This window comes from Dickeya sp. NCPPB 3274, assembly GCF_000406205.1.
Taxonomy (GTDB): domain Bacteria; phylum Pseudomonadota; class Gammaproteobacteria; order Enterobacterales; family Enterobacteriaceae; genus Dickeya; species Dickeya fangzhongdai.
On sequence record NZ_CM001979.1, the window covers coordinates 1959258 to 2016928 of the forward strand.

At 59.4% G+C, this 57671-nt stretch carries 45 protein-coding genes (1 of these 45 only partly in view); 25 read left to right on the forward strand and 20 right to left on the reverse strand.

The window, feature by feature from the left end; genetic code table 11:
• Positions 1 to 202: 202 nt before the first annotated feature.
• From clsB to hlyD, 6 genes are all read right to left on the reverse strand, one after another.
• Complete coding sequence (gene clsB, locus DXX3274_RS09010; protein ID WP_042859503.1) at positions 203 to 1414, reverse strand: cardiolipin synthase ClsB; 1212 nt, start codon at positions 1412 to 1414, stop codon at positions 203 to 205.
• Positions 1411 to 2181 (reverse strand): endonuclease/exonuclease/phosphatase family protein, encoded by a 771-nt coding sequence (locus tag DXX3274_RS09015; RefSeq protein ID WP_042859504.1) that lies wholly within the window; start codon positions 2179 to 2181, stop codon positions 1411 to 1413. The genes clsB and DXX3274_RS09015 overlap by 4 nt, the downstream gene beginning before the upstream one ends.
• Positions 2182 to 2273: 92 nt before the next feature.
• The gene (locus tag DXX3274_RS09020; RefSeq protein ID WP_042859505.1) at positions 2274 to 3380 is read right to left on the reverse strand and encodes an ABC transporter permease; all 1107 of its coding nucleotides are present in this window, start codon (positions 3378 to 3380) and stop codon (positions 2274 to 2276) included.
• 64 nt (positions 3381 to 3444) lie between these two features.
• Entirely contained in the window at positions 3445 to 4590 is a 1146-nt protein-coding gene (locus DXX3274_RS09025) for an ABC transporter permease (protein ID WP_042859507.1), read from the reverse strand.
• Positions 4574 to 6325, reverse strand: coding sequence for an ATP-binding cassette domain-containing protein (locus tag DXX3274_RS09030; protein WP_042859508.1), 1752 nt, complete (start codon positions 6323 to 6325; stop codon positions 4574 to 4576). The genes DXX3274_RS09025 and DXX3274_RS09030 overlap by 17 nt, the downstream gene beginning before the upstream one ends.
• On the reverse strand, positions 6315 to 7319 hold the full coding sequence (hlyD, locus tag DXX3274_RS09035) for a secretion protein HlyD (RefSeq protein ID WP_038918711.1): 1005 nt from the start codon (positions 7317 to 7319) through the stop codon (positions 6315 to 6317). The genes DXX3274_RS09030 and hlyD overlap by 11 nt, the downstream gene beginning before the upstream one ends.
• A gap of 421 nt (positions 7320 to 7740) precedes the next feature.
• On the opposite strand from hlyD, the gene rhlE reads away from it, so the two are divergent.
• Complete coding sequence (gene rhlE, locus DXX3274_RS09040; protein ID WP_038918712.1) at positions 7741 to 9111, forward strand: ATP-dependent RNA helicase RhlE; 1371 nt, start codon at positions 7741 to 7743, stop codon at positions 9109 to 9111.
• Between the two features lie 138 nt (positions 9112 to 9249).
• Here rhlE and DXX3274_RS09045 read toward each other — a convergent pair whose 3' ends face one another.
• Entirely contained in the window at positions 9250 to 10146 is an 897-nt protein-coding gene (locus DXX3274_RS09045; protein ID WP_042859510.1) for a DMT family transporter, read from the reverse strand.
• A gap of 530 nt (positions 10147 to 10676) precedes the next feature.
• Between DXX3274_RS09045 and DXX3274_RS09050 the strand changes: the two genes are divergently transcribed.
• From DXX3274_RS09050 to DXX3274_RS09095, 10 genes are all read left to right on the forward strand, one after another.
• A complete protein-coding gene (locus DXX3274_RS09050; protein ID WP_038918714.1) occupies positions 10677 to 11450 on the forward strand; it encodes a DeoR/GlpR family DNA-binding transcription regulator in 774 nt (257 codons plus the stop codon).
• Between the two features lie 199 nt (positions 11451 to 11649).
• Positions 11650 to 13209, forward strand: a complete 1560-nt coding sequence (locus DXX3274_RS09055; RefSeq protein WP_042859511.1) for an ABC transporter substrate-binding protein — start codon at positions 11650 to 11652, stop codon at positions 13207 to 13209.
• Positions 13210 to 13219: 10 nt separating this feature from the next.
• Entirely contained in the window at positions 13220 to 14092 is an 873-nt protein-coding gene (locus DXX3274_RS09060; protein WP_042859512.1) for an ABC transporter ATP-binding protein, read from the forward strand.
• Entirely contained in the window at positions 14089 to 14961 is an 873-nt protein-coding gene (locus DXX3274_RS09065) for an ABC transporter ATP-binding protein (protein WP_042859513.1), read from the forward strand. Before DXX3274_RS09060 ends, DXX3274_RS09065 begins: the two co-directional genes overlap by 4 nt.
• Positions 14955 to 15881, forward strand: coding sequence for an ABC transporter permease (locus tag DXX3274_RS09070; protein WP_042859514.1), 927 nt, complete (start codon positions 14955 to 14957; stop codon positions 15879 to 15881). The genes DXX3274_RS09065 and DXX3274_RS09070 overlap by 7 nt, the downstream gene beginning before the upstream one ends.
• 11 nt (positions 15882 to 15892) lie before the next feature.
• The gene (locus DXX3274_RS09075) at positions 15893 to 16771 is read left to right on the forward strand and encodes an ABC transporter permease (RefSeq protein ID WP_042859515.1); all 879 of its coding nucleotides are present in this window, start codon (positions 15893 to 15895) and stop codon (positions 16769 to 16771) included.
• A 77-nt stretch (positions 16772 to 16848) separates the two neighbouring features.
• Positions 16849 to 17649 (forward strand): glycerophosphodiester phosphodiesterase family protein, encoded by an 801-nt coding sequence (locus DXX3274_RS09080; RefSeq protein ID WP_042859517.1) that lies wholly within the window; start codon positions 16849 to 16851, stop codon positions 17647 to 17649.
• A 194-nt stretch (positions 17650 to 17843) separates the two neighbouring features.
• Positions 17844 to 18608 carry an AraC family transcriptional regulator gene (locus DXX3274_RS09085; protein WP_042859518.1) on the forward strand — a complete coding sequence of 255 codons (765 nt, stop codon included), beginning with the start codon at positions 17844 to 17846 and terminating at the stop codon, positions 18606 to 18608.
• Positions 18609 to 18671: 63 nt separating this feature from the next.
• Positions 18672 to 19637, forward strand: coding sequence for a DMT family transporter (locus DXX3274_RS09090; RefSeq protein ID WP_042859519.1), 966 nt, complete (start codon positions 18672 to 18674; stop codon positions 19635 to 19637).
• 490 nt (positions 19638 to 20127) lie between these two features.
• Positions 20128 to 21003, forward strand: coding sequence for a helix-turn-helix domain-containing protein (locus DXX3274_RS09095; RefSeq protein WP_042859520.1), 876 nt, complete (start codon positions 20128 to 20130; stop codon positions 21001 to 21003).
• On the opposite strand, the gene pepT is transcribed toward DXX3274_RS09095, so the two are convergent.
• Positions 20995 to 22236 carry a peptidase T gene (gene pepT / locus DXX3274_RS09100; protein WP_042859521.1) on the reverse strand — a complete coding sequence of 414 codons (1242 nt, stop codon included), beginning with the start codon at positions 22234 to 22236 and terminating at the stop codon, positions 20995 to 20997. The genes DXX3274_RS09095 and pepT overlap by 9 nt on opposite strands.
• Positions 22237 to 22351: 115 nt before the next feature.
• On the opposite strand from pepT, the gene DXX3274_RS09105 reads away from it, so the two are divergent.
• The 3 genes from DXX3274_RS09105 (at position 22352) to cyaB (ending at position 26321) form a co-directional block, all read left to right on the forward strand.
• Positions 22352 to 23947, forward strand: a complete 1596-nt coding sequence (locus tag DXX3274_RS09105) for an ABC transporter substrate-binding protein (protein ID WP_042859522.1) — start codon at positions 22352 to 22354, stop codon at positions 23945 to 23947.
• A 147-nt stretch (positions 23948 to 24094) separates the two neighbouring features.
• Complete coding sequence (gene dusC / locus DXX3274_RS09110; protein WP_042859523.1) at positions 24095 to 25030, forward strand: tRNA dihydrouridine(16) synthase DusC; 936 nt, start codon at positions 24095 to 24097, stop codon at positions 25028 to 25030.
• 751 nt (positions 25031 to 25781) lie between these two features.
• Positions 25782 to 26321, forward strand: coding sequence for a class IV adenylate cyclase (gene cyaB, locus DXX3274_RS09115; protein WP_042859524.1), 540 nt, complete (start codon positions 25782 to 25784; stop codon positions 26319 to 26321).
• 95 nt (positions 26322 to 26416) lie between these two features.
• On the opposite strand, the gene DXX3274_RS09120 is transcribed toward cyaB, so the two are convergent.
• Positions 26417 to 27100, reverse strand: a complete 684-nt coding sequence (locus DXX3274_RS09120) for an epoxyqueuosine reductase QueH (RefSeq protein ID WP_042859525.1) — start codon at positions 27098 to 27100, stop codon at positions 26417 to 26419.
• Positions 27101 to 27353: 253 nt separating this feature from the next.
• On the opposite strand from DXX3274_RS09120, the gene pbpG reads away from it, so the two are divergent.
• Positions 27354 to 28307: a D-alanyl-D-alanine endopeptidase gene (gene pbpG, locus DXX3274_RS09125; RefSeq protein WP_038918729.1), complete on the forward strand. Its 954-nt coding sequence runs from the start codon at positions 27354 to 27356 to the stop codon at positions 28305 to 28307.
• 19 nt (positions 28308 to 28326) lie between these two features.
• On the opposite strand, the gene DXX3274_RS09130 is transcribed toward pbpG, so the two are convergent.
• From DXX3274_RS09130 to DXX3274_RS23690, 3 genes are all read right to left on the reverse strand, one after another.
• Positions 28327 to 29013, reverse strand: a complete 687-nt coding sequence (locus tag DXX3274_RS09130; RefSeq protein WP_042859526.1) for a glutathione S-transferase family protein — start codon at positions 29011 to 29013, stop codon at positions 28327 to 28329.
• Positions 29014 to 29109: 96 nt separating this feature from the next.
• Positions 29110 to 29886: a DeoR/GlpR family DNA-binding transcription regulator gene (locus DXX3274_RS09135; protein ID WP_071603934.1), complete on the reverse strand. Its 777-nt coding sequence runs from the start codon at positions 29884 to 29886 to the stop codon at positions 29110 to 29112.
• A gap of 18 nt (positions 29887 to 29904) precedes the next feature.
• Entirely contained in the window at positions 29905 to 30252 is a 348-nt protein-coding gene (locus tag DXX3274_RS23690; protein ID WP_152495242.1) for a hypothetical protein, read from the reverse strand.
• Positions 30253 to 30288: 36 nt separating this feature from the next.
• On the opposite strand from DXX3274_RS23690, the gene DXX3274_RS09140 reads away from it, so the two are divergent.
• Positions 30289 to 31629: an aspartate aminotransferase family protein gene (locus DXX3274_RS09140; RefSeq protein ID WP_042859527.1), complete on the forward strand. Its 1341-nt coding sequence runs from the start codon at positions 30289 to 30291 to the stop codon at positions 31627 to 31629.
• A gap of 436 nt (positions 31630 to 32065) precedes the next feature.
• On the opposite strand, the gene nifJ is transcribed toward DXX3274_RS09140, so the two are convergent.
• Positions 32066 to 35641 (reverse strand): pyruvate:ferredoxin (flavodoxin) oxidoreductase, encoded by a 3576-nt coding sequence (gene nifJ, locus DXX3274_RS09145; RefSeq protein ID WP_042859528.1) that lies wholly within the window; start codon positions 35639 to 35641, stop codon positions 32066 to 32068.
• Positions 35638 to 37272, reverse strand: coding sequence for an NAD(P)-binding protein (locus DXX3274_RS09150; RefSeq protein ID WP_042859529.1), 1635 nt, complete (start codon positions 37270 to 37272; stop codon positions 35638 to 35640). Before DXX3274_RS09150 ends, nifJ begins: the two co-directional genes overlap by 4 nt.
• 1109 nt (positions 37273 to 38381) lie before the next feature.
• Between DXX3274_RS09150 and bglX the strand changes: the two genes are divergently transcribed.
• Positions 38382 to 40700, forward strand: a complete 2319-nt coding sequence (bglX, locus tag DXX3274_RS09155) for a beta-glucosidase BglX (protein ID WP_042859530.1) — start codon at positions 38382 to 38384, stop codon at positions 40698 to 40700.
• A 116-nt stretch (positions 40701 to 40816) separates the two neighbouring features.
• Here the strand turns inward: bglX and DXX3274_RS24220 are convergent, their stop codons facing one another.
• Positions 40817 to 40924, reverse strand: a complete 108-nt coding sequence (locus tag DXX3274_RS24220; protein ID WP_012770198.1) for a membrane protein — start codon at positions 40922 to 40924, stop codon at positions 40817 to 40819.
• A 234-nt stretch (positions 40925 to 41158) separates the two neighbouring features.
• Here DXX3274_RS24220 and dinG point away from each other — a divergent pair, with 234 nt between their 5' ends.
• The 4 genes from dinG to DXX3274_RS09180 all read left to right on the forward strand — a co-directional run bounded on the left by dinG (position 41159) and on the right by DXX3274_RS09180 (position 47709).
• Positions 41159 to 43264, forward strand: coding sequence for an ATP-dependent DNA helicase DinG (dinG, locus tag DXX3274_RS09165; RefSeq protein ID WP_042859531.1), 2106 nt, complete (start codon positions 41159 to 41161; stop codon positions 43262 to 43264).
• A 169-nt stretch (positions 43265 to 43433) separates the two neighbouring features.
• Positions 43434 to 44600, forward strand: a complete 1167-nt coding sequence (locus tag DXX3274_RS09170; protein ID WP_042859532.1) for a YfaP family protein — start codon at positions 43434 to 43436, stop codon at positions 44598 to 44600.
• A gap of 176 nt (positions 44601 to 44776) precedes the next feature.
• Complete coding sequence (gene ybiB, locus DXX3274_RS09175; RefSeq protein WP_042859533.1) at positions 44777 to 45745, forward strand: DNA-binding protein YbiB; 969 nt, start codon at positions 44777 to 44779, stop codon at positions 45743 to 45745.
• Positions 45746 to 45843: 98 nt separating this feature from the next.
• Positions 45844 to 47709: a M3 family metallopeptidase gene (locus tag DXX3274_RS09180; protein WP_042859534.1), complete on the forward strand. Its 1866-nt coding sequence runs from the start codon at positions 45844 to 45846 to the stop codon at positions 47707 to 47709.
• A 90-nt stretch (positions 47710 to 47799) separates the two neighbouring features.
• Here DXX3274_RS09180 and DXX3274_RS09185 read toward each other — a convergent pair whose 3' ends face one another.
• Positions 47800 to 48981: a hypothetical protein gene (locus DXX3274_RS09185; RefSeq protein WP_152495243.1), complete on the reverse strand. Its 1182-nt coding sequence runs from the start codon at positions 48979 to 48981 to the stop codon at positions 47800 to 47802.
• Between the two features lie 237 nt (positions 48982 to 49218).
• On the opposite strand from DXX3274_RS09185, the gene DXX3274_RS09190 reads away from it, so the two are divergent.
• Entirely contained in the window at positions 49219 to 50505 is a 1287-nt protein-coding gene (locus tag DXX3274_RS09190) for a phosphatase PAP2 family protein (RefSeq protein WP_042859536.1), read from the forward strand.
• Positions 50506 to 50818: 313 nt separating this feature from the next.
• A complete protein-coding gene (locus DXX3274_RS09195; protein ID WP_042859538.1) occupies positions 50819 to 52120 on the forward strand; it encodes a phosphatase PAP2 family protein in 1302 nt (433 codons plus the stop codon).
• Positions 52121 to 52272: 152 nt separating this feature from the next.
• Here DXX3274_RS09195 and DXX3274_RS09200 read toward each other — a convergent pair whose 3' ends face one another.
• Together DXX3274_RS09200 and DXX3274_RS09205 are read right to left on the reverse strand one after the other, a co-directional pair.
• Entirely contained in the window at positions 52273 to 53970 is a 1698-nt protein-coding gene (locus DXX3274_RS09200) for a DUF1349 domain-containing protein (protein WP_042859539.1), read from the reverse strand.
• Positions 53971 to 54128: 158 nt separating this feature from the next.
• Positions 54129 to 55100: a LysR family transcriptional regulator gene (locus tag DXX3274_RS09205; RefSeq protein ID WP_042859540.1), complete on the reverse strand. Its 972-nt coding sequence runs from the start codon at positions 55098 to 55100 to the stop codon at positions 54129 to 54131.
• Between the two features lie 84 nt (positions 55101 to 55184).
• Here DXX3274_RS09205 and DXX3274_RS09210 point away from each other — a divergent pair, with 84 nt between their 5' ends.
• Positions 55185 to 55823 (forward strand): DsbA family protein, encoded by a 639-nt coding sequence (locus DXX3274_RS09210; protein WP_042859541.1) that lies wholly within the window; start codon positions 55185 to 55187, stop codon positions 55821 to 55823.
• Between the two features lie 69 nt (positions 55824 to 55892).
• The gene (locus tag DXX3274_RS09215) at positions 55893 to 56288 is read left to right on the forward strand and encodes a nuclear transport factor 2 family protein (RefSeq protein ID WP_042859542.1); all 396 of its coding nucleotides are present in this window, start codon (positions 55893 to 55895) and stop codon (positions 56286 to 56288) included.
• Positions 56289 to 56420: 132 nt separating this feature from the next.
• On the opposite strand, the gene glnQ is transcribed toward DXX3274_RS09215, so the two are convergent.
• Entirely contained in the window at positions 56421 to 57143 is a 723-nt protein-coding gene (gene glnQ, locus DXX3274_RS09220) for a glutamine ABC transporter ATP-binding protein GlnQ (protein WP_033568280.1), read from the reverse strand.
• Positions 57140 to 57671, reverse strand: the 3' portion of a protein-coding gene (glnP, locus tag DXX3274_RS09225; protein ID WP_038918746.1) for a glutamine ABC transporter permease GlnP. Its footprint extends 128 nt past the window's final position; 532 of the gene's 660 nt are visible here — the last part of the coding sequence; the start codon falls outside the window, past its right edge; its stop codon occupies positions 57140 to 57142. The genes glnQ and glnP overlap by 4 nt, the downstream gene beginning before the upstream one ends.

Sequence of the window (57671 nt, forward strand, 5' to 3'; positions counted from 1 at the left end):
TGCCGAAGGTAGCGCGTAGCGCCACAGTTTAGCTACTAGCCAGTGGTCAAGGAGAGGTGGCGTTTGAACCTCTCCTTGTCGTGCGTGCTATGAAGTGGCAAAGAAACCACACCGTTTATCCCGCACGAAACCATTCACTGACCAGACATACATCTCCGTTTACAAAACAACACGGCTGTTTGTCGACAGCCTTAGAGTTTTGTTATTTCTTTTCGCTGTCATCCGCCGGCGGGTGTCCCACCCGGGTCAACTGTGGGCGGTGCGCTGGCAGCCAGCCGACCAGCGATGGGAAGCGTTTCAGGAAGTGGAACACCACTACGTTTTTGAAAATCTGCCAGTACGAGCGTTTGGGTAGTTGCGAAGGGTCAACCCGTACGCAGTCTTCACGAATAAGCTGGTGCAGGTTGTCCCGCAGTTGCTGGTTGAAGTTGCGGTCATTGATGATCAGATTGGCTTCGAGGTTGAGCGCCAGACTGAGCGGATCCAGGTTGCTGGAACCGATGGTGGTCCAGTATTCATCCTGCAACGCGACCTTGCCGTGCAGCGGCTGACGGCGGTATTCATAAATGTCCACCCCGGCTTTCACCAGCCAGGGATAGAGCAGGCGGGCTCCGACCAGAACGATCGGCATATCCGGCTGTCCCTGAATGATCAACCGCACCCGCACATCCCGTCGCGCGGCCTTGCGCATCGCCCGCAGCAGTCGATAGCCGGGGAAAAAATAGGCATTGGCGATCACCACCTCGCGTTTAGCCCGTCGCAGCATCAGCAGGTATTGACGCTCGATGTCGCGGCGGTGCAGACCGTTGTCGCGCCAGGCAAACAGCGCCTGCGCGTTACCGGGGTGGGTGTTACGCACCGCGCGGCGAAAGCGTCGCCGCCACCAGATGCGCGGCTCCTCATCGTGGGCCAGCGCCGCCAGCACAAACCGGTAGATATCGTCCACCACCGGGCCGCGCACTTTAACGGCGTAATCCTGCTTGGCTTCCGGGCCGTAGTCGCTCAGGTGGTCGGCCGAATAGTTGATGCCGCCTATCCAGGCGGTGTGGCTGTCCACTACCACAATCTTGCGGTGTAGCCGCCGGAACAGGTTGGTACGCATCAGGCCGAACAGGCGCGGGCGCGGATCGTAAAAATGGAAGCGTACGCCGGCTTCCACCATCGGCGCCAGAAAGGCGGGCGACAGGTCGTGCGAACCGTAGCCGTCGGCGGTGGCATCCACGCTGACGCCGCGCCGCGCCGCCGCGATCAGCGCCTCCCGCAACGCGTAGCCGACCTTGTCTTCAAACCAGATGAAGGTTTCCAGCACCACCCGGTTGCGGGCCTGGCGGATCGCGTCAAACACGCTGGGATAGAATTCGTCGCCATTCACCAGTAGTTCAATCTGGTTGCCGTCGCGCCATTCGGTTTTCACAAGTGAATCTCCACCGCCAGCGGCGCATGATCGGACAGGTGCGACCAGGGTTTGGACGGCAGCAACTTCGGTACGCTGGTCCGGGCGTTGCGCACATAGATGCGGTCGAGACGCAGCAACGGAAAGCGAGCCGGAAAGGTCCGTGCCGGTTTGCCGAAATGCTGGCTGAATACCTCTTCCAGACCGGCGCTGCGTTTCAGCAGGGCGCTGGCTTTCATCTGCCAGTCATTGAAATCCCCGGCGACGATCAGAGGCGCCTCGGCGGGTAGCGTCGTCAGCAGGTCGCACAGTAATGCCATTTGCTGTCGCCGGTGCGAGGCGGTGAGCCCCATGTGTACGCACACGATGTGGATATGTAAATCCCGGTTGGGGACTTTCAGTACGCAATGCAGGATGCCGCGTTTGGCTTTTTCGGATACCGATACGTCCAGATTGCGATAGCTGAAAATGGGAAAGCGCGACAGCACCGCGTTGCCGTGCTCGCCTTCCGGGTAGACCGCATTGCGCCCGTAGGCGTAATCGTTCCACATGGTTTCCGCCAGAAACTCGTAGTGCGAGGTGTCCGGCCAGTGTTCTACCTGCAGCGGATGGGTGGAATGGCGGCCCAGCACTTCCTGCAGACAGACGATATCGGCGGAAACCGAGCGTACGGCATCGCGCAGTTCCGGCAGGATGAAGCGGCGGTTCAGTGCGCTGAACCCTTTATGGGTATTGATGGTCAGCACGGTGAAAGAAAACCCCAATGACGGTTGCGAGACGGTATCCATTGTTTTCCCTCGTTCCCAAGTAGCTGAATAATCAGTGTAGTCAGTGTTTGGCAAAGCGTCGCTGACGGCGGGCGCCGGCGGTTTGCGCCAGCCTAGCCAATCTTGCGCCGAAACAGGGCGTAGGCGGCGCTGCCGGTGGTGGCGGTGATTGCCAGCAGCGGCCACACCCCGCGCCAGACCACGGCCAGGCTGGCGTTTTTCAGATATATCTGTTTAGTAATATCGGTGAAATGGCGCACCGGGTTGACCCAGGTAAGCTGTTGCAGCCACAACGGCATATTCTCGACGGGCGACACATAGCCGGACAGCAGAATGGCGGGCATCACGAAGACAAATACGCCGATGAACGCCTGTTGCTGGGTGGAACAGAGCGAGGAAATCAGCAGCCCGAACCCCACCAGCGACAACCCGTACACCAGTATGCAGAGGTAGAACAGCAGCAGCGAGCCGGAAAACGGGATGCGGTAGGCGAGGATGCCGGCCGCCAGCACGATGCTGGCCTGAACGGTGGCGACAATCAACGCCGGCACCGCCTTACCGACAAAGATCTGCCCGGTGGATAACGGCGAAACCAGCAACTGTTCCAGCGTGCCTTGTTCCCGTTCGCGCGCCACCGACAGCGCGGTGACGATCAACACGCCAATGGTGGTGATCAGCGCCACCAGCGACGGCACCACAAACCATTTGTAGTCCAGATTCGGGTTGTACCAGTGACGAATCACCAGCTCGCTCTGGTGCGTCAGCGCCGGATCGTTCAACTGCTCTAACTGATAATCCTGCACGATCTGTTGCACATAGCGGGCGGCGATCTGGGCGCTGTTGGAGTGGCGCCCGTCGAGTAGAAGCTGGATGCTGGTCGGCGTGCCGCTGACCAACTGGCGTGAGAAATCGGGCGGGAAGCGCACCAGCAGCAGCGCCCGCTGGTTATCGATCGTGGGCGCGATGTCCTGCGGGCTGTGCAGGGTGATGACCCGCGAAAAGGCGCTGGCGCTGGCGAAACGCTGCGTCAGCTCCACCGAAGCCGGGCCGTTGTCTTCGCTGTAAATGGCGAGCGTGGCGTCGGTGACGTCCAGCGTGGCGGCGAACGGGAACAGTAACACTTGCAGCAGCACCGGCAACACCAGAATGGCGCGGGTTTGCGGCTCGCGCAGCAATGACTGAAGCTCTTTGCGGATCAGCGTCCACAGACGATGCAACATACTCTTTTCCCTCATCAGCGTGCCGGCATACATCCGGCACGGCCCGGTGGATGAATTACCGCACCTAATCCAGTCGGCGGCGGGTTTTCCAGGCGGTCAGGCCGATGAAAAACACCGCGGACGTCATTAAAAACAGCAGGTTCATCAGCAGCACGCTACCGATATTCCCGGCCAGAAACAGGGTTTGCAGCGTGCTGACGAAATAGCGGGCGGGGATCAGGTACGACACCGCCTGTACCGGCACCGGCATGCTGTGGATTTCGAAAATAAACCCGGACAGCATTACCGCCGGCAGAAAGGCGGCGTTGAGCGCCACCATCGCCGCGTTGAACTGATTGCGGGTCAGGGTGGAAATCAGTAATCCCATCCCCAGCGTACTGGCGAGAAACAGACTGCTCAGGCCGAACAGCAGCCACAGCGAGCCGCGATAAGGCACCCCCAGCACAAACACCGCCACCACCACGCACAGAGCCATAGCGATCATCCCCAGCACATAATAGGGGAGCAATTTGGTGAGCAGCAGTTCAGCGCGGGTGACCTGTGTTGAAAGCAGCGCCTCCATCGTGCCGCGCTCCCACTCGCGGGCGATCACCAGCGAAGTCAGGATTGCGCCGATCACCGTCATGATGATGGTAATGGCGCCGGGAATAATGAAGTTCCGGCTGATGGCGGCGGCGTTGAACCAGTAGCGGGTCTGCACCTCAATCAGCGGTTGATAACGGTCGCCGTGGTCCTGCGCGTATTGCTGCTGCCAGAGTTGCCACACCCCCTGAGCGTAGCCCTGCACGAATTGCGCGGTATTCGGTTCGCTGCCGTCGGTGATGACCTGAATCGGCGCGCGGTCCTGCGGGTGCGCCAGCCGTTTGGCGAAATCGGCTGGAATGACCACCAGACCGCGAATCTGCCCGGCCTGCATCCGTGCTATCAGCGCCGGGCGGTTATCGCTGAGGGTGACCGACAGAAAGGGCGAGCCGGTAAAGGCGCGCGCCAGGCTGTCGGCCTCGGCGCTGTGCTGCTCCATCAGGACGCCGACGTTCAGACGGCTGGAGTCGAGGTTGATGCCGTAGCCGAAGATGAACAGCAGCAACAGCGGGATGACGAAAGCGATCAGCGCGCTGCTGGGGTCGCGCAGGATCTGGCGGGTTTCCTTCAGGCACAGCGCGCGTAAGCGTCGCCAGGAAAAACGTTTATCGTCAATTGGTGGTGACATGGCCGGCCTCCTGATCATAGGCCTGCACCAGCGTGATGAACGCCTGCTCCATGGTCGGCTCCGGCGTGTCGTCGCTGGCGGCCTGACGTTTCAGGTCATCCGGCGTGCCGCTGGCGATGAGCCGGCCGCGGTACACCAGCCCGATGCGGTCGCAGTATTCGGCTTCGTCCATAAAATGGGTGGTGACCATCACCGTCACGCCTTTGTCCACCATGCCGTTGATGTGTTGCCAGAACTCCCGGCGGGTAAACGGGTCGACGCCGGAGGTGGGCTCGTCAAGAAACAGGATATCCGGTTCGTGCATCAGCGCGCAGGCCAGCGCCAGCCGCTGGCGGAAACCGAGCGGCAGCGCGTCGGGCGTTTGCTGGAAGATCGGATGAAAGTTGAACGCCTGCGCCATACTGTCCACCTTATCCTGCTGATGCTGGCCGCGCAGGCCGTAAACGCCGGAGAAAAAGCGTAGGTTTTGTTCCACTGTCAGGTTGCCGTACAGCGAAAATTTTTGCGCCATGTAGCCGAGATGCTGCCGCGCCCGGCCGGAACGGGTCTTGAGGTCCATATCCAGCACCAGCGCCTGACCTTCGGTCGGCGTCAGCAGGCCGCACATCATGCGAAAGGTGGTGGATTTCCCAGCGCCGTTCGGCCCCAGCAGACCGAAGATTTCACCGCGGCGCACCTGAAAATTCACCCGGTCGGTGGCGGCGAAATCGCCGAATTTTTTGGTCAGATTCCGCGCTTCGATCACCGTTTCCCCAAGATGGGTGTCCAACTGCGGCAGGGTTGCCGCCAGCGATGAGGTGGCGCTCGGCCCGCCGCCCAGCAGGTCGATGAACGCATCTTCAAAACGCGGCGCGGTGTCCTGCACGCTGTCCGGCGGCAATTTAAGGGTATGCAGCAGCGTGGCGCGGTCCGCCTGCGGTTTCAGAATCAGCCGCACGTAGCGCCCCTGAATCACGCCGTCGCTCACCTGCGGCTGACGCAGCGCCTGTTGCAGCAGACGGCGGTGGTTGCTGCCCGGCTGGTCGAGCAGCAGGCAGCGGCCCGCCATCCGTTGCGTCAGGTCGGCGGGCGCGCCCCGGTAGAGCAATTCGCCTTCGTTGAGCAGCAGCACGTCGCGGCACTGTTCGGCCTCGTCCAGATAGGAGGTGCTCCACAGAATCAGCATGCCGTCGTCCGCCAGTTCGTGCACCATCCGCCACAGTTCGCGGCGGGAGATCGGGTCGACGCCGACCCCCGGTTCATCCAACAGCAATACGCCGGGCTGCCCCAGCAGGGTGCAGGCCAGCCCCAGTTTCTGCTTCATGCCGCCGGAGAGTTTGCCCGCCAGCCGGGTGGTGAAGCGGGTGAGGTCGGTAAACTGCAACAGTCGATCAAAGGTGGCGCGCCGGATGTCGCCGGTGATGCCGCGCAGGTCGGCGTACAGCGTCAGGTTTTCCATCACGGTGAGGTCTTCGTACAGGCCGAATTTCTGCGGCATGTAACCGAGCCGGGCATGCAACTGGCGGTCATCGGCGATCGGGTCCAGCCCCAGCACCCGAATCGTGCCCGCGCTGGGCGTCAGCAATCCGGCCAGCATGCGCATCAGCGTAGTCTTGCCGGCGCCGTCCGGCCCCACCAGCCCGGTGACCGCGCCGGCGCGAATCTCGGCGCTCAACTGCGCCAGCGCCGGTTTCGTCATGCCGTCGAAGCGTTTTTCCAGCGCGTCGAGGCGGATCAGCGGCGGGTCACTGGTCATGGCGCGACCGATCCTGCATCAGCGTGAGGGTTACCGGCATCCCCTGACGCAGACCGTCGTCCGCGTCGCTGACGATGATGCGCAGCCGGTACACCAGGTCGGTGCGCAACTCCGTGGTTTCGACATTTTTCGGCGTAAATTCGGCGCTGGGCGACACAAAGCCGATTCTGCCGTGATAGGGGCGGTTCGGGCGGCCGTCGGTGTAGATCAGCACCTCGCGCCCGGGCGCGGCGCGGCCTAACTGGGTTTCATTGACGTAGGCGCGAATCCATACCGGCTGGGTCAACGACAGGGTAAAGACGGTGCTGCCGGCGCTCAGCATGCTGCCGGCTTCGGCGGCCCGGGTCAGAATCACGCCGGGAGAGGGCGCGTACAGGCGCGTATCCTGCAGACTGAGTTGCGCCTGCGCTTCAGCGGCCTGCGCCTGCGCCAGCGATGCTTCGGCGGCGGCTATTTCCTGCGGCCGGTTGCCGCGCTCATATTGGCTCAGTTTTTCCCGCGCCGCCTGCAACGTCGCCTGCGTTTGATTGCGGGTGGAACGGGCGTCTTCCAGCGCGTTGGCGGCTAGGGTGTGTTGCTTCCACAGGCCAAGCTGGCGCTGGTAGAAGCTGTTGGCGTAGTCGTAGGCGGCCTGCGCCTGCTCCAGTTGCGAACGCACCTGGGCGATTTCCTCGCTGCGGTAGCCTTCCCGCAGCAGCGCCAGTTGCGCCTGCGCGCTGGCTACGCTGGCTTTTTCCTGCCGTAGCGCGTTCTGCTGCGGCGCGTTATCCAGTCGGGCCAGCAACTGCCCCGGCTGGACAACCTCCCCTTCATCCACATTTAGAGCGGTCAGGCGTCCGCTGACCCGGAACCCCAAATTGACGCTGCGGATATCCACATTACCGTACAGCGTCAGCGGCGCATCCTGCTGGCTACGGTAGTGCATCAAGCCGTAGCCGGCGGTGGTGACGGCGAACAACGCCAGCACCAACCATACCCCTGTTTTTTTATTCATAGCGCTCCCGATATGACTTCGTGTGATTGCCGATCCCGCTATTACGACGACATCACTTAAGAATAATCCGATATTCAACAGATTGCCGTGTTCTGACTGACGGCGTGCTGATTCAGCGCGGATATGCGCTGCCGTGGCAGGAGAGAACCGGCTTTTTAATCAGTAAACGATTGATATCCATGAAGAGCACGGCCATTTTGCGCAGAATGCGGAGGATAAAATGTGATCGACAGATAAAAATTCCTCAAACAAGCGATTTTCTGTTACAATCGCGCGCAGTCACGCACCGTAGTTTGTGCCCATTCATCTGGAGTCAGCGTTGTAAGGCGTGTACGCCGACGCGGCGCTGAACCCATCTGTTGTCACCCTGAAAACTGCACCGGCGGATGCCGGGTAGGGTGAATCTGGAGTTGTTCTCGTTATGTCTTTTGAATCTCTCGGCCTGAGTGCCGATATTTTGCGCGCTGTGGAAGAACAGGGCTACCGTGAGCCGACGCCGGTTCAGCGTCAGGCGATTCCGGTGGTGCTGGAAGGGCGCGACCTGATGGCCAGCGCCCAGACGGGTACCGGCAAAACCGCCGGCTTCACTCTGCCGCTGCTGCAATTGCTGAGCCACCGTCCGTCGCAGGCGAAAGGCCGCCGTCCGGTGCGGGCGTTGATCCTGACGCCGACCCGCGAACTGGCGGCGCAGATCGGCGAGAACGTGCTGGCGTACAGCAAATACCTGCGTCTGCGTTCGCTGGTGGTGTTCGGCGGCGTCAGCATTAACCCGCAGATGATGAAGCTGCGCGGCGGCGTCGATATTCTGATTGCCACGCCGGGCCGTCTGTTGGATCTGGAGCACCAGAACGCGGTCGACCTGTCGCAGGTGGAAATTCTGGTGCTGGATGAAGCCGACCGTATGCTGGATATGGGCTTTATCCACGACATCCGCCGGGTGCTGGCGAAGCTGCCGCCCAAACGTCAGAACCTGCTGTTTTCCGCCACCTTCTCCGACGAGATCAAGGAACTGGCCGGGAAGCTGCTCACCAATCCGGCATCGGTGGAAGTGGTGCGCCGCAATACGCCGTCCGAACTGGTGACCCAGCACGTGCATTTCGTGGACAAGAAACGCAAGCGCGAACTGCTGTCGCTGCTGATCGGCAAACACAACTGGCAGCAGGTGCTGGTGTTTACCCGCACCAAGCACGGCGCCAACCATCTGGCGGAACAACTGAATAAAGACGGCATCACCGCCGCCGCTATCCACGGTAACAAGAGCCAGGGAGCGCGTACCCGTGCGCTGGCTAATTTCAAAGACGGCGACATTCGCGTGCTGGTGGCGACCGACATCGCCGCCCGTGGGCTGGATATCGACCAGTTGCCGCATGTGGTGAACTACGAGCTGCCGAATGTGCCGGAAGATTACGTGCACCGTATCGGCCGTACCGGTCGGGCGGCGTCGACTGGCGAGGCGTTGTCGCTGGTGTGCGTCGATGAACACAAACTGCTGCGCGACATTGAACGTCTGCTGAAGCGGGAAATCCCGCGGATGGAGATTCCGGGTTATGAGCCGGACCCAACGATCAAGGCCGAACCGATCCAGAACGGCCGGCAGGGCGGGCGCGGTGGTCGCGGCGGCGGTGCGCCGCGTCAGGGCGATCGTCCGCAAGGCGAACGCGCATCCGGACGCCCGCAGGGCGACCGTCCTCATCAGCCGCGTCGTGATGGCGCAGCGCGCCCGGCCGGACAGCGCCCGGAAGGGCAATCCGCCCGTCGTCGCCCGCCGCGCAAGCCTGCCGGCGGCCAGTAAGCGGGTTACCCGGCAAGGTCGCTATCCGGTCACGCAGCAAACAAAATAGCTACCCGGTCGGGTAGCTATTCGTCGGCAAACCTTGTTATCCAGTCAGTTATCGCCCAGGTCGTCTTCCCATGATGAGAAGACGACCGTTTACGCGGCGGTTTTCGCCACCGGTTGCGGCCGGGGGCGATAAAACATCACCGCATTGCCCGCCAGAATCAGCAGTAAACCCAGCACGGCGTTGCTTCGCCATACGTACCCTTCGTACAGGGTAGAGGCGGAGAGCGCGACCAACGGAAACAGCAAGGTGGCATAAGCCGCCTGGCTGGCGCCGATACGCCCAACCAGCGCGAAGTAGGCGCCAAAACCAATCACCGAGCCGAACAGCGCCAGGTAAGACAGCGAACCGAGATAGCGCAGCGAGAATTCCGGCGTAAAGCGGTAACCCAGCAGCAGTGCGATGAAACCCATCGCCAGCGCGCCGTACAGCATGCCCCAGCCGTTGGTGGTCATGATGTCCCGGCCCATGCGTTGGTGCTGGGCGCTGATGATGTTGCCGAGCGAAAAGCAGTAGGTGGCGATCAGGCTCATGCCGACCCCCCACAGCAATTGTGGGCTGCTGCCAAGTTGTAGCAGATCGTGCCAGAACAGCAGGATGATGCCGGCCAGCCCCAACGGCGCAGCCAGCTTCACGTTGCGGCTGAGACGGGTGCCGAAAAACAGCCGGCTGTTGAAGGCATTGAACAGCACCGCCATCGAAAAGATCACCGATTCCAGCCCGCTGGGGATCCAGGCGACGGCATGATAAAAGCAAAAGAAATTCATGCCGAAAACCGTCACCCCCTGAGCCATACACAGCAAATGCGCGCGGCCGCTCAGCGGGCGCAGGCGACGAGTCAGGATCAAAAACGCCATTAACAACGCCGAAGCGATGGCGAAACGCCAGAAAATCGACACTTCTGGCGGCACGCTACCTTGCTGTAGACTGATGGCGATCCAGGTGGTGCCCCAAATCAGCACCACGGCGCAATAAAGCAGGCTATTCATCGTCAGACTCCGCTAATAATCAATTTCACGAACAATCAATTTCACAAACAGTCAATTTCACAAACAGTCAATTTCACAAACAGTTTCACCGGTAATTCCGCAAACAATCCGCAAGCAACCGTAAACATTGAGTATCTGGGATTGGCAGGGCGGCGGCTGTCAGCAGCTTGCGGCGAGTAGCAGAATCCTGCGGTTTTTTTATTTCAAACGGCTTCCAGCACCGACAGGGGGCGACCTGCGCCGCACCCCGCCGCAGCACGTTTTCCTTCAGATTACGCAGAATAACGCCAGGGCTATCGATCGGCGGTTGGCGGGGCGCCAGAGTCCGGCACGAGCCGTCGCCGCCGTTGGTAAGTGAGCGATTTCGTTCATTAAGATGGGTTCAGGGTTTATTGCGCAGTCTTCTTGTCCGGCAACGCTTCGATGGTGGTAATCGACGCATTTTCTTCATACGAGTGTCATCTGGAAAGGATAGGGTTCGCTCAGATTGTTGATCGATAACGGTCATGATGATGACAAGGAACCACCCTATGCTGACTCAGGCGGAAGAGCGTCAGGCGAAAATCGTTGAATTTTTGCGCGAAGAGAATTTTGCTGATTTGCGCACGTTAACGGATCGATTCGAGGTTTCGGTCGCCACCGTTCGTCGGGACCTGTGCGACCTTGAGGAAGCCGGATTGCTGCGCAGAACGCATGGCGGCGCGGTCAATATCAATCAGGTCGCGCTGGATGCGACAAATGAGGCCCGCGCCGTCTGGAATCAGGCGGAGAAGGCGGCCATCGCCGCCGCCGTCGCCGGCATGATTGCCGATGGCGACACCGTGCTTCTGGATGCCGGTACGACCGCGCTGGAAGTGGCTAAAAAGCTCGTTGGTCGTCGAAGTCTGACGCTGATCTCGAATGGCCTTGACATCGTTGCTGAATTTTCGCGCAGCGAGGGGCAGAGCATTTACTCGGTCGGGGGAGAATTTACCGCCACGAACCGCTCATTCAGAGGGCCGCTGGCCGAGTATTTCATACGGCAGTTCAATGTCGACAAACTCATCCTGAATGCCGCATCGATCGACGTCGACCGTGGTTTGATCTGCACCTCATCGCCAGTGAATGCGAGCGTCGCGCGAGCCATGATCGACGTGTCGAACCGCGTCATTGTTGTGGCTGACCACTCGAAATTCACGAAATCAAGCCTCTCGGTCATCACCCGGATAGAAGACGTGGGCGTCATTGTTACCGATGCCGGCGCCCGCAGCATCATCGACACCGTACCTGAGAAATTGCGCAAGAAGTTTGTCATCGCGCACTGAAATCCGGCCCTCTGGTCGGCGGAGATGGGGATCCGGCTGAACCGCCCGGACTAATCCGGGCACGACGGCTCGCTTAAGTATCTTCCGGCACGCGTTTCTGTACGGGGGAAATCGCTGCCATCCCGGCGGTGATGGGTAGTGAAAAAAGAACAATCGCGGGCACGGCTCGACGGACCTGCTTACTTAAGGAGTGGTTTGGATGAAGATACGCATTTTTATTGCTATGGCGGCGTTGATCGCCGTCTCCCTTGCAGACGGCGCGGCCGCTCAGGAAGACAATCGTCCTGAGTTACGGATCGCGGTTCAGAAAAACCCGGAGACGCAGGAGCCGGTTGACGCGGCGTCCAACGTCGCTTTTCGCAACAATCCCTCGATTCACGAGACGCTGCTGAAACTTGACCTTGATGGTCACTTCTCGGTGCAGCCGAACCTGGCGACCTCGTGGCGATGGGTAGACGACAAAACCCTCGACGTCACGCTTCGCAAAGGCGTCATTTTCCATGACGGCCGTGAGATGACCGCTGACGACGTGGCCTTTTCGTTCGGGCCGCAACGTTTGACCGACCCGCAGGCACCCGGTTATCCCACCTATCTGACAAGCTTCAGCAGCCTTGCTCATGTCGATGTGGTGGATCCGGAAACTGTCCGTTTCGTCACCAAGTTTAAGGATCCGATCTTGTTACAGCGGCTGGCCAGCTATGCCGCGGTGGTCATCAGCAAAGATGCCTGGGTCAAGATGGACGGCGACTGGGCGAAGTGGAAGCAAAAGCCGGTCGGCGCCGGCCCCTACAAGGTTCTCGAATCCGTCGCTAACGATCATGTCACGCTGGTCGCTCACGACCGGTATTTCGGCGGAAAGCCCAACGCGAAGCGCGTCACCTTCAAGGTGGTGCCGGAAGTGTCATCCCGTATCGCCGGTCTTCTTGCGGGCGACTATGACATCGCGACCGATCTGCCGCCGGACCAGCTCGACGTGGTGAACAAGTCCGGCACTGCGACGATCGTCGGGGGCCCGGTTCCAAACAACCGCATCCTCTTTTTCGACAAATACAACCCTGCGCTCAAGGATCCGCGCGTGCGTCAGGCGTTGATTCTTGCTATCGACCGTCAGGCGATCGTCGACACCATCTGGAACGGCCTGACCGTGGTCCCGAACGGCGAGCAGTTCAAGGAGTTCGGCCCCATCTACCTGAAGGACCGGCCGAAATACGAATACAACCCGGAAAAAGCCCGGCAGCTCCTGAAGGAGGGCGGCTATAAGGGCGAACCGATCACGATCCGCTCGCAGAACAACTATTACACGGCGGAAAACCCGGTCAGCGAAGCGGTCGTCGCCATGTGGCAGGCGGTTGGCGTCAACGCCAAACTGGAGTTTGTTGAAGCCGGTAAGCTCTTCGATAACGCCAGCGGTCGGGCGACCGGCAACTGGTCCAGCACCGCGGTCATTGCCGATCCTTACGTTTCCATCTACTCGCTGTCGTTCGCCAGAACCGCAACGATGGGCACGCAGAAGATCTGGGTCAATGACGAATTCGACGCTCTTGGCGCGAAGCTTGAACAGGCCGTAGCTCCGGCGGATCGCGCCAAAATCTTCTCCGACATGCTGGACATCATTGAATGGAAGGACCCAGGCATCACGGTTCTTCACCAGAACGCCGTCTTCTTCGGCGTCTCCAACAAGGTGAAGTGGAAACCGCAGCACGCCTTCGCGATGGATCTGGGTCCGCAAAACCTGTCCTTCGTCAATGCCGCCAGATGAGGTTGTCACAATGCGCGAATCCGTTCTCTCCATTCACGACTTGAGCATTTCCTTTGCCGCCGGAAAGCACAGGACGACGCCGGTCAGGTCGGTATCCTTTGACGTCAGAAAGGGCGAAATCCTGGGCATTGTGGGGGAAAGCGGTTCCGGAAAATCGCTGTCGTGCCTCGCCGTTGCCGGCCTGCTGCCAGCTACGGCCCAGGCTTGCGGTTCGGTCGCCATCGGCGGTCGGACGTTCGCCGCCGACTACCTGCAACAGGCGCTGGCGTCGAAACAACTTGCGCCGATCGGCATGATTTTTCAGGAACCGGTATCCTGCCTCAATCCGGTACGCACCGTTGGCGAGCAAATCGCCGAGGCGGCGCGAAGTGCCGGGCATTCTGCGGAACAGGCCCGCAAGATTGCGCTGCAACTCCTGAAAGACGTCGCCATCGACGAGCCGGAGACGCGTTACCATGACTACCCTTCGCAATTTTCCGGCGGCATGTGCCAGCGCGTCATGATCGCCACGGCGCTTGCGCTGGAGCCGCAGCTCGTCATCGCCGACGAACCGACGACCGCACTCGACGTTACGGTTCAGACTCAGGTGGTGTCGCTGCTGGTGTCGTTGGTGCGCAACCGCGGCATTGCCATGATTTTCATCAGCCACGATCTTGACCTGATCGCGGAGGTCTGCGATCGCATCGTCGTGATGTACGGCGGCGAGATCATGGAGGTCGGCACGACTGAAAATATCTATGAACGACCGAGCCATCCCTACACCCGGCTTTTGCTGGATGCGATGCCAGGGCACGGCGAACCGCTCACCCGACTGGTGGAGATGCCCCACAGCTGGCGGCTCGACGCTGCCGTATCCTTAACCTCAGCGGAGCGCTTGCCATGAGTTTGAACGCGCCAGGCAGGACGACAGTCCTTGAAGCCCGCGATCTGGATTTCACTTACCCCGCTGGATTTTCTCTTCTGCCGGGCAACCGGGCTGGTCACCATGCCGTCCGCGGCGTTTCCCTCGCGCTTGGTCAGGGTGAAACGCTCGGTCTGGTCGGCGAGTCTGGATGCGGGAAATCGACCCTCGCCGCGCTGCTGTGCGGCGACCGCCAGCCGGATAGCGGCACGCTGGAACTCTTCGACGCCCCCTTCGCTGGCTATCTCAGGCCGAATCGCCGGCGTCTGGCCCGCGTTCTTCAGGTTGTCGCACAGGATACGCTCGGCGCTTTCGACCCGCGTCATACCATCGGTCGGCAGATTGAAGAAGTGCTGCTAATTCATGCTATCGGCAGCAAGAGCGAGCGGCGCGATAGGGCTAAAGAAGCGCTCGGCGCCGTTGCGCTGCCGGTCGCCATGCTGGAGCGTTATCCGCATCAGATGTCGGGAGGGCAGAGGCAGCGCGCCGCCATCGCCCGGGCGCTGGTGACCGAACCCAACATCCTGCTGTGCGATGAACCCGTTTCGGCGCTGGATGTGTCGGTTCAGGCTCAGGTGCTCAATCTGCTGCTCGACCTTCAGCAGACGCGCGGTCTTTCAATCCTGTTCATCAGCCACGATGTGCGCGTGGTGCGCCATGTGTCGCATCGGGTCGTCGTGATGCAGGCCGGTCGCGTGGTGGAGAGCGGGCCGACGTCAACCGTCTTCGCCGCACCGTCCGATCCTTATACCGCGAAGCTGCTGGCTGCCGTGCCGAAAGGCAAGCGGCGGGCAACGTCGGCGGATACGGCGTGCAGCCGCTCAATGCCGGCGGAGGCGAGAGCATGCTGAACATCATGACCGGCTCATTGTTGCGCGCGATATTGACGGTGTTCCTGGTGGTGACTTTTACCTTCGTCATGCTTCGCATCAGCGGCGACCCGATGACGTCACTCCTCGGCGTCGAAGCCCCGCCGCAGGTGGTCGACATGCTGCGCCAGCAATGGGGCCTGGATCGTCCCGTGGCCGAACAGTATTTCACCTATCTCGGCCGCATGTTGACCGGCGATTTCGGCACCTCGCTGCGAAGCGGTCAGGACGCGCTTGCCATCATCATCGAGAAGGTTCCGGCGACGCTGCGGCTGATGGCGGCCGCGCTGGTACTGGCGCTGGCGGCTGGCGTCCCGCTAGGTATCGTCGCGGCACGCTATCGCGGCGGCGTTGTCGACCGCGCGGTGATTAGCCTCGCCGTGCTGACGCACTCTGTGCCGACCTTCCTGACCGGCATTCTCCTGATCCAGCTGTTTGCCGTAAAGCTGCGGCTCCTGCCCTCTGGCGGCGGGGCGACGCTCGCCCACATGGTGATGCCCACGCTGGTGATCGGCCTTTACAATGCCGGCGTCATCGCGAGGTTCGTGCGCTCAAGCGCGCTGGAGGTGATTGGGCAACGCTACATCCTCGCCGCCCGGGCGAAGCGTGTATCGGAGTGGGGGATCATCGTGAGGCATGTGATGCCGAACGCGGCGCTTCCCTTGCTGACGCTGCTCGGATTCCTGCTCGGCGGAATGATTGGCGGCTCCGCGGTGGTTGAAGCGGTATACGCCTGGCCCGGCGTCGGCCTGCTGCTGATCAGTTCGGTCGCTTCCCGCGACGTCGCGGTGGTTCAGGCGATTGTTATTCTCATCACCGTCGCTATGGTCAGCGCAAACCTGCTGGTCGATTTCCTGCATGTGATGGCCGACCCCCGCCTGCGCTACGCGAAACGTTCTTGAAGGAGGGTCTCATGGCCGATATCACCCCCGCGTCGCCAAAGCTGACTTCCGGCTTTTTCGCCAGACTCCCGCGCATCAATCCGCTGCTGGCGGTATGCGTGTCGATCATCGTGCTTGCCGTCGGTGTTGCGGTATTCGCCGACGCGCTGGCGCCATACGGCTTTGCTCAGATCGACCTGAGGGCACGCAAAATGCCGCCACTTCACGTCGGGGTCGGTTCCACGCACTGGCTCGGCACCGACGAGATGGGGCGCGACATTCTAAGCCGTATCTTCTTTGCGTTGCGGATGAGCATGTTGATATCGCTCGGTGCGTCGATCATCAGCATGATTATCGGTACGGCGCTGGGCCTCATCGCGAGTTTCCGGCGCGGTTTTGCCGACGCCATCATCCGGGTGGCGGTCGATTTTCAGGCGTCCATGCCGTTTATCATCATCGCCCTCACGGTGCTGGCGTTTCTCGGCAACAGCCTCACGCTGTTCATCTGCCTGCTTGGTTTGTTTGGCTGGGAACGGTTTGCACGACTGACGCGGACCATGGCCGGACTTGAACTGGCAAAGCCCTATATCGCCGCGTTGCATCGCAACGGCGCAGGCCGTTTTCGTATAGCGATGGTTCACGTGCTTCCCAATATCCTTGCCGTCGTACTGGTTACATTCACGGTGGTGATGCCTGAAATCCTCATTCTGGAATCGTCGCTGAGTTTCCTTGGCCTCGGCGTACAGCCGCCACTGGTCAGTTTGGGGTCATTGGTCGGCGCCGGCCGCGACTACATCATGACCGAGTGGTGGATCGCCATCGCGCCTGGCGTGGTCATCTTCGTCCTGTCGCTAACCATCAGTCTTATCGGCGACCAGCTACGCGATATTTTCGACCCGACGCTGAAGTGATCGAACCGCGCTGATTTCACCGCGCAGCGCGGTTGAGCGAAACAATGCTAAACGAAAGTAAACAGGAGGAAGTGAACATGAATCCGCTAAGAATGACGCCAGCGACCCTACGTCTCGGCGGCCACCGCGGCCATAGCGCCGGGGCACCGGAAAATACCCTCGCCGCGTTTAAACAGGCGTTTGAATACGGCGGCCGCGGCGTGCTCTGTGAAACCGACCTCGGCATCACCCGCGATGGCGAACTGGTCCTGATTCACGACAATACGGTTGACCGCACCACCAACGGCCGCGGCCTGGTGCAAAACATGAGCTATGCCGAACTCTCCCAACTCGATGCCGGGCAATGGTTTAGCCATGAATTCGCCGGAGAGCGCGTTCCACGGCTCAAAGATGCGCTACAGCTGGCCCGCGAGCTTGGCATTATCTATCAGCTTGAGCTCAAGTTATACGATCGGAATGAGGTGCTATTCCCGAAGCTAAGCGCGCTGATTGATGAACTGGACTGCGCCGACCTGCTGCAATTCTCCTCGTTTGACTACGTTCAACTAAAAGCGGTGAAAGCAGCGATACCTGAAGTGCCGACCGTCGGCCTGATGCATTCGCGCTTGATCGACCCTGCCGCGCTGGCCCGGCAAGCCAATCTCGATGCGATGAACATTGAGATCTACCACTTTGCCAGCGGAGAGGCGCGCCAACTGCATGACGAGGGCTTTGCCGCATTCCTATACCTGCCGGGCCAGGAACACCAGAAACGCAAGGACTACGGCGTCGATATCGAAGGTCAGGTGGTTCAATGGATTCGTGACGGCCAGTTGGATCAACTGCTTGGCGATGACGTTGCACAGGTGGCAAGGCTTAAACAGCAAGCTTGCGGCTGATACGCACGCCGATGGCGCCGGAAATGATTGACCGTTCCCTGCGCCGTAAACCACACTGTTTGTCGCAGCCGTTGTTTGAAGTAGACAGTACTTGAAGTAGACAGTATTTGAAGCAGACAGTATTTGCAGCAGACACGGCCTTGAGCTAGTTCATTTCACTAACATTCATACCTCAGCGATCGTGGTGGTGAGACATGTTCAGACCTAATGCCTTCATGCTGTCCATCCGCGGCTACGGCGCGCTGGAGGCGCCTCATCGTCACGACCACTCACAACTGGTTTTACCGCTGTCAGGTTCGCTCTGTATCGACATATCCGGTCAGCGCGCTCAGTTGGATCGCCGTCTGGCCGCCTATGTCGACAGCAATTCTCCCCATGCCCAGGAAAGCCGCGGGACCAACCAGTTTTTGATCGTGGATGTTGAGCCCGGTCATCTGGATCCCCGCGTGGCGGAGTATCTGGCGTCGTGCCGGTTTATGAGCCTTGCGCCGGAAGCCAATCATCTGATCGATTATATGGGCGGGATGCTGACCAACGGTCGGGTGTCTGAATCGCGGATTCAACTGTGGGCGCCGCTGCTGTTGGATGCGCTGACCGGCGAGGGGGCGCAGCCGCGTTCACGGCTGGCAGGGCTGATGGCGGCTATCGAAAGCGACCCGTTTCTGGACTGGACCACCGAGTTCATGGCGCAGCAGGCGGGGATGAGCGTCAGTCGGCTGCACGCCGTTTTCCGCAGCGAGCGGGATACCACGCCGCACGCCTGGCTGGCGCGCCTACGGCTGGGCCGGGTGCAGCATTGGCTGGCGACGACGACTCTGCCCATCGCCGAGATTGCCTACCGGGGCCGTTATGCCGACCAAAGCGCCCTGACCCGGGCCATGCGTAAGGCGACGGGGTTGACGCCCTCAGCGTTTCGACAGCAGTCGCAGGAGTCTGGGCCTAAAGAACGCGAGTCTTAATCAAGACGTGGGTGATTCGCCGCGCGATACTCTCCGGCCAATGCAAGTGCGGAGAATCGTAGAGTGGATGGCAAAAGAACGTTAGCGGGCGTGGCATGCGGCATGGGAGCCGGTGCGTTGTGGGGGCTGGTTTTCCTGGCGCCGGAGCTGGTGCGTGCGTTTAGCCCGTTGCAGATCGCCATTGGCCGCTATAGCGCCTATGGCCTGATTTCGCTGATGTTGCTGGCGCCGCGCTGGTCGTCTCTGATGCGGCGGTTGACGCGCCGTGAATGGTTTGCGCTGGGCTGGCTGTCGCTGGCGGGCAACACCCTGTATTACATTCTTCTATCCAGCGCGGTGCAGATGGCGGGCATCGCCATCACCTCGCTGGTGATTGGCTTTATGCCGGTGGCGGTGACCCTCATCGGCAGCCGCGACCGGGGCGCGGTTCCGCTGCGCAGACTGTTGCCGTCGCTGCTGATGTGCGCGGCCGGCGCCATTTGTATCGGCTGGCAGGCATTGGGCGGGCCGGCGTCCGCAACCACAGGCGCGCAGACCATCGGCCTGCTGTGTGCGCTCGGCGCACTGATATCCTGGAGCAGTTTCGCCGTTGGCAACAGCCGCTGGCTGGCCCGCGCGTCGTCTGTCTCGGCCCACGACTGGAACCTCCTGATGGGCCTCGTCACCGGCGCGCAGTCGCTGGTCCTGATTCCTCTGGCCGTCATGTTTAACACCTACAGCCACAGCGGCGTCGCATGGGCGCAGTTCGCCGGTGTATCGGCGGGCGTAGCGGTGCTGGCTTCGATTGTCGGCAATCTATTCTGGAACCGGATGAGCCGGTTGCTGCCGCTAACGCTGGTTGGGCAAATGATTCTGTTCGAAACCCTGTTTGCGCTGATGTACGGCTTCCTGTGGGAGCAGCGTCTGCCCACCTGGCTGGAGGCCGCCGCCTTCACGCTGGTGGTTTGCAGCGTGATGTCCTGTGTCGCGGCACACCGGAAGCGTGCGCCACATACTGCGGATACCGGCTTAAAAACCGGGTTGTCCTGATAGGCGCGAAGAGAGCCATGCTTAATGACGGAGGATGTTGACAAACAGCTATGTTGTCTTGTCAATGGTGAAGTTTGTCCGGTCAGTGAATAGTTTCGTGCGGGATAAGCGGTGTCATTTCTTTGCTGCTTCATCACACGCACGACAAGGAGAGGTTCAACGCCACCTCTCCTTGACCACTGGCTGGAGGCTAAACTGTGTCGCTGCGCGCTACCTTCGGCGTTCGCCTTCGCTGTTCGGGCCGCCAGTGACGTGCTCCCGGCACGGCACTGGCTTTCGCGACGTCCTGTCGCTCACCCGGCGAAGTCGTCCACCTCAGCACAGTTTTTGACGCCGGAAAGATGCTTCATCCTGTACTTAAGGACTTTGTCAGCAGTCTGAGCGATTCCTAATGGCGGGCGCTTGTTTTAATTTGTTGCCTGAGGTAGTACTTTTTATTGCAGGGCAAGTTAATAGGTTTACAAGGCAATAGGATTACAGGGCGGCAGGCATGAACCAGTATGAGGCGTTCGAGACGTTACAACATTATAAAACCCGGCTGCAGGAGACGGTGACGCTCGATAATCAGGTGCAACTGGCGGTCTGGCAGAATGCCCATGATCGGGTGACGCTGGAAAACACCCGTCACCACACCTTCAGCATGTACGTACAGGATGGCTACGAAAGCTACCACAAGCGTCCGGACGGTTGGTTCAACGGCGGCGCGCCGGGGCGTTTTTGTCTGATGCCGAAAGAGAGCCAGTCCACCTGGGATATTCGCGGCAGCCTGCGGTTCGCCCACTTTTACTGCACCGATCAACACTTGCGCCAGTTGGCGGAGCAAACCTGGGACCGCAGCCCGGCGTCGATCCGTCTTGATGAGCGCATTTTTATCGCCGACCCGGCGCTGGAAGCGCTGTACCGCCATTTTCTGCTGGCTGGCAACTGGAGCGATCCGGCCAGCCAGATGATGCTGAGTTCCGCGTCTACGATGGTGATGTTGCATATGCTGCGTCAGTACAGCCAGTTGCAGTGGCAGGCGCCGAACAGCCGCGGTGGGCTGGCTCCGGCGGTGTTACGGCGGGTAAAAGCGCGGATTGACGCTGGGCTGGGGGAGGCGTTAACGCTGGCCGAACTGGCGGCGGAAGCCGATCTTAGCGAGTTTCATTTCTCCCGCATGTTTCGCCAGAACGAAGGCATGGCGCCGCATCAGTATGTGATGAAGCGGCGGCTGGCGCAGGCGGAACAGTGGCTGCGCCACAGCAGCCGCTCCATCACCGATATCGCGCTGGCCTGCGGGTTCAGTTCCGCCAGTCATTTCAGCCAGCGTTTTCGCGCCGAATACGGCATCACGCCTTCGGCGCTACGCCAGCAATGTTCAGGCTGAAGGCTGTTGCGCCGCCAGCAGGCACAGCGTCAACGCCACCTGATAGGATTTGACGAACGACGGCAGCGGCAGAAACTCAAAGCGTGAATGGAAGTTGTGCGCGCCGGTAAAAAAGTTCGGCGTCAGAATGCCTTTGGCCGACAGCGCCGCGCCGTCGGTGCCGCCGCGCATCGGGATTACCTTCGGCGTAATCGACAGCGTGTTCATGGCGTCGAACAACAAGTCCAGCGCCCGCCGGTCGTCTCCCAGCGCGTTGCTGATGTTGCTGTAGATATCGGCGATGGCGCAACTGACCTGACCGGTTGGGTATTGGGCGGCAATCTGCGCGGTGACGTCGCGAATTTGTTGTTTGCGCTGCTCAAATCCTGCCAGATCGAAATCGCGAATCGAGGCTTTCAGCACCGCCTCATTGGCGTTGGCGTGAATATCGTTGAACCAGACGTAGCCTTCGCGGCCTTCGGTGTGTTCCGGCGTGTGCTTGCGGTCAAACCGGCTGATGAAGTCGTGCGCCATCAGAATCGGGTTGACCAGCACGCCTTTGGCCGACATCGGGTGCGCCGTCACGCCGGTAAAGCGGATTTCCGCCGCGGCGGCGTTAAAGTTTTCGTACACCACTTCGCCCAGTTCGCAACAGTCGATGGTGTAGGCGAAATCGACGTCGAAACGCGCCAGGTCCAGCGCCTTGGCGCCTCTTAGCCCGATCTCCTCATCCGGCACGAACGCCACCACGATATCGCCGTGCGGCTGGTCGTCGCGCAGGTTTTCCAGCAGCGTCATCACCACGGTGACGGCGGCTTTGTTGTCCGCGCCCAGCACGCTGGTGCCGTCGCTGAAAATAATCTCCTGATCGCGATAGGGCAGGATTTCCGGATGTTCGCTGACCCGCAGCCAGATGTCCTGCGCCGGATTGAGACACAGGTCTTCGCCGGTAAAGCGCAGGACTTGCGGATGAATATCCGGCGACAGGCCGACATCCACGGTGTCGATATGGGTGATAAAGCCGATGCGCGGCGCGGACGGCGTGTTGCCCGGTTTCACGGCGGTAACGGTAGCGTGCTCGTCGATTTCCACCTGACTTAGCCCCAGCGCGCGCAGCTCTTCCGCCAGCAGGCGGGCCATCGTCATCTGGCCTGGCGTGCTCGGCAAGGTGGCCGCGGCGGCGTCGCTTTGGCTGGTGACCGCCAGATAGCGGTAGAAACGGTCGGTCAACTGACGCGCCTGGTTATGGCTCATAGCGGATCCTTATTGGTAAACCATTCGAAAGATTAGGTATCGTTATTCAACAATAATCAAAGGCTTCGTTGTACTCAGCGAGCCGCCCGGAAGTCAATAAAAAGCGAGGATGGGGATGAAAAACGTAATAACGCGCGTTGCGCTGGCGGCGCTGACGCAGGCGGCCGCGCAGGCGGCGTGCGCCAAAACGCTGGTGTACTGTTCTGAAGGATCGCCGGAAAACTTTAACCCGCAGCTGTATACCTCCGGCACCAGCGTGGATGCCAGCGCGGTGCCGATCTACAACCGGCTGGTGGATTTCAAGGTCGGCACCACCGAACTGGTGCCGAGCCTGGCGGAAAGCTGGGACATCAGTCCGGATGGTACGCAATATACGTTTCATCTGCGCAAGGGGGTGAAGTTTCATCGCAACGCGCAGTTTACCCCGAGCCGCGATTTTAACGCCGATGACGTGATTTTCTCTTTTCAGCGCCAGCGCGACCCTAATCACCCGTATCACAAGGTGTCCGGCGGCACCTATGCCAATTTCGAGAGCCTGTCGTTCCGCAGCCTGATTACCGCCATCGATCGGGTGGATGACTATACGGTGCGCTTTACCCTGAGCCATGCGGAAGCGCCGTTTCTGGCCGATCTGGCCTGGTATTTCGCCTCGATCTTATCCGCTGAATACGCCGACCAGATGCTGAAGGCCGGGACGCCGGAGAAAGTGGATCTGGAGCCTGTCGGCACCGGCCCGTTCCAGCTGGCGCAGTACCAGAAAGATTCCCGCATCCTGTATCAGGCATTTCCAGACTACTGGCAGGGCAAAGCCAAACTGGACCGTCTGGTGTTCAGCATCACGCCGGACGCCTCGGTGCGTTACGCCAAGCTGCGCAAGAACGAGTGTCAGGTGATGCCGTTTCCCAATCCGGCGGAACTGGCGGACATGAAGAGCAACAAGGACATCACGCTGATGCAGAAAGCCGGGTTGAACATCGGTTTTCTGGCTTTCAACACCCGCAAAGCGCCGCTGGATAACCTCAAAGTGCGCCAGGCGCTGACGATGGCGATCAACAAACCGGCGATTATCGAGGCGGTGTTTCAGGGCACCGGCACCGCCGCCAAAAATCTGCTGCCGCCCAGCGTATGGAGCGCGGCAGCCGACCTGAAGGACTATGACTACGATCCGGAAAAAGCCAGAGCACTGCTGAAAGAGGCCGGGCTGGAGGAAGGGACCGCTATCGATCTGTGGGCGATGCCGGTACAGCGGCCGTATAACCCGAATGCGCGTCGCATGGCGGAAATGATTCAGGCCGACTGGGCGAAGGTGGGGGTAAAAGCGAATATCGTCAGTTACGAGTGGGGCGAATACCTCAAACGGGTGAAGAGCGGCGAGCATCAGGCGGCGCTGATGGGCTGGACCACCGCCACCGGCGATCCGGATAATTTCTTCGGCCCGCTGTTTACCTGTACTTCCGCCAATGGCGGCTCTAATTCGTCCAAATGGTGTTACCCGCCGTTTGATAAGCTGATTACCGACGCACGCGCCGAGCAGGATCACCAGAAACGCGTGGAATTATATCGACAGGCGCAGTTCGTGATGCATGAGCAGGCGCCGGCGGTGATGATCGCTCATTCGACTATCTTTGAACCGGTGCGCAATGCGGTGACCGGGTATGAAATCGATCCGTTCGGCAAGCACATTTTCTACCAGGTGGATATCCGGCAGTAACCTCACGCCGTAGCGGGAAAGTCGAGACTTTCCCGCTGGTTCTTTCACCGGTTCCCATTGCGTTGTTTCCTCATCGACAGTATCTCTCATCGACAGTTTCTCCCGCCGACAGTACCATTGCCTGCCTTTTTTATGATGAGTCGAGTTATGCGTGTTTTGCTGGCCCCGATGGAAGGGGTGTTGGATTCACTGGTGCGGGAATTGCTCACCGAAGTGAATGATTACGATCTGTGCATCACCGAGTTTTTGCGGGTGGTGGATAGCCGTCTGCCGGTAAAAGCGTTCTATCGCCTGTGTCCGGAATTGCGCCACGGCAGCCGTACGCCGTCCGGCACGCGGGTGCGGGTGCAACTGCTCGGCCAGTATCCGCAGTGGCTGGCGGAAAACGCGGCCCGGGCGGTGGAACTTGGCTCCTGGGGCGTTGATCTTAACTGCGGCTGCCCATCGAAAATGGTCAACGGCAGCGGCGGCGGCGCCACGTTGCTCAAAGACCCCGATTTGATCTACCGGGCCGCCAAAGCGATGCGCGAGGCGGTGCCTAGCTCGTTGCCGGTGACGGTGAAAGTACGGCTGGGCTGGGACTCCGGCGATCGCCAGTTTGAGATTGCCGATGCGGTGCAACAGGCGGGGGCCAGCGAGCTGGTGGTGCACGGCCGCACCAAGGAGGACGGCTACCGGGCGGATCGCATCAACTGGGCGGCGATTGGCGAGATCCGTCGGCGTCTGCGTATTCCGGTGATCGCCAACGGCGAGATCTGGGACTGGCAAAGCGCGCAGGACTGCATGGCCGCCACCGGCTGCGACGCGGTAATGATTGGCCGCGGCGCGCTCAATGTGCCCAACCTGAGCCGGGTGATCAAATACCGCGAGGCGCGTATGCCGTGGCCGGACGTGGTGCAGCTATTGCAGAAATACGTGCGGCTGGAAAAGCAGGGCGACACCGGCCTGTATCACGTGGCGCGCATCAAGCAGTGGCTGGGCTACCTGCGTAAGGAGTACGACGAGGCGAGCGAGCTGTTCAGCCGGATTCGCGCGCTGACTACCTCGGACGATATTGCACGGGTTATCGACGCCATTGGATGAGCGGATATCGCGCTGCGGGGTCATGGTCGCCGTAGTTTGAGCATGTTCATCCGATCGGAACGGCGGCGGGCGCGTTGCCGGCAGACCTCTGCGTGGCGGTGACGATTTATTCGTGAAAAGAAAATTTACAACAATGTGTCTGTTTAATCGGCAAAACGCGCACTGGCGGATTGAATTATTACGCTTTCGTATCTATACATGATTAGCGAAAAAACCGTTTTGTAATAATACACGATGAAATAGCGGCTATTGGTGTAAAACACCGTGTTCCGTATTGCGGTCAATTCGGGGTAGCGCGAGAATCCGGTAATCGGAATTCAGCATGATGAATTTCGGTAAAACCGGACTGGTTGGCATTTACTGAGTGAGATTTCTTTTGCAAATCAATCATGATGAAAAATGAGGGATTTGTTTTCTGGTAAGGAATAATGGGGCGTCAGTTTAATCCGTTCTCTTTTTTAGCATGGTGCGCGCGCACTGTGCTTGTGTTTATGGTTCTCATTTCAGCAAAACGTGCCGATAAGATTGCCGGCTGGCGCGGCCCGCTTGCCGCTATCCGGGGCGATTCCCGGTTTGCGTGCAGCGGTAAGCCGCAATGATTCGCTGTGCAGCGATGGCAGCTCGAATAAAAAATTAAGCATGATAATAATATTGTCTGATGACAAATGTAACGTTGTCCGGACGCCCGTCCCTGCCCGTATTCATCCCATAATGAGACGCGTCAGAGAGAACCGATAAGCGGAGAAAGAACGTGCACGAGCATTTCAGAGGGAAATATGAAGTTGAATTGAAATTTCGTATTCAGGATATTAGCGCTTTTCGTGAAAATTTATTCAGCCACCATCCTGAGTCGTTTGTCTTCGAAAATAAGGAACACGATATTTATTATGATTCGGCGGAAAAGGCGCTGAGGCACCAGAATATCAGCATGTTATTGCGCCGCATGGCGCCCTCGGGAATTAAGCTCTGGATTGTAAAAGGGCCGCGTACCGGACGCTGCGAGGCCGTCAACGTCGAGTCGTGCGACATGACGGATAGTATGCTGAGAACGCTGGGGTTCCTGCCGATTTTCGAAGTGAATAAAACCCGCAGCATCTATTTTCTCGACCGGTTTCATATCACGCTGGATTATATCGAGTCGCTGGGGCATTTCGTGGAAATTTCCTGCATGACGGAGGATGAGGCGGAACTGGATATTCTGGGCGAGCATTGTCAGGATTGCGCCTTGCGGCTGGGGTTGCAGATGAGCAGCATCGAAACCCGCTCCTATCGGCAGTTGCTGGGGTATTAGGCGCTATAGCGGGGCGTAATTAATATGACCATAGCGAAATATAACCTGAACGCCCGGCGCTGCCGGGCGAGCTGAGCAGATCGCGGAATCGCGGGTTAGCTATCGGACGGGGCGTCTTCGCCGTAATAGAGTTTGCCGATACGGATGATGTCGCGGCCCTGCGCTTTACGGTGTTTGTTGGTGTCGCGCAGCGAGTAGATGCAACCGCAGTACTCCTGTTGATAGAAGTGTTCCCGCTTGCTGATTTCAATCATGCGCGCCGAGCCGCCGCCTTTACGCCAGTTATAGTCCCAGTACGTCATGCCGGGATAGCGGCCGGCGGCGGTGACGCCGCACTGATTGATCTGTTGCATGTTCTTCCAGCGGGAAATGCCCAGCGAGCTGGAGATAACCGAAAAGCCGTGTTCATGGGCGTACAGCGCGGTGCGTTCGAAGCGCATATCGAAGCACATGGTGCAGCGAATGCCGCGTTCCGGCTCCCATTCCATGCCTTTGGCGCGTTCAAACCAGTTATCGCTGTCGTAATCCGCATCGACAAAAGGGACGCCATGTTTTTCGGCAAAACGGATATTTTCTTCCTTGCGGATCAGATATTCGCGCTGCGGGTGAATATTCGGGTTATAAAAGAAGATGGTGTAATCGATGCCGGAAGCGGTGATGGCTTCCATCACTTCGCCGGAGCAGGGCGCGCAGCAGGAGTGCAGCAACAGTTTGTCGGCCTGATTGGGCAGTGTCAGCACCGGGCGCTGAAGGCCCGCAGTCTGTTCCTTGTCGGACACGGTCTCATCCTTTTTTGGTCGTCGATGGTCTGGATTGTCGTCGAGGCGTCGCCCGGTCTGACCGCCGGGCGATACGCGCGGCCAGTATCCGTTATCATTAACCGGATGACAACCGCCGAACGGGCAGGCAGCGCGGCTGTCAAACTTTGTCACAAAGCTTTTTCGGCAGGCGGAGTGCACGCTTTCCTGGGGCGCATTATAATGCGTCGTTCTCTTTTTTCAGTTAACAGTACACTGTTTAAGCTATTGAATAATGAATAAAAAATTTCGGCTTTCCGCTGTAAGCCTGCTGTTGCTTTCCGCGCCTGTCTGGTTTGCGCCGCAGGCCGTCGCCAAAACGCCCGCGACACAACATGTCACATCCCGTCAGGAGATTGCTTCCGGCAGCGCGATGGTGGTGGATTTACGTAATAACGAGGTGCTCTATTCCACCAATCCGGATGTGGTGGTGCCGATTGCCTCGGTCACTAAACTGATGACCGCCATGGTGGTGCTGGATGCCAATCAGCCGCTGGACGAGCGCATTTCCGTTGATATCAGCCAGACCAAAGAGATGAAAGGGGTGTATTCCCGCGTGCGTCTGGGCAGTGAAATCAGCCGCCACGACATGCTGTTGCTGGCGTTGATGTCGTCGGAAAACCGCGCGGCGGCCAGTCTGGCGCACCATTACCGCGGCGGCTATCAGGCGTTTATCGCCGCGATGAACGCCAAAGCGAAAGCGCTGGGCATGACGCATACCCGCTATGTGGAACCGACCGGGCTGTCGACCAGCAATGTCTCCACCGCCCGCGACCTGACCAAACTGCTGATCGCCTCCAAACAGTATCCGCTGTTGAGCCAGCTCAGCACCACGCATGAAAAAACAGCGGTCTTTACCCAGCCGTCCTACAGTCTGCCGTTTCGCAACACCAACCACCTGATCTATCGTCAGGACTGGAACATCCAGCTGACCAAGACCGGCTTTACCAATCAGGCCGGTCATTGTCTGGTGATGCGTACGGTGATCAACGGGCGGCCGGTGTCGCTGGTGGTGCTGGATGCATTTGGCAAGTTCACCCACTTCGCCGACGCCAACCGCCTGCGCAACTGGCTGGAAACCGGCAAGGTCAGCCCGGTGCCGGAAGCGGCGCTGAGCTACAAGAAACAGAAGTCGCTGGCGTCACGCCAGCCGCACGGCGCCGACGTGACGGCCGCCGTGGACGAGTAACCGACAGGCTAGGGCGGCGTTACGGCGCCGCCCGCCAGTCCTGCACGATCTGGCCCCATTCCGCTACTTCTTTTTCATGACTCGCTTCGCGCCAGGTTTCCGCCAGCGCTTGCTGATACCATAACTGCATAGCCGGCTGCGCCAGCAGATGCTGTGCGTAACGCTCAGCCTCGCCGGTTAGCGTCAGGCCATAGGTTTGCGCCCGGAACACCACCGGGGCGAAAAATGCGTCTACCGCGCTGAACTGCGCGCCCGCCAGAAACGGCCCGCCAAACCGCTGTATGCCTTCCTGCCACAACTGATTTAGCCTGGCGACATCGTTCTGCAACGCCGGGGTGATGGCGTGCAGCTTCACTCGTATGCCGCAGCTCATCGAGCACTGATTACGCAGCGCGCTAAAGCCGGAATGCATTTCCGCCGCGGCGCTTCGTGCCCAGGCGCGGGCGGCTTTATCCTGCGGCCAGACCGACGGATGGTTTTCCGCCAGATACTCGGTGATAGCCAGCGAATCCCAGACGGTGATGCCGCCATCCGTCAGGCAAGGCACTTTGCCGGTCGGCGAGAAGGTTTTGAAGGCCGCCTGCACCGGGCCGGGTGCAAACGGGGTCAGCACCTCTTCAAACGGGATACCCAGCGCTTTCAGCAGGATCCAGGGGCGCAGCGACCAGGATGAATAGTTTTTGTTGGCGATGTGCAACTGATACATGTTTTCCTCCGTGGAGAGATAAGGCGGTGAACCGTATCGTCTAGATCTACCACGAAATCAGCGGCATGGCACCGCCTGGTTGGCGCGAAAACCGTCTCAGGCCAGCAGCACCTGCCCGCATGCGGCCTGCAGCGCCGGGTAATCGGCATTGTGGACGCTGGCGCCGTCGGTAATCAGCATGTCGATGCCGGTGGGGGCGGCATAGATAATGCGGCTGGTCACGCCTATCTTGCTGTGGTCCGCCAGCATGATGCGCTGTCTGGCGCAGCGCGCCATCGCCCCCGCAATCGCCGCTTCATGATGAGAGAAGCTGCTGGCGCCGGACTGACTGGCGATGCCGACCGGCGACAACAGAGCGATATCGGCGCGGTAGCGCTGGATTTCCGTTACCGTTAGCGCGCCGCTGGTGGCCTGTGCGGACGCGCCCATGTGCCCGCCGAGCAGAATCACCTCGTGCGGCAGGCGCTCGTCAGCGTCGCCGGCGGTGAGTTTCAGCGCCACATTCAGGCTGTTGGTGATGATAGTCATGCCCGGAAGCGGGAGCAGTTCGCCAGCCAGCAGGGTGGTGGTGCTGCCGGCGTCGATAAATAGCGTCTGACCGGCTGTTAATTGTTGGACCGCCAGCCGGGCAATCGCCAGCTTTTCCTGTTCCCGCACTGTGTTGCGCACCGACAGCGGCGGCTCCGGTTCGGCGCCGGTCGCAACGATACCGCCGTGTACCCGGCGCAGCACACCCTGCGCTTCCAGCTTGAGCACATCACGCCGCACGGTTTCCCGCGACACCCCCAGATGCTGAATGATGTGGTCGGTAGTGACCCGGTTAAGGGACGACAGCAGCAGGCGGATACGGTGCAGGCGAGTTTCTTCAAGCATCAGCGGGCATTCTCTCGGTCAGGTGTCGGTCGCCGCCATTATAACGGCAAGGCGGCGGACGATCAGGTTCGACAGGTAATAAGTCGTCTTGTGTAAATTTGTGCTTTTTAGCATAACAGGTGTGCAGATTTTGGCAATTGTGTATGGAGAAACAGGTCGCATCGAGCGATTTTGATTTATTTGTTTGTTTTTAAAGTTATTTTTATTGTGGCGTGACGCAGTGGATTGGTGTGTCGGTCTGCTGTGTTGATGCACTTTTTTGGTGAGTTGCACGCCGCAAAATAGTGCGTATTTTTGTATTTGTGTATTTTGTTGCTTTTGGTGTAGGGTATGTTCATCAAGCGGCGCCGGAGAGCCGGCGGCCATTACGCGTTGGGCACATTACTTTCATCTGGAGTCATCATGGCGACACGTTCAACCATCATGGATACCAACAGCTTCCGTGCGGAACATGCGGCGGCACTGACAGACGACATCCGCACGCTGACGGAAAAACGCGGCAGAGTGCTGGGCGATTCTTACCGACTGTTCTACCGCAACCCGGTGCATCTGGTGCGCGGCGAGAAGCAATATCTGTGGGACGCGGCAGGCAACCAGTATCTGGATGTGTACAACAACGTCGCCAGCATCGGTCATTGCCACCCGGCGGTGATTGAGGCGGTGCACGCGCAGATGTGTCAGCTCAACACCCATACCCGCTACCTGCACGATCGCATTCTTGATTACACCGAGGACCTGCTGACGCTGGTGCCGCAGGAGATCACCAAAGCGATGTACATGTGTACCGGTTCCGAGGCCAACGATCTGGCGATTCGGGTGGCGCGCGCCTACAGCGGCGGTACCGGGATTATCGTCACCCGCGAAGCGTATCACGGCACCAGCGAGCTGACCTCCGGCGCGTCGCCGGCGCTGGGCAGCGGTCAGCCGATTGCCGCGACCACCCGGCTGGTGCCGGCGCCGGACCGTTACCGCGTGGACGCGCCGGATCTGGGCGTCTGGTTCGCCAATGAAATCCAGAAGCAGATCGATGACATGGCCGCTCACGGCATCAAATTCGCCGGTTTCCTCGCCGATTCGATTTTCTCCTCCGACGGCGTGTTGCCGGGGCCGGCTGGCTATCTGCAGGCGGCTATTGATGTGGTGCACGCCAACGGCGGCATCTTCATCGCCGACGAAGTGCAACCGGGCTTTGCCCGCACCGGCGACGCCTTCTGGGGCTTTGCCCGTCACGGCATCGTGCCGGACATCATCACGATGGGTAAACCGATGGGCAATGGTATCCCGGTATCGGCGTTGCTGGCGAAACCTGATGTGCTGGCGGCATTTAGCGACGAAATTCCCTATTTCAATACTTTTGGCGGCAACCCGGTGTCGATGGCGGCCGCGCAAGCGGTGCTGAAGGTGATTCAGGAAGAGAAACTGCAGGAACACAGCAAGGTGGTGGGCGCACGGCTGCTGAAGGAACTGGCCGGATTGGCGGATCGCCATGCCAGCGTCGGCGACGTGCGCGGCGCCGGGCTGTTTATCGGTTTCGAACTGGTCAGCGACCGTGACAACAAGACGCCGGATAAAACGCGGGCGCTGAACGTGATCGAACAACTGCGTGAACAGCGGGTGTTGACATCGGTGGCCGGCCCGTACGGCAACGTGCTGAAACTGCGTCCGACGCTGGCGTTTCAGGAACACGATATCGACTGGCTGGTTGGCGCGTTAGATAAGGCGCTGAGCGCCACCGCTTCCTGAGGCTTCGCCCCGGCGCGCGGTGCGCTGAAAAATGAAAACCGGCGCTGTGCGCCGGTCAGACTGCTGACAAAGTCCTTAAGTACAGGATGAAGCATTTTTCTGGCGTCAAAAACTGTGCTGAGGTGGGTGACTTCGCCGGGTGAGCGACAGGACGTCGCGAAAGCCCGTGTCGCGTCTGGAACGCGTCACGGGTGGCCCGAACAGCGAAGGCAAACGCCGAAGGAACCGCGTCAGCGGCACAGTTTAGCCACCAGCCAGTGGTCAAGGGGAGGTGGCGTTTGAACCTCGCCTTGTCGTGCGTGCGACGAAGCCGCAAAGAAATGACACCGCTTATCCCGCACGAAACTATTCACTGAACGGACAAATTCAGCATTCACAAGACAACATGGCTGTTTGTCAACAGCCTCACCGGCGCTGTGCGCCGGTTTTTTTTCGCTTAGTGGGTATCCGGGAAGGCGGTTTCGTCCCGGCGAGCCATAGTCTCGTAGTTGGCCCATTTCTGCCGCGCCACCTGCTGCGCCGTCGCCATCATCCGTTCCGCGTCTTCCGGGTGCGCACGCATCAGCGCCTTAAAGCGCGTCTCGTGCTTACGGTACTCAGACAACGGCAGGGTCGGCCGCAGGCTGTCGAGCTGGAACGGGTTGGTGTGCTGTTCGCGCAGCACCGGGTTGTAGCGGATCAGCGGCCAGTGGCCGGCCTGCACCGCCCGTTTCTGCTGCATCAACCCCTGACGCATATCGATGCCGTGGGCAATACAGTGACTGTAGGCGATGATCAGCGACGGTCCGGGGTAGGCTTCGGCTTCGCGCAGTACTTCCAGCGTCTGTTGCGGATTGGCGCCGAAGGCGATGCGCGCCACATAAACGTCGCCATAGGCGATGGCCTGCAACGCCACGTCCTTTTTCGCCATGGTCTTGCCGCCGGCGGCAAATTTGGCCATCGCGCCAAGCGGCGTGGATTTAGACATCTGCCCGCCGGTGTTGGAGTAAACTTCGGTATCCATCACCAGCACGTTGACGTTGCGCCCGGAAGCCAGCACATGATCCAACCCGGAGGAGCCGATGTCGTAGGCCCAACCGTCCCCACCGATGATCCACACCGAGCGGCGCACCAGATGGTCGATCAGGCTTAACAGCGATTCCGCTTCGGGAGTCTGTTGCTCCGCCAGTCTGGCGCGTGCCTGTCCGAGGCGGCGGCGCTGCGCGACGATTTGGCTCTCCGTCTGCTGTGGCGCGCGGATAATATCGTCAACCAGATCGGCGCCAATCAGCGGCGCTGACTCCCGCAGTTGCGCTTTGGCTATCTCCATATGTTTGTCGGCCGCCAGCCGGAAGCCAAGGCCGAACTCGGCATTGTCCTCAAACAGCGAGTTGGACCAGGCCGGGCCGCGCCCTTCCTGATTGTGCGCCCACGGCGTGGTGGGCAGGTTGCCGCCATAGATGGAGGAGCAGCCGGTGGCGTTAGCCACCATCATGCGTTCGCCGAACAGTTGGGTCAGCGTTTTGAGGTACGGGGTTTCGCCGCAGCCGCTGCAGGCGCCGGAAAACTCAAACAGCGGCTCAAGGAACTGCACGCCGCGAATGGTGGAGAAATCCACCGCGGCGCGGTCCGGCCAGGGCAGTTGTTCGAACCAGCCCAGCGCGGCTTTTTCCTGCGCCAGCACCGGCAGTTTGTCCACCATGTTGACGGCGCGGACCTCGGTTTCCCCTTCGTGATGCCGTACCGGGCAGGCTTCGACGCACAATCCGCAGCCGGTGCAATCTTCCGGATACACTTGCAGGGTGTAGCGGGTTTCCGGAAAGCCGCGGGCGCTGATCGGCGCGGAGCGGAATCCGTCCGGCGCGTCAGCGAGTTGGTCCTGATGGTAGAACTTGGCGCGAATGGCCGCATGCGGGCAGACAAACGAGCAGTTGCCGCACTGGATACACAGGTCGTCGCGCCACTGCGGGATCTCCAGCGCGATATTGCGCTTTTCCCAGCGCGTGGTGCCGGTGGGGTAGGTGCCGTCTACCGGCAGCATGGACACCGGGATACGGTCGCCGCGGTCCAGCATCATCTCCGCGGTCACTTCGCGCACAAAGCGCGGCGCCTGTTCCGACAGCGTCCAGCCCTGATCGACCGACGGGCCGTCGCCCTGCGGCACCGTGACCTGATGCAGGTGCGCCAGCGTTTCATCCACCGCGCGGAAGTTTTTCTGCACCACGTCGTCGCCTTTCTTGCCGTAGGTTTTGCGGATGCTGTTCTTGATAAGCTCGATGGCCTTTTCTTTAGGCATCACGCCGGAGAGCGCGAAGAAACAGGTTTGCATGATGGTGTTGATGCGGCTGCCCATGCCGACGTCGTGCGCCACCGAGGCGGCGTCGATGACGTAGAGTGTGAGCTGTTTCTGCTGAATGGTTTGTTGCATCTCACGCGGCAGATAAGACCAGACGCTATCCGCCGGGTAGGGGCTGTTGAGCAGGAAGGTGGCGCCGGGCAGCGCATAGCTCAAAATGTCGACGGTATAGACGAAGTTGAACTGATGGCAGCCAATGAAGTTGGCGGTGCCGATCAGGTAAGGCGAATCGATGGGCGTCGGGCCGAAACGCAGGTGCGACGTGGTGCGCGAGCCGGATTTCTTCGAGTCATAGACGAAGTAGCCCTGCGCGTAGAATTCCGGCTGCTCGCCGATGATCTTGATGCTGTTCTTGTTGGCGCCGACGGTGCCATCGGCGCCGAGGCCGAAAAACAGCGCGCGGATCTGTTCGTCCGGCTCAGGTTTCCAGCTGTCGTCCCACGGTAGGCTCAGGCCGGTCACATCATCATGGATGCCGATGGTGAATGTCGGTTTCGCCTGCGCTGATTGTTGCTGCTCAAATACCGCACGCGCCATCGCCGGGGTGAATTCTTTCGACGACAGGCCGTAACGCCCGCCGCTCAGACGCGGTAGCGACGGGCGCACGCCCTGTTGCAGACCATGCACCAGCGCGGCCAGTACGTCCTGATACAGCGGCTCGCCTTGCGCGCCCGGCTCTTTGGTGCGATCCAGCACCGTTACCACCTCGGCGCTGGCCGGTAGCGCTTTTAGCAGCGCGTCCACCGGGAACGGCCGGTACAGATGAATGGTCAGCACGCCGTAGCGGCCGCCTTCGCGGTTAAGCCGATCCGCGGCCTGGCACAGGGTGGCCGACGCGGACCCCATCACCACCACCACGTGGCGGGCGTCCACCGCGCCGTGATAGTCCACCAGTCCGTAATGGCGGCCGGTCAGCGCGGCGAAACGCGCCATGTGACGTTCGACGATACCCGGCACGCTGTCGTAGAAGCGGTTGACGCTCTCGCGCCCCTGAAAGTAGGTGTCCGGATTCTGTGCCGTGCCGCGCATCACCGGTTTATCCGGGTTGAGCGCGCGCTCGCGGTGGGCTCGCACCCGCTCGTCATCGATCATGGCGCGAATCTGCGCATCGCTCAGCTTGCTGATTTTGTTAACCTCGTGCGAGGTACGGAAGCCGTCGAAGAAATGCAGGAACGGCACCCGCGCTTCCAGCGTCGCGCTGTGGGCGATCATCGCCATATCCTGCGCCTGCTGTACCGAAACGCTGGAGAGCAGGGCGAAACCGGTGGTGCGCGCCGCCATAACGTCCTGATGGTCGCCGAAAATCGACAGCCCCTGCGTCGCCAGCGAACGCGCCGCGACGTGGAACACGGCGCTGGTCAGCTCGCCGGCGATCTTGTACATGTTCGGCAGCATCAGCATTAACCCCTGCGAGGCGGTAAAGGTGGTGCTGAGCGCCCCGGCCTGCAATGCGCCGTGCACGGTGCCGGCGGCGCCGCCTTCGTGCTGCATCTCCATGATGTCCGGGACGTTGCCCCAGATGTTATTCAGGCGTTTGCTGGCCCATTCGTCCGCCAGTTCCGCCATGGTGGAGCTGGGGGTGATCGGGTAGATGGCGCACACTTCGCTGACTTTATAGGCGACCCAGGCGGCGGCTTCGTTGCCGTCCACCATGACAAATTCATTTTGCTGGCTCATTGCGCCACCTCCTCGGCATTCATCTCAATGGCATGGCAAGGACATTGCCGGTAGCAGGCTTCGCAGCCGGTGCATTTGTCGTAATCAAAACGGTAGTGCAGTCCTTTACCCAGTTTGATCACCGCGTTTTCCGGGCAGGCGCCGTAGCAGCCGTCGCACTCGAAACAGTTGCCGCAGGAGTAACAGCGGGTGGCTTCATAGGTGGCCTGTTCACGGCTCAGCCCGCCGATGATTTCGTCAAAGCTGCCGCGCTGTTCGGGGGCGATCGCCGGCTGGCTGCTGGCGTTGGCTTCGGTATTGAACCACAGGTGCAGATGGGGATATTCCAGTACCTGGGCGCTGGCCGGTTTGTGGTAGGGCTGGTTTTTCAGCCAGCCGTCGATATGACGCGCCGCTTTTTTGCCGTGCCCGGTGGCGATGGTGACGGTACGTTCCGACGGCACCATATCGCCGCCGGCAAAGATACCCGTCGCCGTGGTCATCATGTGTTCATCGACATCGATGATACCGTCCGGGCGGATGGTCAGGCCGGGGATGCGCTCCAGCACGCGGGTGTCCACATCCTGGCCCAGCGCCAGAATCAGGCTGTCGGCCTGTAACGTCTCGAAGCGCCCGGTGGGCTGCGGGCGGCCGTTGGCATCGATCGCCATCTCTTCCACGGTGAAGGTGGTGCTGTCGATATTGCGGATGGTGCGCAGCCAGTTGATTTTGACCCCTTCCTCCATCGCCTCTTCCGCTTCAAAGCGGTGCGCCGGCATGTGTTCGATGTCGCGGCGATAAATAATCATCGCTTCATCGGCGCCCAGACGGCGGGCGGTGCGGGCGGCATCCATCGCGGTATTGCCGCCGCCGTAGATGGCGACCCGGCGCCCCAGCTTCGGCGCGTCGCCGCGCTCTACCGCCGACAGGTAGCTGACCGCATCCAGAATCTTGCCCGCTTCGCGCGCCGGAATCTCGGTTTTCTTCGCCAGATGGGCGCCGATAGCCATGAAAACCGCATCGAAACCGCCTTGCTGCTTTTCCTGCAGCACATCTTCGACTTTGTGGTTCAGCTTCAGGGTAATACCGCTGGAGAGCAGGTTACGGATTTCACTATCCAGTACGTCGCGCGGCATGCGGTAGGCGGGGATGCCAAAGCGCATCATGCCGCCGGCCATCGGCCCGGCCTCACGGATTTCCACCTGGTGCCCAAGACGACGCAGGTGCCAGGCGCAGGACAGGCCGGACGGACCGGCGCCGATCACCAGGACTTTTTTGCCGCTGTCCGGCGCGGTAATCCGCGGCGTCCAGCCTTGTTCCAGCGCCATGTCGCCGAGAAAGCGTTCGACGGCATGGATGCTGACCGACTGATCGACCTGCAGGCGGTTGCAGGCGCTTTCGCACGGGTGGTAACACACGCGGCCGTGGATCGCCGGCATGGGGTTGTTCTCGATCAGGCGTTGCCACGCCTCTTCATAACGCTGTTCCTGCACCAGCGATAGCCAGGACTGGATGTTCTCGCCGGCGGGGCAGGCATGATTGCATGGGGGCAGGGAATCCTGATAGACCGGATGTTTGCTGCGTACGGGGCCGGTGCCTGAGGTTACCTTCAGGTTCGGCGGCTGCGTCATATCGTGTTTTACGTTGCTCATCGTATTGCTTCTCTACGTCCAATGTTGACTCGTTGTTATATGTGGGGCTTACCATGTCACTGTGTGCTGCCGTCCGGCGGTGTGGCGCGCCTTTGCAGGGGGATAATGTGCAAAGGGCAATGTTTAAACAGGGACGATTCGCAAACAGGAACAATTCGAAAACAGGGCTAATCACAAACAGACTAATCACAAATAGAGACAATCACGTGGCCGGTTTTGGTCGCGTCGTCGGGAAATAGTCGAATAATTTTGCGATTATTAAAATAATGTTGAGACAAGATTACGCCGTCGGTGTAATCAATAAATGAGGCAGATCAAATATAACCTAATCGACTACGCAGGGCATTTGATGACGGACCAGCTTACGCATATTGACTGGCTGCTGGCAGAAGGGAAATATTTTTATCTATCACGCCATTTTTAGTGTTTTTATAACGGAATTTTCAATTAACTATTTGTTTTTAATGTTTTTATAAAAATATTGCTCAAGGCTTAAATGGCGATTTTTTATTGATTGCTAATTATTAACTTGAGGTAAAAGTGATCGTTGTATAATTTAGTATATTTCCAATTAAGTTCGTGATAATTCAATTTTCAGGTATGTTGGCTTTCTCCGAACTTCCTGTGATTGACCAATTTTATTGCTGCCTGATTCAGCGGGTATCTACCTTATTACAGGCTCAAACGAGTTAGGGGGCGATGGAATAGGCTTTATGTATACGGAAAATGAAGAGGGGCGTTATTTTCCATTTGAAAATGGGAATGAATAACATTAATCAATATACCCAAATAATTCGAGTTGCAGGAAGCATCGATCGCATTTTTAAACGGTGAAGCGCGTTGGTTCTGCAGGGGCAGGGCTTATGAATGGCGTGGGCCTTTGTCCAGTACGCGCCGCGTCTTTTAGGAACAGTCGCAGCGCAGTGTTAAGGCCATCATTGTGTTTTGTCATTATTGCGTTTGTTCAACATCACATACGTAACGGGAAATACGCGATATCCATTTTTCCGCTGACGGTTTTGTGGCACATTAGCCGCCTTGTCTTGTCACTATCAGCGGGCAGGTTGTCGTTCCTTAACCGGCAGCTGCACAAGGAATTCGCAATAATAATGAAATGGTTTACTTCACTGGCGCTTGCGGTCGGTCTGGCCTGTAACCCGCTTTGGGCGCAGACGCCCGGTTCTATGCTGCAACCGACTACGCCGCAGGCGGCTTCCGGCCAGCAACAGCGTGATGCCTTCGTTAACGACTTAATGAAAAAAATGACGCTGGATGAAAAGATCGGGCAGCTCCGTCTGATCAGCGTCGGCCCGGATAACCCGAAACACGCCATTCGCGAAATGATCCGCAACGGTCAGGTCGGCGGGATTTTCAACACCGTCACCCGGCAGGACATCCGGGTGATGCAGGATCAGGTGATGCAACTGAGTCGCCTGAAAATTCCGCTGTTTTTCGCTTACGATGTGGTGCACGGCCAGCGTACCGTGTTCCCGATCGGTCTGGGGCTGGCGTCCAGTTGGGACATGAGCGCGGTGGAGCTGTCGGCGAAGATCGCGGCTTATGAAGCGACCGAAGATGGCCTGAACATGACCTGGGCGCCGATGGTGGACATCACCCGCGATCCGCGCTGGGGCCGTGTCTCCGAAGGTTTTGGTGAAGATACCTATCTGACCAGCGAAATTGCTCGCGTAATGGTGAAAGGCTTTCAGGGCGATGACCTGACCGGCCGTCATTCGCTGATGACCAGCGTGAAACACTATGCGCTGTATGGCGCGGCGGAAGGCGGACGTGACTACAACACCGTCGATATGAGCCCGCAGCGCATGTTTCAGGATTACATGCCGCCGTATAAAGCGGCGATCGACGCCGGCAGCTACGGCGTGATGGCGTCGCTCAACTCCATCAACGGCGTGCCGGCTACCGCCAACCGCTGGTTGCTGAAAGACGTGTTGCGCGACCAGTGGCATTTCAAAGGCATCACCATCAGCGACCACGGCGCCATCAAGGAACTGATCAAACACGGCGTGGCGGCGGACCCGAGCGATGCGTCGCGCATTGCGGTGCAGTCCGGTATCGGCATGAGCATGAGCGACGAGTATTTCGTGCGTTATCTGCCGGATCTGGTCAAGCGCGGGCTGGTCAGCATGAAGGACATTGATGACGCCTGCCGTCAGGTGCTGAACATGAAATACGATATGGGGCTGTTCCAGGACCCGTACAACCATCTCGGCCCGGTCGGTTCCGACCCGGTGGACACCAATGCCGAAAGCCGCCTGCACCGCGAGGAAGCGCGTGACGTGGCGCGCCGTAGTCTGGTGTTGCTGAAAAACCGTCTTGATGTCCTGCCGCTGAAAAAATCCGGCGCCATCGCGGTGGTGGGGCCGCTGGCCGACAGCAAGCGCGACATTATCGGCAGTTGGTCCGCCGCGGGTCGTCCGGCGCAGGCGGTAACGGTATACGAAGGGATCCGCAAGGCGGTGGGGTATAACGCCCGCGTTTATTACGCCAAAGGTTCCAATGTCACCAATCACCCGGGGTTGGTCCAGTTCCTTAACCAGTATGACCAGTCGGTGGAAATCGACCCGCGCACGCCGCAGGCGATGATTGATGAAGCGGTGGACGTGGCGAAGAAATCCGACGTCGTGATCGCGGTGGTGGGTGAATCCCAGGGGATGGCGCACGAAGCGTCCAGCCGCGCCAAAATCACCATTCCGCCGGAGCAAAAGGCGCTGATTTCTGCGCTGAAAGCCACCGGCAAGCCGCTGGTGCTGGTGCTGATGAATGGCCGTCCACTGGACCTGAGTCGTGAAGATCAGCAGGCTAACGCGCTGCTGGAAACCTGGTTCAGCGGTACCGAAGGGGGCAACGCCATCGCCGATGTGCTGTTTGGCGATTACAACCCGTCCGGTAAGCTGCCGATGACCTTCCCGCGCTCGGTGGGGCAAATCCCGATGTACTACAGCCACCTGCCGACCGGCCGTCCGTATTCGGCGGAAGCGCCCAACAAGTACACCTCACACTATTTTGACGAGGCTAACGGGCCGCTGTATCCGTTCGGTTACGGTCTGAGTTACACCACCTTCGACGTGTCGGACGTGAAACTCTCCAGCCCGACGATGAAGCGTAACGGCAGCATTAAAGCGTCGGTCACGGTCACCAATACCGGCAAGCGCGCCGGGGAAACCGTGGCGCAGCTTTATCTGCATGACGTGGTGGCATCGGTAAGCCGCCCGGTGAAAGAACTGCGCGGCTTCCAGAAAGTCATGTTGCAGCCGGGTGAAAGCCGTACCCTGACGTTCACCCTGTCGCCGCAGGATCTGATGTTCTACAACGCGCAGATGCAGCAGGTGGCGGAACCGGGCAAGTTTGAGGTGATGATTGGGCTGGATTCCCAGCGCGTGAAAACCGGCAGCTTTACCTTGCTGTAAGCGCCTGTTGAGGTAACTCGTTGCTGTAAATAAACGACGGCCCCTGCGGTGACTCAGGGGCCTGGCAGGAAAACCGGCTGCGCCGCCACGGGCGGCCGGATCCGACCGGTTTGGCGTCAGCCGCCGTGCACGATAATGATATAACCCACCAGCATCACGCCGCCGATGCCGCCCAACGCGCAGAGCGCAAACAGGCTGACAACCCCCAGTTTTTTGATATTCATCCGGTTATCCTTTTGTTACGTCCCGGCCGGTAAATGGTTACGTTCCGGTGATGATTACGTTCCGGCGATTATAGAGCCTCCTGCACCGGATACAAGCCAACCGCATTTGTCGGTGTCAATCCGCAATACCCGGATAAATGTGACAACGTCACAATTATGGTCACAATTATGGTTACTGACGTTGCCGCCGGTCTGTGGGACAATAGCGGCCAGATTGAACGACAGTGAGACGGCATGACCCTTACCCCCGCGTTAAAGCAGCAGATTGGCGACTGGTATAAAGCGCTGCAACAGCAGATTCCCGATTTTGTCTCCCGTGCGCCACAGCGCCAGATGATTGCCGAAGTGGCGAAAGCGCTGGCGGGCGACTACCAACGTCATCTGGTGATTGAAGCGCCGACCGGCGTGGGTAAAACGCTTTCCTACCTGATTCCCGGCATTGCCGTCGGGCGAGCGGAGCTGAAAACGCTGGTGGTCAGCACCGCCAACGTGGCGTTGCAGGATCAGATTTTTAACAAGGATTTGCCGCTGCTGCGGCAGTTTATTCCCGAACTGAAATTCACCGCGGCGTTCGGCCGCGGGCGCTATGTGTGCCCGCGCAATCTGGCGGCGATGGCGACCGAGGCGTCGGCGCAGGGCGATCTGATGCTGTTTATGGATGACCACTTGCCGTCCAGCCGCGAGGAGCAAACCACCAGCGCCCGGTTGCAACAGGCGCTGCAAAGCTATGCCTGGGACGGCTTGCGCGACCATTGTCAGGAATCGATCGGCGACGCGCTGTGGCAACGCATCAGTACCGACAAGGCCAACTGTCTGGGGCGCAACTGCCATTATTACCGCGAATGCCCGTTCTTTCTCGCCCGCCGGGAAATCGAAGACGCCGATGTGGTGGTGACCAACCACGCGCTGGTCATGGCGGCAATGGAAAGCGACTCGGTGCTGCCGCAGGCGAAAAACATGCTGCTGGTGCTGGACGAAGGCCATCACGTGCCGGATGTGGCGCGCGACGCGCTGGAGATGTCCGGCGAGGTGACGGTCAGCGCGGTGCAGCACCAGATGGATCAGCTGATTCAGCAGGTGGGGCTCTGCCTGGCGCAGTTTCCGCCCAAATCGCCGCCGCGGCTGATGCAGCCCGACAGGCTGGGCGATCACTGCGGCGAGATACGGGAGCAGTTACAACTGTTCGAACGGCTGAGCAGCCTGTTTCTGCCGCCGGCCCAGCCGGACGCCGATTACCGTTTCCCGATGGGGGAATTGCCGGAAGAGATGCGCGAGTGCTGCAGTCGGCTGTTTAAGCTTGCCGACAGCCTGCGCGGGCTGGCGGAATACCTGCTCAACGACCTGGCGGAAAAAACCGGCAAGCATGATGTGGTCAAGCTGCATCAGGCGATGCTGCGCATCAGCCGTCTGAGTGGTTACTGGGAAGCGCAGGGCAAGTTATGGCGGCTGGCGGCGCTGGAGAAATCCTCTAACGCGCCGGTGTCGAAATGGCTGCTGCGGGAACGGCGCGACAATCAACTGCATCTGTATTTTCACTGCGCCGGTATCCGCGTGTGCGACCAACTGGACCGGTTGCTGTGGCGCAATCTGTCGCATGTGGTGGTCACCTCGGCGACGCTGCGCTCGCTCAACAGTTTTTCCCGCCTGAAAGAGCTGTCCGGTCTGGACGAGGAAGAGGGCGATACCTTCATCGCGCTGGATTCGCCGTTCAATCACCGCGAGCAGGGAAAACTGGTGATCCCGCGCATGCGCCATGAACCGCTGATCGCGCACGAAGCTGAACATCTCGCCGAGATGGCGCGATTTTTCCGTGCCGAACTGCGGCGGGAAGTCCACAAGGGCATGCTAATGCTGTTCGCCAGCCAGCGGGCGATGCAGCAATTTCTCACCGAGGTGCCCGATCTGCGGCTGATGTTGCTGGTGCAGGGCGATCAACCGCGCTACCGGCTGGTGGAATTGCACCGCCAGCGGGTACAGCAGGGCCAGACCAGCGTGTTGATCGGCCTGCAATCCTTTGCCGAAGGGCTGGATCTCAAAGGCGAACTGCTGTCGCAGGTGCATATCCACAAGATTGCTTTTCCGCCGGTGGACAGCCCGCTTGTCCTTACCGAAGGCGAATGGCTGAAAAGCCTCAAACGTCACCCGTTTGTGGTGCAGAGCCTGCCGAGCGCCTCATTCAGCCTGATTCAGCAGGTTGGCCGATTGATTCGCAGCCATGACTGTTTCGGTGAAATCGTCATCTACGACCGTCGCTTACTGACCAAGGGGTATGGCGCCCAACTGCTGGCCGCCTTGCCGGTGTTTCCCATCGAGCAGCGCGCCATGCCGGATGATGAGTAGCTTGCTGTTATTCATGCATTTTTTCTGACAAACGACCATCAAATCCCTATCATATCGTCGCCGTGGTCTGTTGGCCGCGGCGTGACAGACTGTGCGCCGCACGTCGCGTCGCGGCGAGCGGTGCTGGTACAAGGCAGTCTGACGTTTGATGATTCGATAAGGATGTGTGATGAATAAAAAGATCATGGTGCTTGGCGCACTGCTATTTCTGGCGCAGGCATCGGCCGCGCCGGTCAGTATTGAAGTGCTTGACGCCACCATTAAAGATAAAAAAATCGCTGATGCCGATGTGTTGCTGCAACGTGACGGCGCACAGACGGCGGTAGGGCGTACCAATACCCAGGGACAGGCACAGTTGTCGCCGGCGTTTACCGCCGATGAGAGTGCCTTGCTGATTATCAAAAAACCGGGGTTTTCCAACCTGGTGGTCAAGTGCCCGTGCGACGGCCTGACCTACGCCATCAGCCCGGTGATGAAAAATCTGGACGGGATGCGCATCGTGCTGACCTGGGGCGCGAATCCAGCCGACCTCGATTCGCATCTGGTCTATGGCAACAGCCATATCTACTTCGAACATAAAAATGGGCCGGACGCCAATCTGGATGTGGATGACATCGACAGCTACGGCCCGGAAACCATCACCATCGAGAAAAAGCGTTTTGGCGAAAGCTACCTGTACGCGGTACACGACTACACGCATATTCATCAACCGGATCAGGCCGCGCTCTCGAACAGTCAGGCGAAAGTGTTTGTCTACGTCGGGCAATCGCTGGTCAGAACCTATAATGTGCCGCGCAATCAGGTCGGCAACCTGTGGACGGTGTTCCGCCTGAACCCGAACGGTGACTTTGAGGATATCAACACCATCAAACAAACCGGCTATCAGGACCCCAATAACGTGGCTACCGGGGTGAGCGGCCAGCTGTCCGGCCGGGCCGCGACCGGTGCGGTCAACGTCAATCAGGCGGCGGCGAAAGCGCTGAACCGTCAGGGCGAAGAGGCCTATCGCCGCGGCGATCTGGAAAGCGCGATTGCGTTTTACCAGCAGGCGATCGAGCAGGATGGGGTATTCAGCCAGGCGTACAGTAATCTGGGGCTGGCCTACCAGAAACTGGATCGGATCGCGGAAGCCATTTGGGCAAACCGTAAGGCGATTGCGCTGGCGGATGGAGCGAACGCGGCAACGGTGCGCGCCAGCTCCTACTATAACATCGCCAGAATCTATGAAGCGGCCGGACAACTGGACGACGCCCTGCGCCATTATCAACTGGCCAAGGCGCAGAAAGACAGCGCCACTTACGATCAGGCCATCAGCCGCATCAAAAGCAAGATGTAACGGCTGACCGCGTTTCTCTGCCGCTCCGGCTCCGGGGCGGCAACGGCGATTTCGCGCTTCCCCTGTGACAAATTCATGCTATGTTTCCAAACAGTTGTCCTGCCATGACGGGCGTCATCGGTTCGTCCGATCTATGGGACACCGTCTAACCGTCGCCTTACCAATGAGAGCACATCATGGATTACACCCGAATCATTAAAGAGGTTGGCCGCGGCAAAAATCATGCGCGCGATCTGGATCAGGACACGGCTTATCAGCTGTATGGTCAGATACTGAATGATCAGGTGCCTGAGCTGGAGCTGGGCGGGCTGCTGATCGCGTTTCGCATCAAGGGTGAGTCCGAAGCCGAAATGCGCGGCTTTTATCAGGCGATGAGCGAACAGACGTTGCGTCTGTCCGCGCCGGCGGGCGGCCCGATGCCGGTGGTGATCCCCAGCTATAACGGCGCCCGCAAACAAGCCAACCTGACGCCATTGCTGGCGTTGCTGCTGCACCGGCTGGGGCTGCCGGTGGTGGTGCACGGCGTGAGCCACGATCCGACCCGTGTCACCAGCGAGGCGATTTTTCGTGAACTGGGCATCGCGCCGGTGGACGACGCGCAGGCAGCGCAGCAGCGCCTCGATCGGGGCGAGCCGGTATTCATGCCGGTGTCGCTGCTGTGCCCCGCCATTGAGCGTCAATTGGATCTACGCTGGCGCATGGGCGTGCGCAACAGCGCCCACACGCTGGCCAAACTGGCCACGCCGTTTGATGCGTCGGCGGCGTTGCGGCTGGCAAGCGTGTCGCATCCGGAGTACGTCGGCCGGGTCGGCACGTTCTTTCAGGATATCAACGGCCGCGCGTTGTTGATGCACGGCACCGAAGGCGAGGTCTACGCTAACCCGCTGCGCTGCCCGGAAATCCATTTCATCCGTGAGCAACGGCGGGACATCCTGCAATGGCGGCAGGATATCGTGGCAGACAGCGCGGCGTTGCCTCCGGCGAAGGATGCCGCCACCACCGCCCGCTGGACGGAGGCCTGTCTGGCGGGCGAACAGCCGATACCGCAGGCGATTCGCCTGCAACTGGCAAGCTGTCTGGTCGGCAGCGGCGAGGCGACCTCGATGGAGCAGGCGGTCTCGACGATACGAAAACGGCTGGGTTAATCGTAACGATTAACGATATACCCAAAATAATTCGGGTTGTAGGAACGCCAACGCGCCTGCGACTCGAAGTAGGACGGATATAAGAAAGGAACAACCACATGCAACAGGCTAAGGCGTACTTTGACGCTCTGAACCGCGATTATCTGGCGGTGCATCAAACCAAAGAGGATCTTTTCTGGCAGCGTTATATGGGAACCGGCGACGAGACCGTTTCCGCCCGTTTCACCGAAGCGGAAAGCGCCTGGAAACGTTTTATCTCGCAATCATCCCGGCTGGCCGAACTGCGACAACACCTCGCCGCCGTTGAGGCCGCCCCCGCCGGCGAGCCGCGTGATGCGCTGCTGCACGGCTTACGCGGCTGGTACCGCTTTTTTGACTGCAATGTGATTGAAGATCCGCAGGCGCAGGCGCTGATGGATGAGTTAATCGCCGCCGAAAACGATCTGTTTTCCCGCCGCAAAACCCATCAACCCACCCACCTCAATGAGCAGGGCGAGCGGGTTTCCGCTTCGCTGGGCGAGCTGCTGACTAATCAGGCCACCAATGATAACGAGGAGTACCGCCGCAGTTCGCAGCAGGCGCTGCGCGATTTGGAACAGTGGCTGGTCAATCACGGATTCCCGGCGCTGGTCAGCCTGCGTAACCGTTTTGCGCGCCAGATGGGCTATCGCAACTACTTTGATTACAAGGTGAACAAAACCGAGCGGATGACGCCGGAACAGCTGTTCGCCATTCTGGACCGTTTTGAAGCGCAAACGCGTGACGCCAACCTGCGCAGCCTGCGTCAGCTGGCGGCGGAAAAAGGCGAAGCGGCGTTGCAGCCGTGGAATGTGCGTTACGCCAGCACCGGCGATGTGACCCGCCAACTGGATCCTTATTTCCCGTTTGCCGCTTCGCTGTCCCGCTGGGTCAACAGCTTCAAGCGCCTGCATATCGGTTTTAGCGGCGCGCAGATGCAACTCGACCTGCTGGTGCGCAAAGGCAAATATGAAAACGGCTTCATGCACCAGCCGGTGCCGCCGTTTGTGGATCAGGGCCAGTGGTTGCCCGCGCGCATCAACTTTACCAGTCTGGCGCAGCCGGATCAGGTCGGCAGCGGCGCCAACGGCATCAACACGCTGTTCCATGAAGGCGGCCATGCGGCGCATTTCGCCAATATCCGCCAGAATGCGCCCTGTTTCGCCCAGGAGTTTCCGCCGACCTCGATGGCCTACGCCGAAACCCAGTCGATGTTTTGCGATAGCTTGCTGCAGGATGCAGACTGGCTGAAACGCTATGCGCATAACGCACAGGGCGAACCGATCCCCGATGCGCTGATTCAGGCCGATATCCGTGCTCGTCAGCCGATGCGTGCCTTCAACGAACGCCATATTCTGCTGGTGCCGTATTTTGAATGGCAACTGTACTGCATGGATGACGCGGAACGTACCCCCGAGGCGATTTTGCAACTGGCGCGCGACACTGAATTGCGCATTCTCGGCATCAACGGCAGCCCTCGTCCGACCATGGCGATTCCGCATCTGCTGTCGATGGAGTCGGCCTGTTCGTATCAGGGCTATCTGCTGGCGATGATGGCGGTGGAACAAACGCGGCATTTCTTCCGGCAACGCGACGGCTACCTGACCGATAACCCGGCGATCGGACCGGATCTGACGCGCCATTACTGGCAGCCCGGCAACAGCCTGACCCATGATGAAACGTTGCGCAGCCTGACCGGCGAAGGGTTCAATCCGGATTATCTGGCCCGTGAATGCAACCTGACGGTGGAGGAGGCGTGGCGGCAGGCGCAGGCGACTATCGACGCCGCCGTGACGCGCCCGCAACCGGCGGCGGACTTTGACCTCAACGCCCGTATCCGGGTGGTGGACGGCGATGCGGTGCTGGCGGACAACCAGGACGGCGACGAGGCCATGTGCCAGGCGTTCGCTCGCGTAATTGAAGACGCTTACCCGACTCACGCCTGAGCGAGTAATCGTCAGGCAAGGCCGTCTCCCCCGGCAATGTGTTTGAGGGAGACGGTGATTCAAGCCGGTTATTGAGTTGAACTCTGCCGGTCAGGGCTCCAGCCAGCCGGCAATGTCTTTTGCTGCGGCATGGCTGTCAGGGTGACAGAGTACGGTAATCACGTCCCCGATGTTTTTGGACAGGTTAGATAGCAACATCAGGCACATCAGTCGGTTGAGGGATTTATCGTTCCATGATTTCGCCAGCGCCAGCAGCGATTCAGCCAACTTCTGATGATCTTTAGCTTTGAAGTTAATCAGTTCGGCACACTTCTTTATTCCATCGTAAGCGGTAAACAGCACCCCGAATGGTGTGACGGAAAAGGCGGATTTCATGGCGCCGATATCGATATCATGAATGGCCGTTTTGAGCCCGTCTTTTACCGTTTCGTTAGTGATTTGCAGTGACGTAATGATTTCCAGCATATCGTACAGGCGAGCCTGTTTTTCCATGTAGCCGGAGAAACTGCTCAAGGCCATCCAGGGCGCCAGCACCATGCTGCCGGATGTCAACGGACTCACTGTCCCAATGACGGCGCCAAGCCCTTTTGAGGCGACGTAGGCCGACCCTTTTTCCAGCACGAGCTTGATATAATCACCCGTTTTGTCTTTTGACAGATCTTTTACCGGCAAACTTTCCAGCGCCAGTATCGAACGGGCTGACACAAACGCAGGCAACAATCCGGGTTTGTCGGTGGAGATCAACCGCAGGGCCTGGTCGAATGGGTCTGGTGCCGAGACTTCGCTCGTGGTTGTGACCGGTGTCGCAAAGAGAATGGATGATAATTCACGCGCGGAGGGCGTGGCGGCTTTCAGGTAAGTATCAAAATGGTCATACAGTTTTCTGTACGTGTCTATCGGCTGTGAGGCGAACAGATAACTGCCTGCCCTTGATAGCTTTTGTCCCAAGGCTTCACATTGTGTCGCCTGAGGTTTCGCACCCACTCTGACCTCATTCAGCAGGTTGATATGCACATCCAGCGCAAACCAGGCTTCGGGCGCCAGAATGCTGATGCATTCTGCGATGGTGGTATCCTGGCGCATTTCCTCCAGCACGTTGATACCGTGTGAAATATTGTTGAAATCCAGCGCGTTGTAGCGGTTGTTGCCCAGCGAGCGAAGGCCTTTATCCTGCCATTTATTACAGAAATACTCGAAAATATCCATCATATGACCTCTCAGTAGTGAGCCTGAGTCGAGGGTAATTCTGTGCCTCGCCACTCGCTCGGTCATATCAAGGTCATTTCCAGCGTAAACCGGCCGCCGGGCAACACTCCATACTCATTTTGTATCGCTAAACCGGTACGGCTCTCTCGCGCCGGGAGTCGCCCGTGCCTATACTGGTCTGGCGATATCCGCAATGAAAGTGCCTGTTATTAAAAAAGTTTCACCGAACTGTCATCTGCGCCGATTAGGCTGATGCGGTTTTCTATCCTTGACGATAATCCGTGACAATAAAAAGGACATATCATGCGCTATTCTTACGTGTTTATGGCGGTGGTTTGCTCACTGGCGACAGTCCAGGCGCAGGCCGCTTCCCAAAGCGATTCCCAACTGCCGCAAGTCAGCCTGCTGCAAACCACCACCGAGGCCAGCAATAGCGCCCCGGTGATCGAAATGCAGCAGCAGGTGCAGCAATATCTGCAAAAAGCCTTGCTGGGAACCGCGCCGAAGCTGACCCGCGCGGTGCTGGACAAAGCGCCGGATCAGGGCGAACCGCAGGGCGACATGAAATGGCTGAAAGCGACCGGTTACGTTTTCAACCCGAAAGATCAACAGCAGGCCAGCGTGAAACTGCTGGAAGGGTTCAGAACCCTGCCGGCGCCGGTGTTGCAGAAAAACCTGGCGACGGTTGAGCGCATCAATCTGGAATCGACCCTGCCGTTGCGCCAGAAAGCGCTGATTGATGCAGAAAATACCCGCTATCTGTATGCGCTGGCGGAAGCGCTGGGGCCGAAGCTGGGCAAGGCGTTTCTGGAGGTTTACCAGCAAGGCGAAATGGGTAAGGCCGCCGCGTTGATCAAAGCCACCAACGTCAGCACATCCGCGGCGAAAAACGCCTTTAACTATCCGCGCCCATTCAAACAGCCGGGCAACAACATCCATCTGGTGCCGGATACCGCCGTGGTGGCGGATAACGCCCGTTACACGGCGTCGGGCGGCTCGTTCCCCAGCGGCCATACCAACGGCGGGTATAACGATGCGCTGCTGCTGGCGCAGATGCTGCCGGAACGCTTTGTGCCGCTGATTGACCGCGCCGCCACCTACGGCTATTCCCGTCTGGTGCTGGGGGTGCATTATCCGCTGGACGTGATCGGCGGTCGCATGGCGGCCGAGCGCAGCGTGGCGCATTTCCTGAACGACCCGAAATACCGTGTGCTGTTCAATGAAGCCAAAGCTCAACTGCGTGTCGCGCTGGAAAAAGCCTGCGGCACGACGCTGGCCGAATGCGCCAAACCGCAGGGTAAAAACGACCCTTATACCGACCCGGCGATGAAGTCGTTCTACCGCTACACCATGACCTACAACCTGCCGGCGGCGAAGGTGAAAGCTCAGCCGGTCAAGGTGCCGGAAGGGGCGGAAGTGCTGCTGGAAGGGCCGCTGCCGCAGCTGAGCGCAGCCCAGCGCCGCGCATTGATGGTGAAGACGGCGATTGCCGACGGCTATCCGCTGTCTTCCGGCGGGGTGGATGCCAATTTCTGGCAGCGTCTGAACCTGCATGACGCGGTGGAAGCGGCGAAGACTGTAACCAAATAATCGTTTTCACCCTAAAAGACACCTTTCTCCGTACCGCCTGATGAACAGCCAATGCCATATCGACATTGGCTGTTTTTTTCGCGTCGTCCTCTGTTTTCACTTCCTGGTCATGCGCACGGCGGTAGCGGCTCTACCCGCAGCGGGCTGGCCGTAACGTCACATTTTGTATCGTTAAACCGGTGAGGATTTCTCGCGTGGAAAGGGCGTTTAATTCTACGCTGGTTGGGTGATATTTGAGCGATGAAGGGACGGCTCGTCCACCGTTCACCATCACCTATGCCGTTTCCTGTTAGCAGAAAAATGAGGGGGTAGCATGCGGTATCCTGTTGTTTTTATGTCAATAGTTTTCATGTCAGTGGTCTGCACGCTGGCGGTATGGCGAGCGCAAGCCGCTGAGGGGGATGACACTCGGCAGCAAATGATTTTTCTGCAAACGACGACCGAAGCCAGCACCAGTAAGCCGGTGGTCGCCATGCAGCAAAAGGTGCGGCGCTATCTGCAAAAAGCGTTGCAGGGAAACGCGCCGCGGCTAACCCGCACGGTGATGGATAATGCGCCCTACCTGAGCGAGCCGTGGGATGATTTAAGGTGGCTGAAAGCCGCCAACTATCGCTTTAACGCCACCACTCAGCAGCAGGACAGCATCACATTGCTAGTAGGGTTCAGAGCGCTGCCGGTGGATGTCTTGCAGGAGAATATGGTTATCGTGGAGCGTATCAATCAGGATGCGTCGCCCGCGCTGCGCCAGAAGGCGCTGATTGATGCGGAAAATACCCGCTACCTGTACGCGCTGGCGGAAGCGCTGGGGCCGAAGCTGGGCGAGGCGTTTCTGGAGGTGTACCAGCAAGGCGAAATAGGTAAGGCCGCGGTGTTGATCAAAGCCTCCAACGTCAGCACGTCTGCGGCAAAAAACGCCTTTAACTATCCGCGCCCGTTCAAACAACCCGGCAACCGCATCCATCTGGTGCCGGATACCGCGGTAGTGATGGATAAGCAGCCTTACACGGCTTCTGATGGCGCCTTTCCCAGCGGCCATACCAGCGGCGGGTTTACTACCGCCTTGCTGATGGGGCAGATGCTGCCGGAACGCTTCGTCCCGCTGGTTGATCGCGCCGCCACCTACGGCTATTCCCGTCTGGTGCTGGGCGTACATTATCCGCTGGACGTGATCGGCGGACGTATGATGGCCGAGCGCAACGTGGCGTATATCCTGAACGATCCGGAGTACCGCGTGCTGTTCAACGACGCCAAAACCCAGTTGCGCGCCGCGCTGGAAAAAGCCTGCGGCACCACGCTGGCCGAGTGCGCCAAACCACAAGGCAGGAATGACCCTTATACCGATCCGGCGATGAAATCGTTTTACCGCTACACCATGACCTACAGCCTGCCGATGGCGGAGGTGACCGCCCAGCAGGTCAAGGTGCCGGAAGGGGCGGAAGTGCTGCTGGAAGGGCCGCTGCCGCAGCTGAGCGCAGCCCAGCGGCGGGCGTTGATGGCGAAAACCGCCATTGACGACGGCTATCCGCTGTCTTCCGGCGGGGAGGATGCCAATTTCTGGCAGCGCCTGAACCTGCATGACGCGGTGGAAGCCGCGGAGCAATCGGTGAAGCAATAGTGATTCAGTGAGGTAATAGCGATTCAGTGAGGTAATAGCGATTCAGTGAAACAATAACGGTTGCCGGCATCCGCAAGATAAACAGGAGGGCTTCTCGTGAAGCCCTCCTGTAACTGATGTCCTGCGATTAAACCGGGTCCGGCGGGTTTTGGTCAGCGCTTGATGCTGACGTTATCGAAACTGACTTTGCCGTTGCTGCTATTGCGGGATGACAGCGCCAGCCCGATATACAGCGTATCGTTCATGTTGGGGTTGATGCGCTTGTTGAGTGTGGTCCAGGTCAGCCCGTCGTCGGAGACCTCCGAGGTAAAGGTGTTGCCATCGCGGGTTAACCGCAGCCAGGTAGGCTGGCTGCCGTTTTCAGATTTGGCGAACACGCCTCTGCTGCCGGTAGCGGTGCCGTCTTTACTGCGCCATTGCGACATCGCGCCGGACGACGCGGTATACCCCGTCAGCATATAGGCGCTGCTGTCGGCAAGCGTATTGCGTATCATCAGGCCGGCTTTGGCGTAGGGATCGCTATAACGCAGATCGATCAGCCGCGCCGTAATGCTGCCGTCGCCTTTCAGGGTTTGATAGACGAAATTGAAGGCGTCGGCGGCGCCCCACATATCGCCGGTGTGCGCTTCCAGCGCAATCACATCCTGATCTTCGGTAGCGGTACCGGGCGTATCGGTTTTACCGATGTCCTGCCGTTTCCATGCGTCGCTGATTGGAGACGCCGGCGGCGTCGTCACGCTGACCACGTTGGAATAAACGGAGTCGCCAGCCTGATTGTAGGCTTTGACCCGGAAAGCGTAGGTGGTGTTGGGGGCCAGCGTGCCCACGTCCACCGAGGTGGCGTCCGGCCCCAGCGATTCGGCGCTGGTGTAGGCGCCGCCCGCCTCATAGGCACGGGGCGTGGTGTCGTAAGCGCCGTCGCCAAAGGTACCGGCATAGGAATATTCGACGATAAAGCCGCGCTCGTTATCCGAACAGTCGTTCCAGTCCAGTTGAACCACCGAACTGGAGATCGCGCCGGCGGTCAGGCTGTCCGGCGAGGCTGGCGGCTTATCTTCGCCGGTGTAGGGATCCAGCGATATCCCTGCGCGCAGGATTTTGGCGCTGACGCGATGGCGCGTCGCGGCCAGCCGGTTGTTTACGTCGGCGAGCGTCAGCGGCGTGATGCTGACGTCGTAATCCACCGGACCTTCGCGCTGGGTGAGGGTGGCGGTGCCGTCCAGATAGAAAATTTCGTTGAGCCACAGGCTGGGCATGATTTCGCCGTTACCGGCCGGCGCCCCGACGGTAAAGGGAACCATCGGATTACCGGTGCTGGTTTGGATGCCGGCATTCCACACGGCGGAGCGGCCGGGCGCACCGTCAAGGGGATAATCCGGCGCGTAGCGATCGGTCAACGCGACCTTTTTGATAAAGCCCTGCGTCGTCGTCACCAGCGGCGCATTTTCCGCCAGCAGGGTGCCGCCGCGATTGAAATAGTTCAGTTCCCAGTGCATCAGAAAGTATCCCTGACCGGTCAGGGTCAGGTGCTCGCCGGCGTGCAACAACAGGTACTTCCCTTCCTTTGAGCCTTTAATGGGTTCGACGTATTTATTCGCCTCGCCATCGTTGTTGCCGACCAGCGTGACGCCGGTCGCCGCCGGTCGCTGATACAGGCCGTTGATCTTTGGGTAGGACAGATCCTGATCGCCCTTATCGAACGCCGCATGCTCGGCCGCCGCGACGGACCCCGCACAGCGTTGCGTGTCGACGGCGGCAGCTTTACCGGCGAACCCGTATGCGCCGAACAGCAATCCGCCAAGCAGGGCGCTGAGTTGGCGTCGGGGCAGGCGATGACGGAGAGTTTCCATAAGTGTATCCTGGTGAATTTATAAATTATTGATTTTAATTGATATTGATAAACGCCAGACCATGCGCCCGGGCAGCGTATAGTAATTGGCGGAAAATGCCAAACTCATCATTGGTGTTATCAGAATTTTCCGGCGGGCAGCCCACGCCGGAGCCTCGGTCAACCGTCGCTGGCAGGCAGAGACGGGGTGATGGCGGTCGGCGATGTTTTTTCCCGCTCGGCCAGCAAATCGACAAAGGCGCGTACCTTGGCAGGGCGAAAACGCGAAGCGGGGAAGACCGCATGGATGCCCCCGCCGGGCAACTGCCAGTCGGGCAATACCTGTATCACATGGCCACGCGCCAGATCCTCCGCCACTGCGAAATCCGGCAATACGGACAGCCCGGCGCCTTGCCTTACGGCTTCGCGCACGGCGAAGGTGGCGCTAAAAAACAGATCGGCCTTGACTGTGACCGGGCAACTATCGGCGCCGGGGCGGGAGAAGACCCAGCGTAATGGGTCGCGCAGGGCGGTATTAGCGATAAACGGTAGTGCGGTGATGGCCGCAGGCGATGTCAGGTGGGCGATGCGTTCCCGCCACGCCGCCGGCGCCACTAGCCATTGCTGGAAGGTGCCTATTTGCCGGGCCTGCACATGAAGGTCGGTCAGCCAGCCAACCCGGATAGCCAGTTCGATATTGTCCGATAACAAATCCAGCGGTTGATCGCTCAGCTTCATGTCCACCTTGCAGCGCGGGTACTGGCGAGTGAAATCCGCCAGCGCCGGGACAACCACGCTGATGCCGTAATCAAGCGGCGCGGTCAGCCGTAACAACCCGGACGGCTCTGACGCAGCTTCGGCCAGCTCGGCAAAGGCATCCCCCGCTTCATGCAGAATCAGCGCGCAGCGTTGGTAGAAGCGGTATCCGGCCTCGGTGGGTTGTACATGGCGCGTGGTTCGAATCAGTAGGGCGGTATTGAACTCGCGTTCAAGACGGGCGATCTGCTGGCTGACGACGGCCTTGGTGATGCCAAGCCGTTCAGCGGCCGCGGTGAATGAACCGGTTTCGACGACGGCGGCGAAATAGGCCATGCGCCGCAGGTGGGGAACATCACCCAGTCCGGTATCGCTGTGATTGTTTGCTTTTAGCATACGCTCTATAAGGTTGGTCGGTATTTTTACGCCAATGGGTTTTGCTTATCATAAGCGACATTCTGCAAAACAATGGAGTCGGTGATGAGTAAAATCCTGCATTATGTTTTTGATCCCCTGTGTGGATGGTGTTACGGCGCCTCCCCAACCGTCGCCGCGCTGGCCGATCACCCGGCGTTTCGTTTGGAACTGTCGCCGAGCGGGCTGTTCGCCGATGAGGGCGCGCGGCCGATGAATGACGAGTTTGCCGCTTATGCCTGGAGCAATGACCAGCGTATCGCCCGGTTAACCGGCCAGCCTTTTTCCGAGCGTTATCGCCAGCAGGTGTTGGGTGACCGTCAGCAGGTGTTTGACAGCGGCGCGGCGACGCTGGCGCTGACCGCGGTTGCGTTGACCGAGCCATCGCGGGAAGTCGCGGCGCTCAAGGCGATTCAGCAGGCGCGTTATGTAGACGCCCGGGATGTCACGCGCCGCGAAAGCCTGGCGGTGTTGCTGAGTGAGGCGGGAATGACGCTGGCGGCGGTGCGGTTGTCGCAACCCGACGCGGCTTTGCTGGCAGCCACTCAGGCGCGCATCGGGCAAACGCGGGGGTTGATGTCGGCGTTAGGGGTTCACGGTGTGCCGACGTTTATCCTTGAGGAAGGCGGGCGGCACCAACTCGTCCGCAGTGACGCCGTCTATTCCGATCCGCAGGCGTTTATCAAACAGTTGCTGTCGGCGTGATGGTATAGCCATACCACCAGCAGCGTCCGCGGCCTTTGCGGCGGCGATACATGAACGAGGAAACGTGAGATGCAGACCAATTTGGATATTATCCGTGCCACCTATGAAGGCACATCCGAAGAGAATGGCAAGCAGTTGTTATCGGTACTGGCACCGGACGCGGTCTGGATTGAGGCGGCGGGCTTCCCTTATGCCGGTACTTACGTCGGTCCGCAGCAGATTGTCGATGGCGTGTTTCATCGGCTGGCGACCGAATGGGAAGGGTATCAGGCGCAGGTCCACACCTATCTGGCGGACGGCGATCGGGTGGCGGCCTTTGGCGTCTATTCAGGGACGTACCGTGCGACGGGCAAGGCGATGACGGCGACGTTCGCCCATCTTTATCAACTGCGCGCAGGGCAGATTATCCGCATGGAGCAGTATGTGGACAGCGCGATGGTGTGTCAGGCGATGGAAACAGCCTGAGCGGCGGCGTTAAATCCGGGGTGTGGTTAAGCTGAATATCCAGCCCTGACGCGCAGGGGTACGGTATAGCGCGCGGTATTGGTATCGAGGCATGTTGCCAATCAGGCCGCCAGCGGCGGCCTGATTGCGCGATCAGGAAACGTGTTGCAGAAACTCGCGCAGACGATCGCTGGGCGGATTCGAAATCAACGCATCCGGATGGCCGTCTTCGGCAATACGGCCTTTATCGATGAAGATCAGGCGGGAAGCCACTTTCTGGGCAAAACCCACTTCGTGGGTCACGATGACCATAGTCATGCCTTCTTCGGCCAGATCCTTCATCACGTTCAGCACTTCATGGCGCAGCTCCGGGTCCAGCGCCGAGGTCGGCTCGTCAAACAGCATCAGCTTAGGTTTGACCGCCAGCGCCCGGGCGATCGCCACACGTTGCTGCTGCCCGCCGGACAGTTCGGACGGGTAGTGATGCGCGCGTTCCGCCAGACCCACTTTGCCCAACAGCTCACGGGCCAGTTTCTCCGCGTCGGCCTTGCTGGCGCCGCGCACCCGAATCGGGCCGAAGGCGACGTTTTCCAGCGCGGTCAGGTGCGGGAACAGGTAGAACTGCTGGAACACCATGCCGGCCTCCTGACGAATCAGGCGCTCGTCCACTTTCGGATCGTTGACGGTCAGACCGTCCACCACCAGCTCGCCGCTGCTGATTTCTTCCAGCTTGTTGATGCAGCGCAGCAGGGTGGATTTCCCGGAGCCGGACGGCCCGATAATCACCACCACTTCACCCTGATTGATGTTCAGGTTGATGTCGTGCAGTACCTGAGTCTGACCGTAGTGTTTCGATACGTTTTTGAATTCAATCATATAATCTTCAGTCTTCTTTCCAGCCAGCGCATTCCAATGGTAAGAACCAGTGTAATGACCAGGTAGATAATCGCCGTGGCAGTCAGTATTTCCAGCGCGCGGAAATTACCCGCAATGATTTCCTGTGCCTGACGCGTCAGCTCAGATACACCAATCACGATACACAATGACGTGTCTTTAATACTGATGATCCACTGGTTACCCAGCGGGGGCAACATACGGCGCAATGCCAGCGGCGTAATGACATGACGCAACGTGGCGCGGTGCGATAATCCCAGCGCCAGGCCGGCTTCGGTAAAGCCTTTATGGATGGACAGCACCGCACCACGCGTAATTTCGGCGATGTAGGCGCCCGAGTTAATCATGATAGTGATTACGGCTGCGGTAACAGGGTCGATACGAACCGATGTCAATACCATGGGGAGGGCGAAGTAGATGTACATTATCTGTATCACCATGGGGGTGCCACGGATCACTTCGATAAAGACCAACGCGATGCGATTGGATAGCCACCCGCCATAGACGCGG

Bases quoted from the DNA above. Each gene is read 5' to 3' on its own strand.
- DXX3274_RS09185 (WP_152495243.1), bottom strand. From the start codon at position 48,981: ATGACCGAGCGAGTGGCGAGGCACAGAATTACCCTCGACTCAGGCTCA.
- DXX3274_RS09105 (WP_042859522.1), top strand. From the start codon at position 22,352: ATGAAAAACGTAATAACGCGCGTTGCGCTGGCGGCGCTGACGCAGGCG.
- nifJ (WP_042859528.1), bottom strand. From the start codon at position 35,641: ATGAGCCAGCAAAATGAATTTGTCATGGTGGACGGCAACGAAGCCGCC.
- glnQ (WP_033568280.1), bottom strand. From the start codon at position 57,143: ATGATTGAATTCAAAAACGTATCGAAACACTACGGTCAGACTCAGGTA.
- DXX3274_RS09060 (WP_042859512.1), top strand. From the start codon at position 13,220: ATGCGCGAATCCGTTCTCTCCATTCACGACTTGAGCATTTCCTTTGCC.
- DXX3274_RS09070 (WP_042859514.1), top strand. From the start codon at position 14,955: ATGCTGAACATCATGACCGGCTCATTGTTGCGCGCGATATTGACGGTG.
- DXX3274_RS09085 (WP_042859518.1), top strand. From the start codon at position 17,844: ATGTTCAGACCTAATGCCTTCATGCTGTCCATCCGCGGCTACGGCGCG.
- DXX3274_RS23690 (WP_152495242.1), bottom strand. From the start codon at position 30,252: ATGGCCGCCGGCTCTCCGGCGCCGCTTGATGAACATACCCTACACCAA.
- DXX3274_RS09170 (WP_042859532.1), top strand. From the start codon at position 43,434: ATGAATAAAAAGATCATGGTGCTTGGCGCACTGCTATTTCTGGCGCAG.
- pepT (WP_042859521.1), bottom strand. From the start codon at position 22,236: ATGAGCCATAACCAGGCGCGTCAGTTGACCGACCGTTTCTACCGCTAT.
- bglX (WP_042859530.1), top strand. From the start codon at position 38,382: ATGAAATGGTTTACTTCACTGGCGCTTGCGGTCGGTCTGGCCTGTAAC.
- ybiB (WP_042859533.1), top strand. From the start codon at position 44,777: ATGGATTACACCCGAATCATTAAAGAGGTTGGCCGCGGCAAAAATCAT.
- DXX3274_RS09065 (WP_042859513.1), top strand. From the start codon at position 14,089: ATGAGTTTGAACGCGCCAGGCAGGACGACAGTCCTTGAAGCCCGCGAT.
- dinG (WP_042859531.1), top strand. From the start codon at position 41,159: ATGACCCTTACCCCCGCGTTAAAGCAGCAGATTGGCGACTGGTATAAA.
- DXX3274_RS09055 (WP_042859511.1), top strand. From the start codon at position 11,650: ATGAAGATACGCATTTTTATTGCTATGGCGGCGTTGATCGCCGTCTCC.
- DXX3274_RS09135 (WP_071603934.1), bottom strand. From the start codon at position 29,886: ATGCTTGAAGAAACTCGCCTGCACCGTATCCGCCTGCTGCTGTCGTCC.
- DXX3274_RS09200 (WP_042859539.1), bottom strand. From the start codon at position 53,970: ATGGAAACTCTCCGTCATCGCCTGCCCCGACGCCAACTCAGCGCCCTG.
- rhlE (WP_038918712.1), top strand. From the start codon at position 7,741: ATGTCTTTTGAATCTCTCGGCCTGAGTGCCGATATTTTGCGCGCTGTG.
- DXX3274_RS09015 (WP_042859504.1), bottom strand. From the start codon at position 2,181: ATGGATACCGTCTCGCAACCGTCATTGGGGTTTTCTTTCACCGTGCTG.
- DXX3274_RS09205 (WP_042859540.1), bottom strand. From the start codon at position 55,100: ATGCTAAAAGCAAACAATCACAGCGATACCGGACTGGGTGATGTTCCC.
- pbpG (WP_038918729.1), top strand. From the start codon at position 27,354: ATGAATAAAAAATTTCGGCTTTCCGCTGTAAGCCTGCTGTTGCTTTCC.
- DXX3274_RS09180 (WP_042859534.1), top strand. From the start codon at position 45,844: ATGCAACAGGCTAAGGCGTACTTTGACGCTCTGAACCGCGATTATCTG.
- dusC (WP_042859523.1), top strand. From the start codon at position 24,095: ATGCGTGTTTTGCTGGCCCCGATGGAAGGGGTGTTGGATTCACTGGTG.
- hlyD (WP_038918711.1), bottom strand. From the start codon at position 7,319: ATGAATAAAAAAACAGGGGTATGGTTGGTGCTGGCGTTGTTCGCCGTC.
- DXX3274_RS09130 (WP_042859526.1), bottom strand. From the start codon at position 29,013: ATGTATCAGTTGCACATCGCCAACAAAAACTATTCATCCTGGTCGCTG.
- DXX3274_RS09080 (WP_042859517.1), top strand. From the start codon at position 16,849: ATGAATCCGCTAAGAATGACGCCAGCGACCCTACGTCTCGGCGGCCAC.
- DXX3274_RS09045 (WP_042859510.1), bottom strand. From the start codon at position 10,146: ATGAATAGCCTGCTTTATTGCGCCGTGGTGCTGATTTGGGGCACCACC.
- DXX3274_RS09050 (WP_038918714.1), top strand. From the start codon at position 10,677: ATGCTGACTCAGGCGGAAGAGCGTCAGGCGAAAATCGTTGAATTTTTG.
- DXX3274_RS09190 (WP_042859536.1), top strand. From the start codon at position 49,219: ATGCGCTATTCTTACGTGTTTATGGCGGTGGTTTGCTCACTGGCGACA.
- DXX3274_RS24220 (WP_012770198.1), bottom strand. From the start codon at position 40,924: ATGAATATCAAAAAACTGGGGGTTGTCAGCCTGTTTGCGCTCTGCGCG.
- DXX3274_RS09095 (WP_042859520.1), top strand. From the start codon at position 20,128: ATGAACCAGTATGAGGCGTTCGAGACGTTACAACATTATAAAACCCGG.
- DXX3274_RS09025 (WP_042859507.1), bottom strand. From the start codon at position 4,590: ATGTCACCACCAATTGACGATAAACGTTTTTCCTGGCGACGCTTACGC.
- DXX3274_RS09020 (WP_042859505.1), bottom strand. From the start codon at position 3,380: ATGTTGCATCGTCTGTGGACGCTGATCCGCAAAGAGCTTCAGTCATTG.
- DXX3274_RS09140 (WP_042859527.1), top strand. From the start codon at position 30,289: ATGGCGACACGTTCAACCATCATGGATACCAACAGCTTCCGTGCGGAA.
- DXX3274_RS09215 (WP_042859542.1), top strand. From the start codon at position 55,893: ATGCAGACCAATTTGGATATTATCCGTGCCACCTATGAAGGCACATCC.
- DXX3274_RS09030 (WP_042859508.1), bottom strand. From the start codon at position 6,325: ATGACCAGTGACCCGCCGCTGATCCGCCTCGACGCGCTGGAAAAACGC.
- DXX3274_RS09195 (WP_042859538.1), top strand. From the start codon at position 50,819: ATGCGGTATCCTGTTGTTTTTATGTCAATAGTTTTCATGTCAGTGGTC.
- DXX3274_RS09150 (WP_042859529.1), bottom strand. From the start codon at position 37,272: ATGAGCAACGTAAAACACGATATGACGCAGCCGCCGAACCTGAAGGTA.
- DXX3274_RS09075 (WP_042859515.1), top strand. From the start codon at position 15,893: ATGGCCGATATCACCCCCGCGTCGCCAAAGCTGACTTCCGGCTTTTTC.
- DXX3274_RS09210 (WP_042859541.1), top strand. From the start codon at position 55,185: ATGAGTAAAATCCTGCATTATGTTTTTGATCCCCTGTGTGGATGGTGT.